General features: G+C 71.9%; 44 protein-coding genes, 3 pseudogenes and 1 CRISPR repeat array. Of the genes and pseudogenes, 25 read left to right on the forward strand and 22 right to left on the reverse strand.

All coding sequences use genetic code 11. The features are described 5' to 3' along the window. Nucleotides 1-236: 236 nt before the first annotated feature. A complete protein-coding gene (locus ACFWIC_RS31170; protein WP_380520568.1) occupies nucleotides 237-4028 on the forward strand; it encodes a hypothetical protein in 3792 nt (1263 codons plus the stop codon). Nucleotides 4029-4145: 117 nt separating this feature from the next. Further along, a pseudogene (locus tag ACFWIC_RS31175) lies at nucleotides 4146-4307 on the forward strand (metallophosphoesterase family protein); the annotation flags it as partial. A gap of 267 nt (nucleotides 4308-4574) precedes the next feature. Here ACFWIC_RS31175 and ACFWIC_RS31180 read toward each other — a convergent pair. The 5 genes from ACFWIC_RS31180 to ACFWIC_RS31200 form a co-directional block, all read right to left on the reverse strand. Then, nucleotides 4575-4868, reverse strand: coding sequence for a DUF1330 domain-containing protein (locus ACFWIC_RS31180; protein WP_329950651.1), 294 nt, complete (start codon nucleotides 4866-4868; stop codon nucleotides 4575-4577). Between the two features lie 111 nt (nucleotides 4869-4979). Further along, nucleotides 4980-6434: an MFS transporter gene (locus ACFWIC_RS31185; RefSeq protein ID WP_380520569.1), complete on the reverse strand. Its 1455-nt coding sequence runs from the start codon at nucleotides 6432-6434 to the stop codon at nucleotides 4980-4982. 26 nt (nucleotides 6435-6460) lie between these two features. Then, nucleotides 6461-6919 carry a MarR family winged helix-turn-helix transcriptional regulator gene (locus ACFWIC_RS31190; RefSeq protein WP_380361270.1) on the reverse strand — a complete coding sequence of 153 codons (459 nt, stop codon included), beginning with the start codon at nucleotides 6917-6919 and terminating at the stop codon, nucleotides 6461-6463. A gap of 672 nt (nucleotides 6920-7591) precedes the next feature. Continuing rightward, entirely contained in the window at nucleotides 7592-10213 is a 2622-nt protein-coding gene (locus ACFWIC_RS31195; RefSeq protein WP_380520570.1) for a methyltransferase domain-containing protein, read from the reverse strand. A gap of 199 nt (nucleotides 10214-10412) precedes the next feature. After that, entirely contained in the window at nucleotides 10413-11651 is a 1239-nt protein-coding gene (locus ACFWIC_RS31200) for a cytochrome P450 (protein WP_380520571.1), read from the reverse strand. Between the two features lie 371 nt (nucleotides 11652-12022). On the opposite strand from ACFWIC_RS31200, the gene ACFWIC_RS31205 reads away from it, so the two are divergent. The 6 genes from ACFWIC_RS31205 to ACFWIC_RS31230 all read left to right on the forward strand — a co-directional run bounded on the left by ACFWIC_RS31205 (nucleotide 12023) and on the right by ACFWIC_RS31230 (nucleotide 17664). After that, nucleotides 12023-12859, forward strand: coding sequence for a prenyltransferase (locus ACFWIC_RS31205; RefSeq protein WP_380520572.1), 837 nt, complete (start codon nucleotides 12023-12025; stop codon nucleotides 12857-12859). Nucleotides 12860-12902: 43 nt separating this feature from the next. Next, nucleotides 12903-13946: a 3-oxoacyl-[acyl-carrier-protein] synthase III C-terminal domain-containing protein gene (locus ACFWIC_RS31210; protein ID WP_355401304.1), complete on the forward strand. Its 1044-nt coding sequence runs from the start codon at nucleotides 12903-12905 to the stop codon at nucleotides 13944-13946. 53 nt (nucleotides 13947-13999) lie between these two features. Beyond that, complete coding sequence (locus ACFWIC_RS31215; RefSeq protein ID WP_329881581.1) at nucleotides 14000-14857, forward strand: SDR family oxidoreductase; 858 nt, start codon at nucleotides 14000-14002, stop codon at nucleotides 14855-14857. 95 nt (nucleotides 14858-14952) lie between these two features. Beyond that, a complete protein-coding gene (locus tag ACFWIC_RS31220; protein WP_380520573.1) occupies nucleotides 14953-16137 on the forward strand; it encodes a nitroreductase/quinone reductase family protein in 1185 nt (394 codons plus the stop codon). Between the two features lies 1 nt (nucleotide 16138). After that, a complete protein-coding gene (locus ACFWIC_RS31225) occupies nucleotides 16139-16819 on the forward strand; it encodes a class I SAM-dependent methyltransferase (protein ID WP_355401299.1) in 681 nt (226 codons plus the stop codon). A 557-nt stretch (nucleotides 16820-17376) separates the two neighbouring features. Then, nucleotides 17377-17664, forward strand: a complete 288-nt coding sequence (locus ACFWIC_RS31230) for a helix-turn-helix domain-containing protein (protein WP_329881578.1) — start codon at nucleotides 17377-17379, stop codon at nucleotides 17662-17664. Nucleotides 17665-17974: 310 nt separating this feature from the next. On the opposite strand, the gene ACFWIC_RS31235 is transcribed toward ACFWIC_RS31230, so the two are convergent. The 4 genes from ACFWIC_RS31235 to ACFWIC_RS31250 form a co-directional block, all read right to left on the reverse strand. Further along, nucleotides 17975-18103, reverse strand: a complete 129-nt coding sequence (locus tag ACFWIC_RS31235) for a hypothetical protein (protein WP_380520574.1) — start codon at nucleotides 18101-18103, stop codon at nucleotides 17975-17977. Between the two features lie 56 nt (nucleotides 18104-18159). Further along, complete coding sequence (locus ACFWIC_RS31240; RefSeq protein WP_380520575.1) at nucleotides 18160-18657, reverse strand: hypothetical protein; 498 nt, start codon at nucleotides 18655-18657, stop codon at nucleotides 18160-18162. A gap of 1712 nt (nucleotides 18658-20369) precedes the next feature. After that, complete coding sequence (locus tag ACFWIC_RS31245; protein ID WP_380520576.1) at nucleotides 20370-21767, reverse strand: pyridoxal phosphate-dependent decarboxylase family protein; 1398 nt, start codon at nucleotides 21765-21767, stop codon at nucleotides 20370-20372. Nucleotides 21768-22195: 428 nt separating this feature from the next. Continuing rightward, nucleotides 22196-22672: a hypothetical protein gene (locus ACFWIC_RS31250; RefSeq protein ID WP_329879555.1), complete on the reverse strand. Its 477-nt coding sequence runs from the start codon at nucleotides 22670-22672 to the stop codon at nucleotides 22196-22198. A gap of 404 nt (nucleotides 22673-23076) precedes the next feature. On the opposite strand from ACFWIC_RS31250, the gene ACFWIC_RS31255 reads away from it, so the two are divergent. Beyond that, the gene (locus ACFWIC_RS31255) at nucleotides 23077-23415 is read left to right on the forward strand and encodes a nuclear transport factor 2 family protein (protein WP_380363009.1); all 339 of its coding nucleotides are present in this window, start codon (nucleotides 23077-23079) and stop codon (nucleotides 23413-23415) included. Nucleotides 23416-23486: 71 nt separating this feature from the next. On the opposite strand, the gene ACFWIC_RS31260 is transcribed toward ACFWIC_RS31255, so the two are convergent. Next, nucleotides 23487-25025, reverse strand: coding sequence for an AMP-binding protein (locus ACFWIC_RS31260; protein WP_380520577.1), 1539 nt, complete (start codon nucleotides 25023-25025; stop codon nucleotides 23487-23489). A gap of 318 nt (nucleotides 25026-25343) precedes the next feature. Between ACFWIC_RS31260 and ACFWIC_RS31265 the strand changes: the two genes are divergently transcribed. The 3 genes from ACFWIC_RS31265 (at nucleotide 25344) to ACFWIC_RS31275 (ending at nucleotide 28440) form a co-directional block, all read left to right on the forward strand. Beyond that, nucleotides 25344-26816, forward strand: a complete 1473-nt coding sequence (locus tag ACFWIC_RS31265; protein WP_380520578.1) for a hypothetical protein — start codon at nucleotides 25344-25346, stop codon at nucleotides 26814-26816. A 499-nt stretch (nucleotides 26817-27315) separates the two neighbouring features. Continuing rightward, complete coding sequence (locus ACFWIC_RS31270; RefSeq protein ID WP_329950662.1) at nucleotides 27316-27516, forward strand: hypothetical protein; 201 nt, start codon at nucleotides 27316-27318, stop codon at nucleotides 27514-27516. 342 nt (nucleotides 27517-27858) lie between these two features. After that, nucleotides 27859-28440, forward strand: a complete 582-nt coding sequence (locus ACFWIC_RS31275) for a hypothetical protein (protein WP_380520579.1) — start codon at nucleotides 27859-27861, stop codon at nucleotides 28438-28440. 172 nt (nucleotides 28441-28612) lie between these two features. Here ACFWIC_RS31275 and ACFWIC_RS31280 read toward each other — a convergent pair whose 3' ends face one another. Then, a complete protein-coding gene (locus ACFWIC_RS31280; RefSeq protein WP_329950664.1) occupies nucleotides 28613-28990 on the reverse strand; it encodes a VOC family protein in 378 nt (125 codons plus the stop codon). Between the two features lie 247 nt (nucleotides 28991-29237). Here ACFWIC_RS31280 and ACFWIC_RS31285 point away from each other — a divergent pair, with 247 nt between their 5' ends. Further along, nucleotides 29238-30500: a DUF6357 family protein gene (locus ACFWIC_RS31285; protein WP_380520580.1), complete on the forward strand. Its 1263-nt coding sequence runs from the start codon at nucleotides 29238-29240 to the stop codon at nucleotides 30498-30500. A gap of 309 nt (nucleotides 30501-30809) precedes the next feature. Here ACFWIC_RS31285 and ACFWIC_RS31290 read toward each other — a convergent pair whose 3' ends face one another. Beyond that, nucleotides 30810-31406, reverse strand: coding sequence for a TetR/AcrR family transcriptional regulator (locus tag ACFWIC_RS31290; RefSeq protein WP_380520581.1), 597 nt, complete (start codon nucleotides 31404-31406; stop codon nucleotides 30810-30812). A gap of 63 nt (nucleotides 31407-31469) precedes the next feature. On the opposite strand from ACFWIC_RS31290, the gene ACFWIC_RS31295 reads away from it, so the two are divergent. After that, nucleotides 31470-32348, forward strand: a complete 879-nt coding sequence (locus ACFWIC_RS31295) for an SDR family oxidoreductase (RefSeq protein WP_380520582.1) — start codon at nucleotides 31470-31472, stop codon at nucleotides 32346-32348. A gap of 235 nt (nucleotides 32349-32583) precedes the next feature. Here ACFWIC_RS31295 and ACFWIC_RS31300 read toward each other — a convergent pair whose 3' ends face one another. Further along, nucleotides 32584-32928, reverse strand: a complete 345-nt coding sequence (locus ACFWIC_RS31300) for a MerR family transcriptional regulator (protein WP_380520583.1) — start codon at nucleotides 32926-32928, stop codon at nucleotides 32584-32586. A gap of 1027 nt (nucleotides 32929-33955) precedes the next feature. Then, nucleotides 33956-34903 carry an isopenicillin N synthase family dioxygenase gene (locus ACFWIC_RS31305; protein ID WP_380520584.1) on the reverse strand — a complete coding sequence of 316 codons (948 nt, stop codon included), beginning with the start codon at nucleotides 34901-34903 and terminating at the stop codon, nucleotides 33956-33958. A 229-nt stretch (nucleotides 34904-35132) separates the two neighbouring features. On the opposite strand from ACFWIC_RS31305, the gene ACFWIC_RS31310 reads away from it, so the two are divergent. The 4 genes from ACFWIC_RS31310 to ACFWIC_RS31325 all read left to right on the forward strand — a co-directional run bounded on the left by ACFWIC_RS31310 (nucleotide 35133) and on the right by ACFWIC_RS31325 (nucleotide 39254). Continuing rightward, a complete protein-coding gene (locus tag ACFWIC_RS31310; protein ID WP_380520585.1) occupies nucleotides 35133-36092 on the forward strand; it encodes an AsnC family transcriptional regulator in 960 nt (319 codons plus the stop codon). Between the two features lie 136 nt (nucleotides 36093-36228). Continuing rightward, on the forward strand, nucleotides 36229-37344 hold the full coding sequence (locus ACFWIC_RS31315; RefSeq protein WP_380520586.1) for a hypothetical protein: 1116 nt from the start codon (nucleotides 36229-36231) through the stop codon (nucleotides 37342-37344). A gap of 597 nt (nucleotides 37345-37941) precedes the next feature. Then, nucleotides 37942-38739: a thymidylate synthase gene (locus tag ACFWIC_RS31320; RefSeq protein WP_329950671.1), complete on the forward strand. Its 798-nt coding sequence runs from the start codon at nucleotides 37942-37944 to the stop codon at nucleotides 38737-38739. Beyond that, complete coding sequence (locus ACFWIC_RS31325; protein WP_380520587.1) at nucleotides 38736-39254, forward strand: dihydrofolate reductase; 519 nt, start codon at nucleotides 38736-38738, stop codon at nucleotides 39252-39254. Before ACFWIC_RS31320 ends, ACFWIC_RS31325 begins: the two co-directional genes overlap by 4 nt. Before the next feature lie 111 nt (nucleotides 39255-39365). Here ACFWIC_RS31325 and ACFWIC_RS31330 read toward each other — a convergent pair whose 3' ends face one another. The 6 genes and pseudogenes from ACFWIC_RS31330 to ACFWIC_RS31355 all read right to left on the reverse strand — a co-directional run bounded on the left by ACFWIC_RS31330 (nucleotide 39366) and on the right by ACFWIC_RS31355 (nucleotide 44461). Next, nucleotides 39366-39926, reverse strand: coding sequence for a hypothetical protein (locus tag ACFWIC_RS31330; protein WP_380361303.1), 561 nt, complete (start codon nucleotides 39924-39926; stop codon nucleotides 39366-39368). Continuing rightward, nucleotides 39923-40312, reverse strand: coding sequence for a type II toxin-antitoxin system RelE/ParE family toxin (locus ACFWIC_RS31335; RefSeq protein ID WP_380361302.1), 390 nt, complete (start codon nucleotides 40310-40312; stop codon nucleotides 39923-39925). Before ACFWIC_RS31335 ends, ACFWIC_RS31330 begins: the two co-directional genes overlap by 4 nt. Before the next feature lie 1301 nt (nucleotides 40313-41613). Next, nucleotides 41614-42093: a hypothetical protein gene (locus ACFWIC_RS31340; protein WP_380520588.1), complete on the reverse strand. Its 480-nt coding sequence runs from the start codon at nucleotides 42091-42093 to the stop codon at nucleotides 41614-41616. A 185-nt stretch (nucleotides 42094-42278) separates the two neighbouring features. Further along, nucleotides 42279-42943 (reverse strand): annotated as a pseudogene (locus ACFWIC_RS31345) (transposase); the annotation flags it as partial. Nucleotide 42944: 1 nt separating this feature from the next. Next, nucleotides 42945-43595 (reverse strand): hypothetical protein, encoded by a 651-nt coding sequence (locus ACFWIC_RS31350; protein WP_380520594.1) that lies wholly within the window; start codon nucleotides 43593-43595, stop codon nucleotides 42945-42947. A 476-nt stretch (nucleotides 43596-44071) separates the two neighbouring features. Beyond that, nucleotides 44072-44461 (reverse strand): hypothetical protein, encoded by a 390-nt coding sequence (locus tag ACFWIC_RS31355; protein WP_380520589.1) that lies wholly within the window; start codon nucleotides 44459-44461, stop codon nucleotides 44072-44074. A gap of 1092 nt (nucleotides 44462-45553) precedes the next feature. Then, nucleotides 45554-45767: direct repeats of the CRISPR family, unit length 31 nt; unit sequence GCTGCTCCCCGCGCCTGCGGGGGTGATCCCG. A 587-nt stretch (nucleotides 45768-46354) separates the two neighbouring features. Here ACFWIC_RS31355 and ACFWIC_RS31360 point away from each other — a divergent pair. The 5 genes from ACFWIC_RS31360 (at nucleotide 46355) to ACFWIC_RS31380 (ending at nucleotide 52760) form a co-directional block, all read left to right on the forward strand. Next, complete coding sequence (locus tag ACFWIC_RS31360) at nucleotides 46355-47338, forward strand: ABC transporter permease (RefSeq protein ID WP_380361298.1); 984 nt, start codon at nucleotides 46355-46357, stop codon at nucleotides 47336-47338. Between the two features lie 13 nt (nucleotides 47339-47351). Next, nucleotides 47352-48335: an ABC transporter permease gene (locus ACFWIC_RS31365; protein WP_380520590.1), complete on the forward strand. Its 984-nt coding sequence runs from the start codon at nucleotides 47352-47354 to the stop codon at nucleotides 48333-48335. Further along, on the forward strand, nucleotides 48332-50437 hold the full coding sequence (locus ACFWIC_RS31370) for a dipeptide ABC transporter ATP-binding protein (RefSeq protein ID WP_380520592.1): 2106 nt from the start codon (nucleotides 48332-48334) through the stop codon (nucleotides 50435-50437). The genes ACFWIC_RS31365 and ACFWIC_RS31370 overlap by 4 nt, the downstream gene beginning before the upstream one ends. Before the next feature lie 47 nt (nucleotides 50438-50484). Then, the gene (locus tag ACFWIC_RS31375) at nucleotides 50485-52170 is read left to right on the forward strand and encodes an ABC transporter family substrate-binding protein (protein ID WP_329879787.1); all 1686 of its coding nucleotides are present in this window, start codon (nucleotides 50485-50487) and stop codon (nucleotides 52168-52170) included. Nucleotides 52171-52304: 134 nt separating this feature from the next. Further along, nucleotides 52305-52760, forward strand: a complete 456-nt coding sequence (locus tag ACFWIC_RS31380) for a MarR family winged helix-turn-helix transcriptional regulator (RefSeq protein WP_380361295.1) — start codon at nucleotides 52305-52307, stop codon at nucleotides 52758-52760. 3 nt (nucleotides 52761-52763) lie between these two features. Here the strand turns inward: ACFWIC_RS31380 and ACFWIC_RS31385 are convergent, their stop codons facing one another. Next, entirely contained in the window at nucleotides 52764-53825 is a 1062-nt protein-coding gene (locus ACFWIC_RS31385; RefSeq protein ID WP_329879785.1) for an LLM class flavin-dependent oxidoreductase, read from the reverse strand. A 209-nt stretch (nucleotides 53826-54034) separates the two neighbouring features. Here ACFWIC_RS31385 and ACFWIC_RS31390 point away from each other — a divergent pair, with 209 nt between their 5' ends. Further along, the gene (locus ACFWIC_RS31390) at nucleotides 54035-54445 is read left to right on the forward strand and encodes a VOC family protein (RefSeq protein WP_329879784.1); all 411 of its coding nucleotides are present in this window, start codon (nucleotides 54035-54037) and stop codon (nucleotides 54443-54445) included. A gap of 404 nt (nucleotides 54446-54849) precedes the next feature. On the opposite strand, the pseudogene ACFWIC_RS31395 reads toward ACFWIC_RS31390, so the two are convergent. Then, nucleotides 54850-56287 (reverse strand): annotated as a pseudogene (locus ACFWIC_RS31395) (IS1380 family transposase). A gap of 182 nt (nucleotides 56288-56469) precedes the next feature. On the opposite strand from ACFWIC_RS31395, the gene ACFWIC_RS31400 reads away from it, so the two are divergent. After that, nucleotides 56470-57317, forward strand: a protein-coding gene (locus tag ACFWIC_RS31400) for an IS5 family transposase (RefSeq protein WP_380520595.1) whose coding sequence is annotated in 2 segments (ribosomal slippage) — nucleotides 56470-56833 and nucleotides 56833-57317 — 849 coding nt in all. Because the reading frame shifts where the segments join, the coding sequence is not laid out codon by codon here. Nucleotides 57318-57428: the final 111 nt, after the last annotated feature.

Consider the following 57428-nt stretch of genomic DNA (forward strand, 5'->3'; position numbering starts at 1 on the left):
ATATCCCCCCCCCTCCCCCCTCGTCGGGGGGGGGGGGCCGCCCGGGGGCCCCCCCCCCCCCCCCCGCTCCGCACACGCCTCGGACCCGGCCTCCGCACCGCAAGGCCGTCCGAGGCGTCCCCCGTGTCAACAACCGTGCGGTGGATGCGCATTGTCCGAAAGGGCTCTCTGGGCAGGACATTCAATCCGGACAATGATGCGGGTGCGGCGGGACGGGCCCGCCCGGGGGTGGTGGCATGGACGCGCGGCCGGACGGAACGAGGCGCCAGGCCCGACTGGGCAGGCCGGAGCGGTTCGTGGACCCGCAGGCCGGCCCGGTGGAGCGGCTCGCCTGGGAGCTGCGGCAGTTGCGCGACCGGGCCGGTGCCCCGAGCTACCGTGCGCTGGCGAAGGCCTCGCACTACTCGGCCAGCACGCTCGCGGAGGCCGCGAAGGGCGAACGCCTGCCGTCGCTGGCCGTGGTGCTCGCCTACGCGCGGGTGTGCGGCGGCGGGCAGGCGGAGTGGCAGGCCCGCTGGGAGGCGGCCTCCCGGGCACTGCGGGGCCCGTCCGCGGGAGCGGAGGCGGGCGGCGAGGACCGTGCGGACGGAAGCGCTCCGGCTCGCGACCCGTACCTCGGGCTGGCCCCGTTCGACACCACGGACGCCGGCCTGTACTTCGGGCGGTCGGAACTGGTGGGCGATCTGGTGCGGCTCGTGGACCGCCACCGACTGACGGCGGTCGTCGGCGCCTCGGGCAGCGGCAAGTCTTCGCTGCTGCGGGCGGGGCTGCTCCCGCGGCTCGACGAGTCCTGGCACACCGCCCTGCTGGCCCCTGGCGACCGCCCGCTGCGCGCACTGGCCTCGGCGGTCTGCGCGCTGACGGGCGGTGACACCGAGGCGCTCGCCCGCGTCCTGGCCGGCGAGCCCGAGGCGCTGGGGATCGCGCTGGACACCTGGCTGGTCACCCAGCCCGCCGACCGGCGCGCGGTCCTCGTCATCGATCAGTTCGAGGAACTCTTCACCACCTGTCCGGACGCCGGGGAACGGGAAGCGGTCCTGGCCTGCCTGGCCCTGACGGCCGACGACCGCACGGCCTGCGACCCCGTGGCAGGCCACCGGGCCGCCGCGGGCCGGGTGCGGTTCGTCATCAGCGTGCGCGCCGACTTCTACGACCGCTGCCTCGCCCACCCCGAACTCGCGGGCGCCCTGCGCCGCGGCGCCCAACTGCCGGTCGGCACCCCCACCCGGGGCGAGCTGCGGGACATCGTCACCGAACCCGCCGCCGGAGCGGGCGTCGTGGTGGAACCCGAACTGCTGGAGGCCGTCCTCTCCGAGGCCACCGACCAGCCCGGCGCCCTGCCGCTGGTGGCCCACGCGATGCGCGAGGCCTGGACCAGGCGCAGCGGGGATGTCCTGCGGCTGGCCGACTACCAGGCCACCGGCGGCATGCGGGGAGCCATCACCCAGACCGCCGAGGCGGTGTACGCCGGCCTTCCGCCCGGACACCAGGAGGCCATGCGGATGCTGTTCCTGCGGCTCACCGCCCCGGGCGAGGGCACCGAGGACACCCGCCGCCGCCTGGCCCGCGCGGAACTCGACGGCCTCGCCGACGCCGGGACCATCGACGACCTGCTGCACCGGCTCGCCGCCGCGCGGCTGATCGTCCTGTCCGACGGGACCGTCGACGTCGCCCACGAGGCGGTCATCCGCTCCTGGCCGCGGTTGCGCCACTGGCTGGACGTCGACCGCGAGGCCCTGCGCGCGCACCGCCGGCTCACCCAGGCCGCCCGGACCTGGCACGAGCTCCACCGCGACCCGGGGGCGTTGTACCGCGGCGCGCAGCTCGCCGGTGCCCGGGGCTGCTCGCGGTCGGGCGGCTCGACGCTCAACCGTCTGGAGGCCGCCTTCGTGGCGGCCAGCACCACTGCGGACGACCGGCTCAGCCGCCGCAGGCGCTGGACGGTCGTCGCGCTGGCCGTGCTGACGGTCCTCTCACTGGTGCTGGCCGCGACCGCGTACGTCCAGAAGACGCAGTCCGACGCGCAGCGCCGGATCGCGGTCTCCCACGAACGGGCCGCCCAGTCCCGGCAGTACCTGGAGAAGGAGCCCGAAACCGCTGCCCTGGTCGCACTGGAGGGCTACCGGGCGGCCCGCACCACCGAGGCGCGCGGCAGTCTGCTGAGCGCCTACGGCGCCTACACGTCCAGGCAGTTCGCCGGTCACGGTAGCGCCGTCCTGGCCGTGGCGTACTCACCTGACGGCCGCACCCTGGCCACCGGCAGTGCCGACCACACCGTGAAGCTGTGGGACACCGCCACCCACCGCATGCTCGCCACCCTGACCGGCCACGGCAGTACCGTCATGACGGTCGCCTTCAGCCCGGACGGCCGCACCCTGGCCAGCGCCGGCGCCGACCGCACCGTCCGGCTGTGGAACCTCGTCTCCGGGCGCACGACGGGCATCCTCACCGGCCACACCGGCGCCGTCTGGTCGGCGGCGTTCTCCCCCGACGGCCGCACCCTCGCCACCGGTGGCGCCGACCGCACCGTCCGGCTGTGGGACGTCTCCTCCGGGCGCACGAAGGGCGTCCTCACCGGCCACACCGACTCCGTCCGGTCGGTGGCGTACCTGCCCGACGGCCACACCCTGGTCACCGGCGGTGCCGACCGCACCGTCAACCTGTGGGACACCGTCACCCCCCGGATGTCGAACACCTTTCTCGGCCACACGGGCGCCGTCACCACGGTCGCCGTCAGCCCCGACGGCAGCACCCTGGCCACGGGCAGCGCCGACCGCACCGTCCGGCTGTGGAGTCTGACCTCGTACACCGGCACGGCCGTCCTCGACGGGCATGCGCAGGAGGTGAGCCAGGTCGCGTTCACCGCCGACGGCCGTACCCTGGCGACGATCGGCCAGGACGGCACCTTCGCCTGGTGGGACGTGGCCGAGCGGCGGATGACCGACACGTTCCACGAGACCAACTCCGCCGCCCCCGCGCTGGCCCTCTCCCCCGACGGCACCGAGCTGGCCACCACCGCCGCCGACCACATCGTCCACACCTGGGACGTCAGGACCCGCCGAACCACCGCCACCATCGGCACCGCGGACGGCACCACGACCGTCGCCGCCTACGCTCCCGACGGCCGGACGCTCGCCGTCGGCCACGTCGAAGGCTCCGTCACCCTGTGGGCCACCGACCCGCCCCGTCCCCTCGCGACCTTCACGGCACACGACCAGGACATCATGCACCTGGCGTTCTCCCCGGACGGACAGCTGCTGGCGACCGTGAGCTCCGGGAACACGGTGCGGCTGTGGGACGCCGCGTCGGGCCGCCCGGTCGCCTCACTCGAAGGCCACACCGGCAGCGTGTCGAGCGTCGCGTTCTCCCCCGACGGCCGCACCCTCGCCACCAGCAGCTACGACCGCACGGTACGCCTGTGGGACCTGGCCACCCACCGGCCGACGGCTGTCCTCCAGGGGCACACCAACATGGTTGCCCGGGCCGTCTTCTCCCCCGACGGCCGCACCCTCGCCACCAGCAGCTACGACCGCACGGTACGGCTGTGGGACCTGGCCTCGCGGGCGGAGTTCGCCGTCCTGCCCGAGGACACCGCCGCCCTCACGGCCCTGGCGTACTCCCCCGACGGCCGCACCCTCGCCACCGGCAGCGCCGACGCCACCGTACGCCTGTGGAACGTGGCGCAGCGCCGCATCGTCGCGACCCTCACCGGCCACATCAACACCGTCTTCTCCGCCGCCTTCAGCGCCGACGGCCGCACCCTGGCCACCACGGACGCCAGCGGCAGGGTCTGCCTGTGGGACGTGGCCGGGCAGCGGACCACCGCACGGCTCGACGGCCACACCAGAGGCGTGCACGGGGCCGCCTTCAGTCCCGACCGGAGCTCGCTCCTCACCGTAGGATCGGACGGGTTACGGCTGTGGCCCACGGACGCGGACCGGATCGCCGACCGCGTCTGCGAACTGAGCCGGACCAACCGGTGGTTCGGGCTCTTCCCTGAAGCGACCCTGGGCGACGTCTGCCGCTGAGCGGAAGCCGGCCGCACCACTGCCCCGGCGCCGGCCGGGGCGAGGCGGGCAGCACCGTCGCTACGCGCTGGGCGAAAGATCACATCACTCGGCTGCCTCCGTCCCACAGTGGTGACCATGCCGAACCGAGTGGCCGTCCTGTCCGACATCCACGGAGTCCTGCCGGCCCTGGAAGCTGTACTCGCCGAACCGGACGTCAGCACCGCCGATCACATCGTGCTCACCGGCGACATCACCGCCGGCCCGCAACCCGCCCAGGTTCTCGACCTCCTGACGGCCAGGACTCGTCCTATCCCGGCATCACCGAATGGGCCGACTACTTCCTGCACGCTCGCGCGACCGACGCCGACGCCCTCGCAGCCTTCGCCCCACGGGACGAACGCGACCACAACCCGTGACACTCGCCCCCCTCCACGACATCCGGGAAAGGCTCACACGGCGACCCGGATCGGTGCTGCGCCGTGCTGTCCGGCCGGACCGGTGCGCCGACGAGCCGGGGTGATCCCCGCAGCCGGCTTCCTGTTCGCCGCCGACGCAGCCCCGTCGTCAGTCGACGCCTTCGACGATGCGGAAGTCGCGCTCGACGCCGTCGGCAAGTGCGGCCAGCGCCTCCTGGTAGGCCGCACTCGCGTGTGCGGCGACCGCCTGTTCGAAGCTGTCGAACTCGATCAGGACGGTGCGCCCGGCGATTCCGGCGTCGTGTGCAACGACCCGGCCGCCGCGGACGAGCACCCGCCCGCCCGCGGCCTTGACGGCTGGACCAGCCAGCTTGTTGTAGGCAGCCAGCTTCTCGGGGTCCGCAATGGTGCGGTAGGCACTGACCCAATAGCCCTTGACCACGGTACCTCCTGTGTTCGGAATCGATGCTCGGAAGCATGCTCAGGTCCTGGCCGGCGCGCTGTGGGTGAGCGAGCCGGCGGAGACGGCGTCGACGTCGGACGGCGTCGATCCTCAGCTTCCCGTTCGACGCGACCGGCCCGGGCCCGACACATCGACCGGGGCCGTGATCGGATTGGTCCCGGGTGAGCGTCGGCGGGCGAGGGCGAGGCCGGCCGTCGTCGTGATCACCATCGCGGCGACGCCGACCAGCGCCGCGGTCGTGTAGGCGTCGTCGTTCGGGAAGAGGCGACCTGTGGCGGTGCCGGCGGCCAGGACCAGACCGCCGACGGCGCTGCCCAGGGAGTACCCGACGCTGCGGACGACGTAGTTGAAGCTCATGGCGCTCGACGTCTCGCTCTTGGGGGTGACGGCCAGGATGACGCCGGGCACGGCGGCCGAGAAGCTACCCACGCCGAAGCCCAGCACGCCCATGGCCGCGAGCAGTTCGGCCAGGGTGGACCGGGCGGTGGCGAACAGGACGAACCCGCCGCCGACGACGGCGGCGCTCCCGGCCAGGAGCAGGGGGCCGTCGATCCGCGTCCGGACCCGCGGCGTGAGCTTGCCGGCGACGAACCCCAGCACGGAGAACGGGATGAGGACCAGCCCCGCCACGAGGGTGGTCAGTCCGAAGCCGTACCCGGCGCCGTGCGGCGTCTGCGCGTAGCGGGTGATGAGCGTGAGCAGGAGGTACATGCCGCTCCCGCCGACGAACGTGGCGATGTTCGCCCCGGCGACCGCCGGGTGCCGTACCGCCCGGACGTCGACCAGGGGTGTCCTGGTTCGCAGTTCGGAAACGGTCCAGCCACCGAGCAGGAGTACGGCGGCGACGGCGAGGGTCACCGCCACGGCGAGGTGTCGGCTCCACAGGCTCCTCTCGCCGGCCAGGAACAGGAGGAGGAACAGTCCACCCGCCAGGACGAGCGCACCGACCACGTTCAGGTGAGCGGAGCGGCCTTCGGGAGCTGCGGGCACGGAGCGCCACGCGGTCACGAAGGCGATGGCGGTGACGAGCACGCCGAGGCCGTAGGCGGCCCGCAGTCCGCCGAACTCGGCGAGCAGCGCGGCCAGCGGGTAGCCGACGCCGGCTCCGATGACGGAGACCACGGAGATCAGGGCGATCGTGGCCGCGCTGCGATCCCCGGGAAGATGGTCGCGGGCCACGCCCATCATCAGCGCCGTGAGACCGAGTCCGACGCCTTGGGCCGCTCTGCCCACGAGCAGCCAGGCGAACGGCAGCGGCAGCACGGTGAGCGCGCTGCCGACGACGACGATCGCCAGCGTGGCGAGAATCGTGGCCCGCCGGTGCGGGCCGGCTCCGAGCCGGCCGAGGACGGGTGTGGCGACGGCGCCGCCGAGCAGGGCGATGGTCAGCGTCCACTGCGCGCTGTCGAGGGAGACGTGGAACGTGGTCGCCACGCTGGTGATGAGCGGCGTCCCGAGGCTGGCGACCGCCGCCACGACCAGGGCGATGAACATCAGGGCGGGGACCAGCGGACGTGCCTCGGAACGTATCGGGGCCGTGCTCATGGGCCGGTCATGAGCCTGGGCCCCGGTCACCGGTCCGAGTCCTCTCGGGTGCGGCTTTCGAGCTCCGCCAGATGCAGCAGCGCCGGAAGGGCTGCTGCCAGGGCCTCGACCTCGTCACCGGTGAGTTCCTCGATCAACCGCGCGTACGCGTCGACGCCCGCCCGGCGTCGCGTCCGGACGTACGACGCGCCGGCCTCGGTCAGGCACACCAGCGTGACCCGCTTGTCGGACGGATCGCCCTTCCGCTCGACCAGCCCGGATTCCTCCATCACCCGCACCAGGACGGTCATCGCGGGCTGGGTGACGCCCTCGGCCACCGCCAGATCGGTGATCCGTCGCGGGCCGGTCTTGTCCAGGGTGGCCAAGGTGGCGGCGGACGTCAGGCTCATGTCGCGGGGAAGGCGTCTCACGGCCCTGGTGGCCAGACCGTAGAGGGCTGACCCGATGGCATCGGAAGCGCCGTGCGCGGCGTCTCGGCGGCTCATGCCTGAAGCATAACAGGTTTATATGAATCCTTTATGCATCTCCCGGCCGGGGTTCGGCGACGCATCCCGGCGGCATCCTGGTGGGCCCGGACAGTCGTGGAGTCCACACCGATCAGGGACAGGTCCACCTCACCGCGCCTCGCGGCACGCCAGGACCGGGCACGATTCCTGGGCCGTGCTGGATCGAGAAGCGCAGGCCCCTCACCAGGACAACCTCACGGTCCAGAGTGGCAGTCAGGTCGGTGCTCTCGCCGGGTGTTGCCTCTTCGATCCCGTCCGGCAGCTTGATGGATCCGTCGATGATCGTCGGCCGGGACGGCGCACGGCACGCGGTGAAGGTACTCCACGAACGCGGCGCCAGCGCGCCCGAGGCCGTCCACGACCTCACGGTCGACGGCCCGCGAACCTGCGGTACGACGGGCTCCCCGAACACGTTTCGCCGGCCCTTCCCGCAGGCGGGAGGCATGCCCTGTGGCTCGTGGGGCAGACGGGAGTGGCGGTGCACGGTCTGCCCCACACAGGCCGTGCACCGTCGTCAGTGCCCGTGCGGTGCGACGGCCACCGGATACCTCCACACCGTGCGATCGGGAGCCGTTCGGCGCCCTGCGGTACCGGCCCGGCCAGGCCGGGTCAAGCACGGCTCCGTCCGCGTCCGTACGCCGGGCGTGCCGCTCACGGAGTCCCGTCCTGCAGCGGCTTCACGCCGGCCACGCCGTAGAGGATCCTCACGGACTTGCCGCTGCGCATCCGCACGCCGTAGCCGCGTCCCACGGACCACGAGACGAGGTCCCGGACGACCGGGACGACACCGAAGACGTCGACGGGAACGCCGTGGGCCGCGCACGCCTCGACGATCCGGCGGGGGGCGATGAACGCCCGGTGGTCGTGGGAGCCCTTGGGCGCGGCCCAGGTCAGCGGCAGGCCTTCCCCCAGCGTGATGACCGAGAGCCGGGCCAGGAAGGTCTCGGCGATGGTGTCCATGACGAGGGTGCCGCCGGGCTTGAGCAGCCGGCAGCACTCGGCGATCACGTCGAAGGGGCGCGCCACGTGTTCGAGGCAGTACCCGGCCACGACGACGTCCGCGCAGCCGTCGGGAAGCGGGATGTCGTGGATGTCGTGGATCAGGACCTCGTCGACGCCGTGCCGCAGCGCCACCTCCGCGCTCCTGACGGACACGTCGACGCCGATGTGGCGGTAGCCCTTGTCCGCGATGTGCGGGTGCAGCAGACCTCCGCCGCAGGCCACGTCGACCAGCACGGCGCCGGGGCTGCGGGCCGGGGGGATGTGCTCGGCCCGGGTGCGCGCGCACCAGTGGAGGATGGCGAGCGGGCCCCGGCGCTGCCACCACAGCGTCGACCAGGAGTCGTACTCGGCCGGCTCCGCCGTGGCGGGACCGCCGGTGATCGTGGGGGTCCCGGAGGACTTCCGGGAGCGGCGCGTGTGCAGGGCGACCGCCCAGAGCGCGAGCGCGTCGGCGCGGACGTTCGCGGGAGGTCCGTCGCCGCTCCGCCGCTGGTGACGCAGCAGGAAGGCGACGGCGGCGTCGGTGCGCGGCCCGTCGAGGACCCCGGTGGTGTGGGCGGCGATGACGCACCGGGCGGTCTGCGCCACCGTGCTCGGCGTAGCCGTGGCCGGGGTCGCCGTACCCGGGTCGCTCGGCCGTCCGGGGGTGCCGGGGGCTCCCGCGGTGTCCTCGCTCCACCCGCCGTCCGGGTTCTGCTGCTGGTAGATCCACTCCATCGCGCCCTCCACCGCGAGGTGCCCGGCTCCGATTCCGGCGGCTTCGAGCCCGAGCAGGACCTCGGAGGTTTCGCGGAGTCGGCCGCCTCGGCCGTCGTTCCAGAACCCTTCGACGGCCTGCTGCGCCAGCAGGAGGCGGACGGCGCGGCCCACGGCCGGATGCCAGCCGTATCCCTCGGCGCACAGCGCCTCGACGACGTGGGCGGTGACGCCCGGCGCCGGGGGTGCGACGACGCCCGGGCCGGCCGCGGCCCACCGGCCGGGCCGAGCGGAGCGGTGGATGCCGTCGCGCGACCAGCCACCGTTCGCGGACTGCCGTCCGAGGAGCCACAGGACGCCTTCGGCGACGGCGGTGTCCACCTCGCGGGCGCGCGGCGCGTCGACGGCATGCAGGGCGGTGAGGACGAGCGCGGTGCCGGCCACGTCGGACACGCTCATGGGGGCGAGGGCGGGCCGGTCGGCCGTGCCGCCGTCCCGGCCGGACAGCAGCCGGTCGAGCGCACGGTCCACCGCCGGGTCCGAGCCGGCCCGCTCCCCCGCAGCGGCCAGGGCCCGCAGGACGACGGCGGCGTCCACGGCGGCCGCCGGGCGAGCGAGGACGTCCTGCCGGGCCAGGGCGTCGAGCGCGGCGCGTACGGCGGGGTGCCGGGTGCCGTGGCCCAGGGCCCACAGGGCGAGCGCGCAGACGGCCGTGTGCGGCCGGTCGCCGCCCCAGTTCCCGGCGCTCTCCTGCCCGTCGAGCAGGAGGCGCTCCGCCTCGCCCAGCGCGTCGCGACGCAGGGGCGGCGGAGCGGTCCGGCCGAGGGCGTGGGCGGTGCGCAGCACGGCGGTGACCGCGGCTCGGCGCAGGCCGGCGCGCTCGCGCCGACCGACCCGCAACGGCTCTGTTTCGATGGGGAGTTCGCGTACCGGGCGGACGGATCCCAGCACGCCGACCGCAGCGGCGAGCGCGCGAGCAGGGCCGTCCGAGCCGCCGGCGGCGGGGGCCCGGGAAGGGCCGTTCGAGCCGCCGGCGGCGGGGGCCCGGGAAGGGCCGTTCGAGCCGCCGGCGGCGGGGGCCCGGGAAGGGACGAGCAGTTCCGGGGGCAGGAGCCCGAGAGCGTTCCAGCCGACCGCTCCGGTGATCGCCAGCAGGAGGTGGGCGGGTTCGGGCTCCAGCGCCCGGATGCCGCCGTGCCGCCCGGTGAACCGCGCGGCGCGGTCGAGGACCGCGTGGTCCGCGGTACGGCCGAGGGCCTGGAGGGCGAGGTGGGTGAGCACGGTCGTGGACAGGTCGGAGGGCCCGCCGACCTGTCGGGGGAAACCTCCGTCGGCGTTCTGCCGAGCGGTGATCCACTCGTGCTGCTTCGCTTCCCGGACCGGGTCGACGGCGTCCAGGAGGCGGTGCACGAGGAGGCCGACGGCTTCCCCGTGGACGTCTCCGGCCGCGCCGTCGACGCTCGCGTCGGCCTCCTCGTCCTGCCGGTCGGCCAGGGCCGCGCGTGCGGCCGCGAGGACCTCTTCCGCCGTGCGCCCGGACCCGTCGGCTCGCGGGTCGCTGCGCTGCCCGGTCACCGGGCCTCGCTCCCCTCGCGGGCGCCGTACGACGGGCCGGCGGGGCGGCGGAGGGACACGGCGGCTGCGGGCGCCGGGAGTTGGGGCGCGGGGAGGTGGGGCGCGGTCGCCATCAAGGCAGAGAGTTCGGGTGCGGTGGCTACGGGTGCGGTGTCCAAGGTCAGCGGGCCTCCTGTTCGTCCGGGCGGACGGTGGCGGTTCACCATGTGACGGGCAGGGTCTCGGGTCCCCGGAAGAGCAGACCGGTCTTCCACTTCACGGAGTCCGGCTCGCCGGCGAGCCCGATGTCGGGCATCCGCGCCAGCAGTACGCCCAGCGCGACCTGGAGCTCCATCCGCGCCAGGGCCGCGCCCACGCAGCGGTGCGGGCCGTGACCGAATGCCAGGTGCTGGCGGGCGGTGGAACGGGTGAGGTCGAGGAGGTCGGGCCCGTCGAAGATCCCCGGGTCCCGGTTGGCGGCGTTGGTCGAGGTCAGCACCGGCCGGCCGGCCGGCACCGTGCCGCCGCCGAGGTCGACGTCGGTCGTGGCGTAGCGCGGGTAGGCGGCGCAGACCGTGAGCGGGGTGAACCTGAGCAGTTCCTCGACGGCGTCGGGGAGCAGTTCCGGGCGGGCCTTGAGGAGCGCCAGCTGGTCGGGGTGGGTGAACAGGACGTAGGCGAAGTTGGCGATCTCGTTCGCCGTGGTCTCGTAGCCGGCGATGAGCAGCAGCATGCACAGGAAGACCAGTTCGTCCTCGGACAGCCGGTCGTCCTGGTCACGGGCCGCGACCAACTCGCTGATCAGGTCGTCGGCCGGCTCTGAACGCCGAGCCTGGACCAACCCGCCCATGTACGCCAGGAGTTCGCCCATGCTCTCGATCCGGGCCTGTCCGTTGTCGCCGCCGACGAGCTGGTTGACCTCCGTGACCCACCCGTGGAACCGGTGGCGGTCCCGGTACGGGACCCCGAGCAGGTCGCAGATGACACCGATGGGGAACGGGACCGCGAAGTCCCGGACGAGGTCGGCCGGCGGCCCGGTCCGGACCATCGTGTCGACGAGTGAGGCGGCCAGCCGTTCGGCCGACGGGCGCATCAGTTCCGCGCGCTGGGCGGTGAACGAGGCCGCGATGAGGCGGCGGATGCGGGGGTGGTCGGGCGGGTCCATGTCCATCAGGCCCAGCGGCACCAGGTCGGGGGTGACCCGGGGCTGGTCGGTGCCCTCCGGCACGGACCGGCGGAAGCGCGGGTCCGTGAACACCGTCCTGACGTCCTCGTAGCGGGTGACCAGCAGGCCCGGATCGCCGTACGGCATGCGGACCGGGCACAGCGGTTCGCTCGTCCGCGCCCGCTGGTAGAGCTCGTGCAGGTCGAGCGCATGGACCGGCGTGAACGGATAGGGCCGCTCCTGCCCGGTTCCCTCTTTCTCCGCACGCCCCCCGTCGCGGCTCTCGGTACTCATGCCCCACCCCCATTGTCCGGAAGTCCGTTTCCCGGCTCCACCGGGCCGATGACGGCGGACACTAACAGGCCGGTGCCGGGTTCGCAGGGGTCACCGGTGTCCCCACCGGACATCGGTGTCTCTGGACGGAGGCGCATTGCGCGACTTCAATCTGCCGGGTGTCCGGAAGTCGGCCGGGGACCGCGGCCACCGCTCGTTCCAGCGCACGGCGAACCCGACGACGTCGCACTCGGACCCGTTTTCCAGGGCCGTCCGCCAAGGGGGAATAATCAAGAATGCCGGAATCCCGGTTGGAAAGGTCCGAGCCCTCGACCGCCGCTCCCCCGACTTCCGCACGCCCGCTCCCACGGGTGCGGGCGTGGGTTTCGGCGATGGGGCTGCAAATGACCGCGGTGGTGCTGCTCCAGGTGCTGTTCGCACTCTCCGTGGCCCGCCACCTCGGCCCCCTCTCCACGAGCAGGGCCCTGCTCACGCTGGCCCTGTTCGTGCCGGAGTCCGTCTCCCGGCGCCTGCTCAACGACTACGACGATTTCAAGCGCGGCGTGGACGTGCCGGAAACGGCCCGGCGAGGCAGCGCCCTGGCCACCGGCCTTTCCATGCAGCGCGTACGGGCGGTCGGCCTGGCCTGCTTCACGGCCGGAATCCTGGCGCTGGGCTGGCTGCTGTACACGGCGAATCCGTGGTCGTTGGCCCTGCTCCCGCTCTCGTTCGCCGTGCTGGTGTATTCCGGCGGGCCGGTCCCGCTCGGACACCACGGGCTCGGCGAACTCATGGACTTCGTCGTCTGCGGTTTCTACGTCGTGGCCGTCGTGATCTGGGTCAATGTCCAGCAACTGCCTTTCGCGGCCGTGATGGCGGCGGTCGCCGCGGGATTCCTCTTCGCCGCGACGATGTTCCACAACGATCTGCGGGACAGTGTCGAGGACCTCAGGGCGGGAAAGCGCACCCTCGCCCATGCACTGTCACCGCGCGCCTCCAAGATCTGCTACGCGGTGTTCGTGCTCGCACCGTACCCGTGCCTCGTCCTCGTCGCGCATGCGCTCGACTCCTGGCGATTCGCCGCTCCCCTGGCCACCCTTCCCTACGCGGCCTGGCTGGTCGTCGGGGTGACGCGGTCCCGACTGGGAGGAACGATGCCGTCGTGGATGCACCTGCCGCGGCTGCTGGCGTCGGTCTTCGCCCTGCTCTCCCTGGCCGTATGGATATGACGAATCATCACATAACTCCGACCGTGGTCGAGGTGGTCACCGAATGTCTGTCCTGTGCCCTCCAGCGGTGCACTTCCCCGAGCACGAGGTCACCCTCGCGGACACGCTCGCGACGGCACGCCGGCTGCATCCGCGGCATCCACGCCTGGACACCGTCCTGCGTCTGATCGAGAACACCGGGGTGCGCACCCGTCGTCTCCTCCAGCCCCTGGACCTCACCCTCGCCCACCCCGGCGTCGCCGCACGCACCGGCCTGTACTGGGAGGCGGTGCGCACCCACCTGCCGGCCCTGGTCACGGAGGCGCTGGAGCGGGCCGCGATGTCCCGCGACCAGATCCACGCCGTGGTCTTCGTGTCGTGCACGGCCTTCACCATGCCGTCCCCGATCGTCTGGATGATCAACGAGTTGGGGTTCTCCACCGACGTCGACCAGATTCCGCTCGCGCAGCTCGGTTGCGCCGCGGGCAGCGGCGCGATCAGCGCCTCCGCCCGCTACTGCCGGGCCCATCCGGACCGCAACGTCCTGATCGTGGCCTTCGAACTGTGCTCGCTGTGCTACCAGCCGACCGATACCGACGTGGGCGCGCTCCTCTCGGCCGGCCTCTTCGGCGACGGCTTCGCCGCGGCGGTGATGCGCGGCACGGCCCGCTCGGGCCTCAGGATCGAGCGGTCGGCGTCCGAGACCATCGCGAGCACCGCGGACTGGATCTCCTACGACGTCCGGGAGACCGGATTCCACTTCCGCCTGGACAGCCGGGTCCGGCACACCATGCGCGCAGTCACTCCGGCCATCGGCAAGGTGGTGGAGGAGGCGGGCTGGAGCACCGGAGAGCTGGACTTCGTCCTGGCCCACGCCGGTGGCCCGCGCATCCTGGACGACCTCACCCGGTTCCTCGACATCGATCCGGCGCTCCACCGGTTCAGCCGGGCGGCGCTCTCGGAACACGGCAACACCGCGAGTGTCCTGATCTTCGACTCGTTGGCGCGGTTCTGGGACGACGGGGCGGCCCGGCCGGGTGCGCGCGGCGTCATCGCGGGCTTCGGCCCCGGGGTCAGCGCCGACTTCTCCCTGGGGGTGGTCCTGTGAAAGGCGGTCGAGGTCCTGCCGGGTCCGTACGCGGGAGGCCGGGCGCGCCGCCGGTGGTGCTGATCACCGGCTGCTCCTCCGGCATCGGCCGGGCGGTCGCCCTTCGGGCCGTCCGCGCGGGATTCACCACCGTGGCGACCGCCCGGAAGCCCGAGTCGCTGGCCGAACTCGAAGCCGCGGGCTGCCTGGTGCGCGCACTGGACGTGACCGACGCCGAGGCCCGCCACCGGGTGGTGGAGGAGCTCGACGAGAAGCACGGCGGGGTCGACGCGCTCGTCAACAACGCCGGCTACGGCGAGTTGGGCCCCTTCGAGGAGGTCCCGCTGGATCGCTGGGACCGGCAGTTCCAGACCAACGTCTTCGGTCCGGTGGCACTCACCCAGCTCGTCCTGCCGGGGATGCGGGAGCGCGGGTACGGACGCATCGTGAACGTCAGCTCCCTGGCCGGAAAGATCGTGCTGCCCGTGGGCGCCGCGTACCACGCGAGCAAGTTCGCCCTGGAGGCCGCGATGGAGGCGCTCTGGCTGGAGGTGCACCGGTTCGGCATCGAGGTGAGCCTGGTACTGCCGGGCGCCGTGAACTCCCGCTGGGCGGACAACGTCCCGGAGCAGAACGAGTACGCCTCCGGCGCGTACGGCGACCTGGTGTCCGAGTTGGCGAGGCAGATGGCCGAGCGGCTGCCGCGCGGCGCCTCCGTCGAGTACGCGTCGTCGGTGGTGATGCGCGCGCTCACGGAGAGCCGTCCTCGTCTGCGCTACCCGGTGGGAGCCGACGCACGCGTCCTGCTGCCGCTCAGCCGGATGGTGCCCGCGCGGCTGTGGTCGGCGTGGGTGCGCAGCCACTTCCCCTCGATCCGGCATCCCGCGCCACGGCCCGTGAACCCGCCGACGGTCGACCGGACCCGCCGATGACCGCGGCGCCGCACCCCGGGCGCGGGATCCGTGCGCTGGGGGCCGGGTTGGCACGGACCGGTTCCGCCGTCCGGCCGTCGGACACGGGGTCCCGCGTGGCGGCGGCCGGGGTGCTGGTCGGTGCGGCCGGGCTGGCCGCGGCGTTCAGGGGGCCGCGGCGGGCGCACTGGAGCACGCTCGCGCTGACGCACGGCGCACTGGGGCTGGCCGCGTCGGTCGTGGAACCGTCCGCCCGGCACCGGTCCGCGGGGCGGGAGGACGTCGTGACGGCCCTGCGCATCGGCGCGGGCATGGTCGCGGGGAGCGTGCTGCTCGACGCGGTGGTGCGACGCGCCGTGCCCAGGATCGCGGCCGACGCGGAGTCCCTGCGGGCGCTCACCGCCACCGCGGACCCGCTGCGGATGTGCGCGCACCTGCTGCTGGTGATCGCCCCCGCCGAGGAGCTCTTCTGGCGGGGCCTGGTGCAGGGCCGCCTCACACGCCGGCTCGGCGCCGGCCGGGCCGCCGCCGCCACCACCCTGCTGTACGGCCTGGCCCACGTACCGACCGGCAACGCGGCCGTGACCGGCGCCGCCGCCGGCCTGGGCGGCAGCCTGTCGCTGATGCGCGCCCGGGGCGCGAGCCTCGAACGCCTCGCGCTGGTCCACGCGTTCTGGGTGGTGCCGACGCTCCTGGCCGAGCGCGCCCGCGGCGCCGACGGCACCCCCCGGGGTCCCGCCGCACCCAGGCCCGCGCTCGACCACGGCACGCACCACCACGGCACGCACCACCGCGGCGCCGCCGACGAGAAGGGTCCCGCCATGACGACAGCCCCGGCCGGCCGACGGACCGGCCGGACCGTGACCCTCTGGGGGCGGTTCGCCCAGCGCGTGAACAACGCGGTGCACATCGCTCTGTACGAGCGGACCGGCGGGCGGCTGGGCGGGCGGATGCTCGGCAACCAGGTCGGCATCCTGACCACCGTGCGGCCCCGCGACGGCGCGCCGTACTCCGTCCCCCTGTTCACCTTCCGCGACGGGGCGGACGTCATCGTCGTCGCGTCGTACCGGGGGTCGTCCGGCGATCCCCGGTGGTTCCGCAACCTGCTGGCCGATCCGGACGCGGTCCTGCGCGTCGGCGGCCGCGTGCAGGCGGTGCGGGCGCGGGTGCTGGAGGCGGAGGAGCGGGCCGCCGCGTGGCCGCGCGTCGTGCGCGGCTTCGAGGGGTACGCGGACTACCAGCGCCGCACGACGCGGGAGATCCCCCTGGTCCGGCTGTCCCCGCGACCGGAGCACAGCTGAGGTGCCGGCCCCCGAGGAAGCCTCCCCCTCCCCCCTCGCCGTTCACGCGGGCCAGGCGCTGTACACCCGGTCCTTCCTGCGGATCTACGACACCCTCGTCTACCGCGTCAACTCCCCGCTCACCTGGCGCTGTCCGAAGGAGCGCCTCGTCGCGCTCTACGACCGGCACGTCTCGGGCAACCACCTGGACGTCGGCGTCGCCTCCGGGGTGCTGCTCGACGAGTGCCGCTTCCCCGTCCCGGCGCCTGACCTCACGCTGATGGACCTCAACCCGTCGTCGCTGGCCGCGGCGGACCGGCGCCTGCGCCGCTACCGTCCGCGGCTCCACCGGGCCGACGTGCTGCGGCCGTGGGGACTGCCACACGGGTCAGTGGACTCCGTCGGCATGTGCCACCTGCTGCACTGCCTGCCGGGGACGCTCGCGGACAAGGCCGTGGTCCTCGAACACGCCAGGCGGGTGCTGAAGCCGGGCGGCACGCTGTTCGGCGCGACCATCCCGGGCTCGGGGGTCGACCACAACCGATCGGCTCGGCTCCAGCTGGGCCTGGCCAACCGGCACGGGATCATGTCCAACCGGCTGGACCGACCGGAGGACCTCGACGCGGCCCTCGCCGCCGTCTTCCCCGAGCACGAAGTCGTGGTGACAGGCTCGGTGGCGCTCTTCTGGGCGCGAACGGGATAAAGAGGACGCAGCCCTGTGATCGACGGGGAAGGGCTGCCCGGCATTCGCCATGGCGGGACAATCCCCCGGCCCCGCCGAACCGTTGACCCACTGCAATGCCGCAGACATGCTTGTCGTGTAATTGTCAGTAAGGACTTGTCGAGACGGCATTGTATTCGCACGTGAGCTGGTGCGGGCACACTCGTTCCTGAGTGGCCCGAAGTGGACCACCGTGAGGGGGAAACTCGGTGTTCGGTCCAAATCGGACGAACGTGGCACGCACGCTCCAAACATCGAAGGACGACAGGCGCAACGGCGGCCGGTACCCCCCACCGCAGCGCCCCGGGAAACGGCCGGGACAAGCCCTCGCCTCCGAGAGGGGTTTGCCGATTTCCGACCGCGCTCCGGCCGGGGCCTCCGTACCACCCGGTGGAGCCCCCCAGTCCGACCGGGTTCCGGCTCCCGGCGGACGGGAGCCGGCGGAGCGTGGCGAGCCGGCCGGAAGAAGACCCGGCGCAGCAGCAGATCCGGACACACCGCCCCAGGAACACGGACACTTCCACGACGCGTACGAGGCCGTGCGGATCCTCTCCGGCAAGTGGGTCTTCGCCGTGCTGATCCAGCTCGCCGGAGGGCCGCACTACCACAACGACCTGGCGCGTTCGACGGGCATGGCCGAGAACAAGCCCCTGGACCGCGCCCTGCGCCGCCTCCTGCACATGCGCCTGGTCGCCCGCACGGTACACAACGCCGGCGGCTCCGCACCCCGGGTGTCCTACCAGCTCACACCACGCGGCCATTCCGTGCTGCCGATCATCGACGAACTGGCGGGGTGGTGGCAGGCGACGGAACGTCCCGAGGGCTGAGGCCCGTGCTCCGCGCCAGGCCCCGGCACGGCACGGCGGCCGACAGCAGCCGGACGGACCACGGCCTCACCGCCGACGGCGGTGAGGCCGTGGTCCCGGCGAGGACACGAGAGCGTGCACCGCACGGCCCTGCCCTGCCGCGCAGCACCTCTCCGCGCGTCGGCCACCCCGTCGACGGGCCCGGCCCCGGCCGTCGAGCGCTTCGACGCCATCGACAGCGGGTCCGTCGTCGCGCCCGGCCCGGAGCACCGGGGACGTGTGGTGCGGTTCCGCAGACTCCGGGCGGACCACGCCCACATCGAACCGCCGCTCAGCCCTTCGCGAGCACGGCGTCGACGACCTCGTCCACGGTCATCTCGGAGGTGTCGAACCACCCGCCCTCGCCGTCGAGTTCGGCACGCAGCGCCTGCTCCAGGAACGACCAGCCGCCCGCCGGCACCCCAACCGGGCAGGCCGGCGGCAGTCGTAATGTCCTGCTCCGGCCGCCGCATGGCATCACCACGCGAGCTCAAAGACGTCACTGAAGAGAATCCGAAACAACGGACCTTTCTCGAGCGGGCCACCAGGCCACTCCGGGAATTCGACAGAAATCTTCGACTGCGGTCCCGAAAGAAAGGTGAACCCCCGCTCCGAGAGCAGACTATGGATCCGAACCTCGCCCGTCCTGAAGTCGTCCACGATCGGAGTCAGAACCACTCGCGACGACCACCAGTGGGCCCGCGGAGCCCTGAACAACATGGCATAGGGCCCCACCATGGACAGTAGAAGATGCCAGCTGCCCGACGCTGCCAATACCTCGTAGTAGAAGCACACGTCGCCGTCGAGATGGGTGTTGTCCCTGACCTCTGCGAAAGCCGACAGGTTATCGACGAGGGCCTTGTACGGCTGCTGCCGGTAAGTTCGGGTGGCGAAGGCGAAATCCGGGTCACCGAGCGAACCGTACGATCGACGAGCATCTGCCAGAACCGATGAGAGCAGGAGATCGTCTTCCATTTCCTCCACCTTCCGACTTCACTTAATTCACCAGTGTGCCATGGATCTCAGCCCTGCCGTTCTTTTTGTCGATCCTTCGTGCCGCACGGACCTTGCGCTTCGGCATGCTGCACGATACTTGCGGGCTGACGCCGATGTTCCGGCGCAGCCGGATACTCGGTACCGCAATCGGAATACCGAGATCCGCCTATCAAGCAAGGGACCGTCGTCTCAGAATGGCGGGATGATCGCCACGAATAGCCTGCACCAGCACACACCCGCCACCGACCCACAGGGCCCGCGCTCCGCCCTCCCACAGCGCGGCGCGGCCGGAGACACGGTCAGCCACCACCGCAGGGCCCCGCCACGGTCGCCGCCACCGACCGTGGCGATCACCGCCCTCGCTCGGACGTTTTAACAGACAGGTGGCCACGCGGGTGGAGGAGCCCGCCGATCGCGAGGACAACCGGTTCCGCGCCCCGGCACTCCCTCGCGCACCTGCGGCGATCGAGCGGGCGGGCCGCCGTCAGACGGGACCCGACGACGATCCCTGGCGGACGGGTTGTGCCACGCGCCGGCCGCGGACGCCCTGATCGGCAGCGCCGGCACCGGGCTGCAGCGTCCTCGGAGACCCGGGTTGGCGTCGCCACATGAGCCCTGGGGAAATTTTCTGATGATCCATTAGACGAATGGTCGACTGTCGGCCTTGCTGTGCGAGGATCGTTCGTAGGGCCTGGGAGGTCGGGCCGTGTCTCCGAAGGCGCTGGAGGTAGGCATGGCGGGTGATCAGTGGCGCCTTGAGGCCTGTCTTACGCCGGAAACCGTCGAGGTGACGGTGTCAGTTCACGGCTCCGAGCACCGGGTCCGCGGCTTGTTCAACCGCTCTTCGGAGCGTTCGGCACTGGTGAGCAGGGCCAAGGGGAGTCCGGTCGTGGTGATGTGCGCGAGTCAGCATGCTCAGGACAGTTGGGTGGTCATCGCCGGCAGGCGCGAGGTTCCGCTGGTGGTCCGTAAAGTGGCAGGCCTCCCTGTGGGCGTCATGGTGTTGCCTGCTTCGGCACGGCGAGTGACGGTGCGGTGTACGGACTCCGCTGGACAGGTCAGGGTCGAAATACGACGTGCTTTCCCCCGCCTGCCTTTCCGACCGGTCAGGCCGGCGGCTCGGAGGTCGGCCGAGTACCGGTGAGAGGGTGGGGCGGACCGCTCCCGGCCCGCCCCGAGGGACCCGTCAGGCCGGTCGCTCAATCCTGAACGGGTTTGCAGTCGCTCCGGCCCGGAAGTCGCTCAAGGTGGGCGGCAGCTGTTCCGGGCGAATCCGGTCCATCACAGTCCCGCCATCGGGATTCGACGGCATGCCGAGCGTGACGACGCGGCCGGTCCGCTTCTCTCCGATTTGCTGGACCGGCATCACGGACCGGCCCTGTGAGACGCCGGCGGCCGCCTGTCAGCCGCTCGGCCCCGTCGGCGCTCCCCGGTGACCAGAAATACGGTCAGGAGATTGTCGGACGATCGCAGGGATCTCGTCTCGCAGAGCGTCGCTTTCCGTCGGACAGGTATGCCCGTCGCGCCGCTGCTCATAGCAAGGGAGACTCGCATGTCGGCACCCACCGAGCCGGCGGCCCGCTGATTGAATGCCGAGCGGTCCGCTTTTCGCATCCGCCCGGAAGGGGTCGTGGCTGTTGCCCGGCCGGCGGAGGTGGCGCGTGCGGCACGAAGTACTGCGGCGCCGCCGGTCAGTGCGCGGCGGCCGCCGCGCGCAGCGCCGCGAGGACGCGGTCGGTGTCCGCGGCAGAGGTGCGCCAGTTACTGAAGGCCGCTCGAACGGCCGGCACCCCGTCCAACACCGTCGGCGTCAGGAACGCCTCCCCGGAGGCCGCGACGCGGCGCAGCAGTGCGTCGATGTCGTCCTGTGCGGGGTGGCCGGCGAGGGTGAAGCAGACGACGTTGAGGCGCACCGGTGCCAGCAGGCGGAATGCCGGTTCCGCGGCGAGGGCCGTGCCGAGTCGGGCCGCTTCGGTGCAGGTGCGCTCGACGATCTCGCGGTGTCCCGTGCGGCCGTAGGCGGTCAGGGCGAACCAGGTGGGCAGGGCGCGCAGCCGCCTGGAGTTCTCGGGGGCCAGGTGGACGGGGTCCGGGTCGGCGGTCGGGGCGCCGAGGTAGGGCGAGGTGTTGTGGAAGGCGGCGACTTGCAGGTCCTGGCGGCGGGTGAACTGCACGGCGGCGTCGTACGGGACGTTCAGCCACTTGTGGAGGTCGACGCAGACCGAGTCGGCCGCGTCCAGGGCGGCCACGAGGTGCTCGTGGGCCGGTGAGAGCGCTGCGAAAGCGCCGAACGCGGCATCGACGTGCAGCCAGAACGGGTACTGCTCGCGCAGTGCGGCGATCGCCTGCAGATCGTCGAAGTCGACGGTGTTGACCGTGCCCGCGTTCGCGACGACCACGGCCGGGCGCCCCTCCAGCGCCGCCAGTTCATCGGCGAGCGCCCCCACGTCGACCGCCTCCCGGCCCTCCAGCGTCCGCACCCGCCGCAGCGCGCCCCGGCCGAGCCCGAGCACGGACAGCGCCTTGCCGATGCTCGAATGCGCGGCGCCCGACAGGACCTCGACCGGCCCGAGAGCGGCGAGTCCGTCCCGGGTGACGCTGACGCCGCGCTGCTCCCCCACCCACTCGCGGGCGACGGCGAGGCCGACGAGGTTCGACATGGTCGCGCCGCTGACGAAGACGCCCGTGTGGGCCTCGCTCAGTCCGAAGAGACCGCGCAGCCAGCCGACCGTCTCCTGCTCCAGGTCTGCTGCGGCCGAGCCGATGCGGTTGCTGACGTTCTGGTCGAAGGCGGACGTCAGCCAGTCGCCGGCGAGGGCCGCCGGGGTCGCGCCGCCCGTGACGAAGCCGAGGTAGCGCGGGCCGGCACTGCCGCTGAAGCCCGGCTCCCACCGCTCGGCGAACAGCTTCAACGCGCCGTCGGCGCCGCTACCCTCCACCGGGAGCGGCAACCCGGCAACGGTCGTCCCGTCACCGGCCCGCACCACGGGACGGTCCCCGATGCCGGCGAGCACGTGCGCGGCACGATCACTCACCGCGTCGAGGAGTTCGCGCAGGCGGTCGAGGTCTTCACCGAGTCGAGGATGCATACCCACAGCCTAGAGCCGAGCCCGCTCCCCCAACCAGCACTACGTCCCGCACGAGGGATCCTGACAACCCACCAGGCGAGGACCCCTCAGGACCTCGCCGGACCGTGGCCGCAGGAACCACAGGCGGGTAGAAGCCCGTGAGTCCTGCGGGCCCTTCACGGTCGTTGCCCACCGCCCCGAGCGTGACCTCGCCCGGTCCAACGCCAACCCGGTCGACATGGACGCCAGGCGCCGGCTCGACTCGGTGGGCGAGTCCGTGCACGTCCCCGGGGCACACCCGCGGATCGACCGCACCCACCCGGAGCCTGACGAGGTCGCCGAGACCGATGTGGCGCACTTCGGGCCCGGAACGGCTCCCCCGGGGGTCGGGCCCCACGGCGAGTCGGCGCCGACTCGCCGTGGGGCCGGCGCGGGTGCGGGTACCGGGGTCAGTAGACCAGGATGTCCCAGTGGTTGCCCTCGTTGCAGTACAGGTTGCCCGAGGCGGCCTTCCACTGCGGGTAACCGTCGCCCCGGAGGCCGATGTAGGTGAAGCTGTTCTGGATGTAGCCGTCGATGCAGGAGCTCCGGGAGATGTCGACCTTGTAGCCGTTGTAGTGGCTGTAGGTTCCGGAGGCGTGGCCCACCTCGGTCCCGCCCGTGATGTTGATGGCGCAGCCGCTGGACTGCTTGAGGGTGATGATCGTGCTCACCGTGCCCGAGTTGATCTGTTCGAACGAGGTGCAGGTGGAGTTGGACCGGGTGGTACATCCGCCGCTGGAGCTCCAGGTGATGCCGGCGTTCCTGAACTGGCCGGCGGCCGTCGACTGCGACAGCTTGGTACCGCTGGCGCCGGCCGTGGGCGCCGACACGGCGAGGCCCGCGAGGGCCAGGGCTACGACGGTGGCTGCGGTGCGTGGTTTCATCTGCGTCTCCCGGTGAGGGTGGTGGACGCCGGACTCGGGCCCCGGCTGCCGCCGACCGGACCCGCACCGGGCCAGGGTCCGGCGGGTGAGCGAGGTCCGGCAGGCAGGCGGCGGGACCGCCCGGGCAGCGGGACGCGCGAAGTTCGGCGTACGGGGAGCTGGGTGCGAAACGGTGCGGCATCAGGATGACCCACCGCCGTCTATGCGAGTAGACCCCGGTCTGTGAATTTCGCGTGACGCCCACGCGTTCCGGGCCTCCGGTCGTGCCGGGCGACGGGCGGGGTATGTCTGCTGGGTCTTCCCGGGCCTTCCCCCGGCCCCACCCGGCACGAAGGCCACACCCGCCGCGCCCGCTGCACCCTGCACAACCGCCGCACCCGGCACAACCGACCATGGAGGTCCTTGTGAGCACCGTCCCCGCACGTGTCGTCGAGGCGGCCTTCCGCTGCTACCGGTCGCAGGACCGGGACGCGGCGCTGCCCCTGTACGCCGACGACTTCACCTTCACCAGCCCGCAGGACGACCACATCGACAAGGCCGCCTTCTTCGAGCGGTGTTTCCCCACCGCCGACCGCTTCCGGGAGCAGCGACTGCTGCACGTCACACCCGCCGACGAGGAACTGGTCCTGGTCCACTACGAGTACGAGCTCAGCGCCGGCGGCCGGTACCGCAACGTGGAGGCGATCACGGTGCGCGGTGGCCTGATCCGTGAGGTGCAGGTCTTCTTCGGGGGCAGGGCGTAGACGAGGCCGGGACCGGGGGCGCGGCCGGGGGCGCGGCCGGGGGCGCGGCCGGGGGCGCGGACCGGCCGGGGTCAGTGCACGAGGGCCTCGCGCAGGCGCCTGCGGTCCGGTTTGCCCGCCGAGGTGAGCGGGATCTCCGGCACCAGGTGCAGGGCCTCGGGGGCGAAGATGCGCCCCTTGTGGGCGGTGACGAACGCGCGGACGTCGTCGAGTTCCGGGAGCCGTCCCGGGACGGCGACGACGACGGCGTGGACGTGCTCCGTCTGCTGGGCGTCGCGCACGCCGAGGACGGCGCACCGGGCGACGGCCGGGTGGGTGAGGAGCAGGTCCTCGACCTCGGAGGGGTAGACGTGCCCGCCGGTCACGATGATCTTGTCCGTGAGGCGGTCGGTCAGGTAGAGGAACCCGTCCTGGTCGAGGCAGCCGATGTCGCCGGTCCTCAGCCAGCCGTCGCGCATCACCTCGGCGGTGAGGTCGGGCCGCTTCCAGTACCCCGCCATGAGGGAGTGCGAGCGGACGTGGATCTCGCCCTGCTCGCCGGTCGGCACCTCGGTACCGCCCGCGGAGCGGATCACCACCTCGACGCCCGGCAGCGGGCGGCCGACGGGGAGCCGGCCGGCGTGCCCGGGCCGGTCGTGGTCCTCCGGGGTGAGGACGGCGATGTTCTGCGCCTCCGACATCCCGTATCCGCTCGTCAGGATCGGCCCGAACACCCCGAACGCCTCGCGGATGCGCGTCGGGGAGGCGACGCATCCCCCGTACATCAGTCGTTCCAGGCTGGAAAGGTCGGTCGTGGTGATCGCCGGGTGGTCCAGCAGCCGGTGGAGCAGCGGCGGCAGGACCCACAGGTCGGTGATGCGCTCGCGCTCGACGGCGGCCAGCACCTCGCCGGCGTCGAAGGAGCGTTGGAGGACGACCGTGCCGCCGTGGTGGAGCGTCAGGTCGCTCAGCACGCCGGCGAGGTGGGCGAGGGCGGTGGCCGCGAGGAAGCGCGGCGCCGTACCGGCCGTGCCGAACGGAACGTCGAAGATCCTGCGGTAGGGACCGTGCAGGCTGAGGATGCCCTTCGGGATACCGGTGGTGCCGCCGGTATGGCGGACACCCAGGTGGTCGTCCGGGCCGATCCGCACGGCCGGGGGCCGCGCGGGGCGGTGGGCGCAGGCAGCGATCACGTCCTCGCCGATCGTCTTCGGATCCGGGCCCGGGCCCAGGGTGAGGACGGTCGGCACGTCCGCCACGGCGAGCAGTTCCGCCGCGTCCGCGTGCCGTTCGCCGTCCACGAGGAGGACGGCGGTGTCGACGCCGGCGACGATCCGGGCGAGGACGGGGGCGCTCATGCCGTCGTACAGGCCGACCACCCGGGCGCCCGCGATCCCGGCGGCGTAGCGGGCGCTGAGCGCCTCGGGGGTGTTGGCGGTGAGCAGGGAGACGGTCGAGCCGGGGGTGACGCCGCGGGCGATCAGCTCGTGGGCAAGGCGGTAGGTCGCGGCGGCGAACTCGCCTGCGGTGATCCCGGCGCCGTCGGCGGTGACGACGGCCGTCCGATCGGGATCCCGGGACAGGGACCGCAGAATCAGGGCGGGGGCGCTGATGAACTCCGTGTCGCTCATGAGCACTTCTTCCTATGCGTCGGAAACCGCATCGACAGGGCCCCTCCATTCTGGGCACGAAGCACCGGGTCGGGGGCCCGAACCGGGCAGCGGGCCGAAACACATCTGCGGCGGTGGCGGCCCGGCTCTTGCGGCGGAGCGGGCGTCGCGCCTCGTAGCCCCCCCGCCGGGAGAACCGGCAGCCGTCTGCCTCTGCTGAAGCTCCGGAGGGTCCGGGGTCGAGGGCGTGCGAGATGTCGAGCGGATTCCTCACCGACCGTTCGACGAGCCGTACGTGAATCCGCACGGTGCCCCGGGCGGGAGCCGTAGAGTCGCGGGGTGGAGTCCTGCCCCGATCATTACTCTGTCGTGCCGACGTGCTTCGACTGCTGCCGAGCGGCGTTGAGTGCCGTGCCGTCCGACGTCGAAGAGCTCACTCGGCTCGACCCGGACGCCTTCGCCGCATTCGCCGGCTCACACCGGGCCTGGGTGGAGAATCTCCTGCTGGCCGAGTGCGCCCACCGGCCGATGGTGGCGTGGTCCCGGTCTGACAGCCCTCCGCTTGTCGTGCAGTGGGCGGTACGGGCCACCCCGGCGGTCGCCGTCGGGCTCACCCGGGCGTATCGGCAGCGCGAGGGCGATCGCGGCCATGCGCTGTGGATCTCCCGTCTGCCGCTGCGCATCGATTCCGGCGTGGACCAGCGGCTTGCCGGGCTGTGGTGCGATCTGGCGCTCCTGGCCGGCGAACAGGACCCGGTGGCGGAGTCCGGACTGCGCACGCGCGTGGACAGGCGGGCTCGCCCGACGGTGTGGGCGCGCTCGCTGGAGTGGCTCCTGCTCTGGGGGAGGCAGTTGAGGAGTCTTGACGTGGCATTCACCCTCGCGCTCGCCGGCGAGCACCCCACCGTCCGACAGGCGGTCAGCCGCTGTGCCCGCAGTCCGGTCCTCGGCGTCCAGCTACGTGCCGCCGGGCTGCAGGCCGCGATGAAGTCCGCACGGCCGCTGGAGGATCGGCTACTCGACATCGTCTCCGCCTCGGTCGACGACCGCCGGAGCGACTTCCCGCGACCGCTGGGCGCTCCGTCATCCACCTGGCTCGCCGACCACGGCCTGGAGGGACTCGTGCGGGGTGCCGCCCGCCGCGCGGTTGCCGACTTCGCCGGTTCCATCGGTGATCTCGGTGCCGCCGAGGAAGAGCATCTGACCGCCACACTGCTCGCCGGCCTCGTCCGCGAGTTCACGGCCCTGCCCTCCCTCACACGGCTCGCCGGGGTGCCCGGCCCGCATCTGGGGGTGGGGCACCGCACCGTGACCAAGAAGGAGGAACGGACCAACGGTGCCGACATCGGCGTCGTCGTCGACATACGCGTACCCGGCCGACTCCAGCTGCGGACGGGAGACCTCATCCAGGTGAAGAAGTCCACCGCGCTGACACCAGGCCGCGGCCGCACCGGGCGCGAGGACACCTGGACCGTCAAACGCCGTCAGCTCCATGACCTGCTGGAGCACAGCGCCAGCGCCGTCTACTGGCTGATCCGGGGCAGCGGTGATGTTCTCGTGGTTCCGGCGAAGTTCCTCGCCGCCGTCGAGGGCGCCGCAGCACTCCCCTCCTCCAAGCAGTTCACCGTCGGCCACACGGCCGTCCGGCACACAGCGGTACCCATGGAGCAGTACCTTCCCGATCTGGTCGTGGGCCTGTGGCTCGGCAGCAGCAGTGACCGGACACTCCAGGCGGCGCAGGGCACCGGAAGGACCACACGACCCCGGTTCGCTCTGACGATCGACGTCGTCCTGGAGCCCGGGGAGGGGTGAGCGCCCGACCTCCGCTCACTGTCCTGGGGCACCTCCGGGCAGAACGGACGGCGCATGAACGGAGAAACCCGCCGCCGCAGGGTGAGACGCCGGTGGATACACGCCAAGGAGCCGTTGCCGTATCGATCTTGGTGGACTCGGGTTCGACCGGACAGCCGGGCCGGGTGATCGTGCCCGTCCGTCGGGACCTCGCCGATCGTGAGGTCGCCGCGGGTGGTGGCGGCGTCGACGAAGAGCAGGTCGAGGGAGTGTCGGGCCGGCCGGTCACGCAACGCCCCGATCTGGGACCTCGGTGCGCCGGCGGGCAGCACCCGGTGAAGGATCCGCGGCGTCGGCGGCGCGGCGCGACCAGCACGCTCAAAGGGTCCACCTGCTCCGTATTGGACCTGTTCACCGGGCCGTGACGGCAGCAGGGTGGGCCCATGATCCGTTGCCCCCACAGCGTTCCCACGGCGCGCGTGAAGCATCCCGCTGAGCCAAGACCCGACAAGGAGCCCTCATGACCGGACTCGCCGTACTCGTCCTGTGGATCGTCCTCGTCGTCTGGGCGCTGGAACGCAACCACCGACGCCTGGCCGGCCCGCCCCCCTCGCGGAACGGCACCGCAGGTGTCCGCGACCGGGACGCCGAACGTGTCCGGGCCGAGCTTCGCGCCGCAGCCGACCGGGCCGACCAGGCCGAACAGCGGCCGTTCCCGTAGACACGGGCAGTAGGCGTCGTGGGTGCTTCGCGCGCAGCACCTGCAACCCGGACGACCATGGCGTCCGGGCTCCGGCTGAACGGGTACCTCCGCGCGGGGACTTCGCGCGGTCGGCGGACCGCTCCGGTGATGCGGTCCCGGCAGCCCCGCAGGTCCTCGGGTGACACGTGGCCGTCACCACGGGCCCAGGGCCGGAGCGGTGGTCCATGGCGACCACTCCAGCCGGCCCGATCTCCCGGCCCGGGGCCGAGCGCCCCGTCCGCGGTCATGCCCAGGGAACGGTCCGGCCCCGACCCGTGCCTCCGGGAGTCACCGGCTCCGGCGGGTGCCGGGAAACGGCCGGTGAATCCGCGCTTCCGCCGCGGGGCCGGGCGCGTGGCGGGGGTGTGGGAGCCGGCGGAAAACGCGCTGCTGCTCGGCAGGGACGCCACCGGCAAGCCGCTGACCAGCTCGAACGGCCAGGCGGTGCCGGCCGGAGGCTGTCAGGGCAAGGTGAACACCGATCTCCAGTCGCTCCAGCCCGGTGGACAGGGCTCGGGCAGCGGCGCGTCCCAGCTCGCGGCACAGACCAAGGCCGAGAGCTTCTCCCGCTCGATGACCGATCCGCGGGTGAAGGAGGTCTTCGGGCGCTGGTCGGAGTGCATGCGCGCCGACGGGTTCAGAGCGCCGAACCCGGTCGAGGCCGGAGGGGATCTGCCGTCCGTGAAGCAACCCGAGCCGGACGCCGCGGAGATCCGCATGGCGCAGACCGATGTGGAGTGCAAGGCGCGCACCAACCTGGTCGGGATCTGGTTCGCCGTCGAAGCCGACTACCAGACGGCCGCGATCGCCCAGCAGCCACAGGCGTTCGCGGCGCTCAAGGCCGAGCGTGACGCGCAGGCAGCCCAGCTCGCGCAGCAGATCGCCGGGCTTCGCGGCAGCTGAGCGCGGGATCCGCCGCACGGGCGTCCCCGTCGTTCCGTCAACCGCCTCGTGCCGTCGTGCGACAGCTTCTCTGCACCAAGGCGGTGCGTGCTGGTTCCGGACAACCCCGGGTCACGCCGCGGCTGCGGGGGCACCGCCGACCGCGGCGTGACCGATGAGCCCCGGACGAGCGTCAGAGCGGCTTGATGCGGGCCTTGAGCAGGCAGAACTCATTGCCTTCAGGGTCGGTCAGGACATGCCACTGCTCGTCCCCGGTCTGGCCGATGTCGGCCCGGCGGGCACCGAGCTCCAGAAGGCGTTCGAGCTCGGCGTCCTGGTCGCGGTCGGTGGGGTTGAGGTCAATGTGCAGCCGGGACTTCCCCGGCTCCGGCTCGTCCCGGACGCTGAAGAAGATCGTGGGCTGCGGACCGCCGAACCCTTCCGGCGTCCCGATCTCCACGCAGCCCTCCTCGCGGCCGACCACGACGTAGCCCAGGACCTCGCACCAGAACTGCGCCAACAGTTCGGGATCGCGGCAACCGAGCACCAGCTCACCGATACGACATGCCATGAAGAAACCTGCTCTCAGTCGGCGGGCACCCGGGGCCACGTGCGCAGCTCATGGCCTCCCAGCAGCGAAAACAACTCCGCGACCGTACCGGACGAGGCGAGCGTGGAAAAGATCTTTTCCACGCCGAGGGCCTGCCGGGCGGCCGGACACGGAAGTTGGCCGGGCCGTCGACGTCGAGGGATGGTGCGGGTGGGGCTGCACCACCACCGTGGTGCCGGCCGGTGCCGTTCCGGGAAAGACTGAGTCCATGAGAGACATCGTTTTCACTCGCAGGAGCGGCTGGATCCCGAACGTCGTCCGCGAGGACGGCGAGCTGAAGCTGACGCTCGGCGCCGGGGCCGACGCCAACCACGAACCTCGCACGTTCACGTTCTCGATCGGCGAAGCCCATCTTGCCGTGATCCGGGAGGACCTGGCCAGACACCTGCTGCTGTGGAGTGCGGCCCTCCCGCTGTGCGACGACGCCGGAACCCGGGGCCGGCTCGACGAGAACGCCGCCGTCGCGCTCCTGGACCCGATCCTCCTCGGCGCACCCGCGGACGTCGACGCACTCTTCCGGCGCATCCGGTGGGACAGGAGCCGGCTCATCGCCCACGGGGCCGACATCGGTCTGCTCGAGCGCGGACAGGTATGCGCGGGGATGCACGCGGCGACAGAGACGTCGAACGGCAAGCGGGCCCAGGAGTACCACGCGGACCGCCGTCGCGCCGAGCGCGGAGCGGTACTCGGTCCACTCGACGCCGCGATCCTGAGGTACACGGGCCAGTACCTGCACGGCGGAACCGTTCCCCGACGGATACCCGATGCCGTCGAACCCGCGCTGCTGCCCGAGGTCCTGCGGGTGATCGCCACCGCGGAGCAGGCGTGCGCCGCGCTGCGGATCGGCCGCGATCCGCGACGGGGAAACCGCGCCACCGACAGGCACGACTGGCGTCGGATGGAGACCGCGGTCGACACGGCCGTACGCCGTGCACATCCTGAACTGGTCGATGACGCGGTGCGCACCGTGAGCTTCCTGATGTGCTCGGAGGCCGCGGACCGCTCCAGGAACACCCCCATGGAGGATGACGACGAGGGCGCCGACCACCGCACCGACCTCGACGGGGGTGCGAGGAAGACGGTCCTGTCGTTCACCGACGACAAGGGCGCCGAGAAGAAGTGGCGGCAGGACAGCCCCCGCACTGCCACCGCGGAGTTCTGGGAGTTCGTCGGCGACCGCTCGGCCACGGACAACGAGGTGTTCACCATCGAGGACGAGGAGATGGGCGAAGGGATCCAGCTCCACTTCTACGCGGACTCCGTCGCCCGGGTCACGACGCTGCGCGAGGGGGAAGGCGGGTCGGATCCGGAGTACCGGGTCGAGTACGGCCTGGTCGACGGGATCGGCGGGTACCGGAAGCTGGTGAGCACCTTCGTCCGCGGCGGCTGCGCCGCACTCGAACAGCACGGTCCCTGGATGTCGGACGTCGCCGAGTTCGAGCGCGCGCGTCGGCGACGCGACGCCCGGTAGTCCCGGCCGCAGCCCGCGAACGCGCCGCCGGAAGTACCTGCAGGAGCAGAGGATGACCGGGCCGCGACCGGGCGGTCGGAGCCGCAGGGCCGGTCGGCGGCAGGAGGCAGGCGCGGGGTGGCCGGAACCCGGCGACCGCGGCTGCGGCGCGGCAGTGCGGCGGCCGGCCCGGACGGCGAGCAGCGTGGGAGTGGGACGTTCCCGGCGGCGCAGGCGCAGACACGACGGTCGGCTGTCGGCGTCTCGGCCGGGCCCGCGGTCATGCGTGCACTGGGCTGTGGACTCTTCGTCGGGCGGGCGTGCCGCCCGTCACCGCAGGTGTTCGAATGCCTGGTCGGCGTCGGCCATGGCCTCGGTGTGGACGTCGCGCGCGGCTCGACCGTCAGCGATCTTCTGCCAGTTGGTCCGGGCGAGCACCCGTTGGACTGCGAGTACCTGGGCAGCGCACAGGCGTGCCCGGATGCCTTCGCCGAGTGCGTCCGCCAGTGCTTCCTCGTCTTCGAGCTGGTAGCGCGTGAGCCGTGCCGCCAGGCTCGGTGTGGTGAACACCAGCCGATGGAACGCCACCACCTCGGGGTGGTCGTTGAGGCCGGTGACGGGGTCGAACCGATCGAGGCCGGCCCGGAAGTGGCGGTGCAGCGCAGGCACCGGCTCGATGCCGGACCCGCGGTCACGGACGACGCGCGCCGCCTCGCCCTGGTGGTCCGCGAACCGGTGCAGCACCAGGTCCTCCTTGGTGGGGAAGTACCGGAAGAGGGTCGGCTTGGAGATCTCGACTGCCGCGGCGATGTCGCTGACCGAGACGCGGTCGAAGCCGCGCTCCAGGAACAGCGAGATGGACGCGTCGGCGATGGCATCGCGCGTCCGCGCCTTCTTGCGGGCCCGCAGTCCCGTCGGCTCGTTCATCCGACCACCGTAACATTCATAACCAAGTTGCTTTTTTAACCGAGTAACGTTTTCATGGGCGGCATGAGTCAGACAGACACTCCTCCCGTGCTCGTCACCGGGGCGACGGGCCGGATCGGCCGCGTCGTCATCGACCAACTCCTCGACGCGGGCGTACCGGTCCGCGCCCTCACCCGCCGCCCCGAGGCCGCGGCGACGCTACCGGCGAAGGTCGAGGTCTTCACCGGCGACCTCACCGTGCCCGAGACGCTCGACCCGGCGTTGAACGGTGCCGGTGCGGTCTTCCTCGTCTGGACCGCCCCGCCCCGGACCACCGAGGCCGTCGTCGAGCGGCTGGCGGCCCACGTGCGGCGGGTCGTCTTCCTCTCCTCCCCGCACCGGACACCGCACCCCCTCTTCCAGCAGCCCAATCCCATCGCAGCGATGCACGCCGACATCGAGCGGCTCATCGCGGCCACCGGACTCGAATCGACGGTCATCCGGCCGGGCATGCTCGCATCGAACGCACCGGCCTGGTGGGCGCCCGCGATCCGGGCCGGCGGCGTCGTCCGGTGGCCTTACGGCGCCGCCGAGTCGGCACCGGTCGACGACCGCGACGTCGCAGCCGTCGCGGCGCGGACGCTCCACCGGGACGGACACGTCGGAGGCGACTACGTCCTGACGGGCCCCGAATCGCTGACCCAGGCCGCACAGGTGGGCCTCATCGGCGACGCCCTCGGGCGAAAGATCGACTTCGAGGAGATCACGCCGGACGAGTTCCGAAGCCTGTGGAAGGGCACGGCGCCCGGCCCGGTCGTCGACATGCTGCTCGCCGCGTGGAGCGCGGCCGTCGGACAGCCCGCGTACGTCACCACCGCGGTGGCCGACATCCTGGGGACGCCACCGCGAACGTTTCGCCAGTGGGCCGCCGACCACGCCACCGCGTTCACACAGGGTTCGTAGCCTCGTCGACCGCGCCCGACCGCAGTTCTCGGACCGGCCTCGCACCGGCCTCGCCTCCGGGGCCGCCGGGTGGGAACCGACACCTGGCCGTACCTGGGGAAAAGCGAAGGCCTGAACGCACCGGAAGCCGTCACCCCGTGGGTGACGGCTTTCCCGCGTTCTGTCGCACTGTCGGACCGGGGTGGAAGTCACCGGGCCGCAGGCGGCCCGTCCGGGCCAGGCGGTGACGCCGGGGTCAGGTGTCGGCGGTGGGCGGCTGTCCGGCGTCGTGGCGAAGCTGTTCGTTGATGCGCAGGGCTTCTTCGAGTCGGTCTTCGAGGACGATGATGCGGCAGGCGGCGTCGATGGCGGTGCCCTGGTCGACGAGGTCGCGGGCGCGCATGGCGATGCGTAGTTGGTAGCGGGAGTAGCGGCGGTGGCGGCCGTCGGAGCGTAGCGGGGTGATGAGGCCCTGGTCGCCGAGGGTGCGCAGGAAGCCGGCCGTGGTTCCGGTCATGGCGGCGGCGCGGCCCATGGTGTAGGCGGGGTAGTCGTCGTCGAAGCTGCTGGGGGTGGGGGGCGTGTCGGTCGTCGTCGTCACTGCACCTCTCTTGGTTCCTGGGGAACGCGTCGAGGGGCCCCGGCGCCATTGCGGCTCCGGGGCCCCGAAGGGGAACAACACCATCTACCGGCCTGGGCCGGTCCTCTGTTTCCGCACTGCCCCGGGGGATGGGGCGTGCGGGGATCGCGAATGCGTGACCGGAAACCACCGTCCTTCGTAGCTGAGGGGTCTGCGGTGTCCGCCCGGACTGAACTGCTGCCTCACGGGCCGGGCGATCCTGATGGCGCTTGCGCCCTCCGTTCTTCCTCTGCGTCACTGACATTCCTGCGAACTGCGGTTTCACACGGGTACTGCTGGTACGGCGCACTGCTTCGGCAGCCCTTGACTGCCACCCGGTCCGGCTGCCGGCTCCATCGCCCGTCCTGCTCACGAGCTCGGCGTGGAACCCCGCTGTCCGGACCTCCCCGGCACGCGCGCCCGCAGTCCGGCGCCTTTGCTGGGGTACTGCGTCTGCCGGCGGCGGTACCGCCCGGTGGTGGCCCCTGATCACTGCGGGCCACCGGGCCCGGCCACCGGGCCTGTTGCCGCACTGCACTTCCTTGGCTTCAGGGCCCCGCAACCGTACCGACCTGCGAACTTCCGTCACACTTCCCGCCAGTTCGTGTCTGGTGGGTACCTCTTGACTGCTGGCTACGAGAGAAACACTAACCACAGCCGACATCAATGTCTACTCCCGCCAGAGCAGATTTTTCCGTGTCCGAGGGGAAGGTAGTCTCCGGCCCGAACAGGGACGGACAGACGCCCCGCCCCGGCGCCGCAGAGGTTCCAGGAAGCGGGAGGGAAGACGCCCGATGACGGAAGGGACACCGCCGGCGGTGCCCGTCGCCGGGACCGCCCCTCACACCCCGCGCACGGGGGAGTCCCTGCCGGCGGCCCTCGCCGAAGCCGTGTGGGCGGCGTGGGACCGGTGCACCGACGGGCGGGCGCCCGAGACGGTGACCCGTCCGTGCGGCGGGGAGGCGGATCGCAGCGGCGGTTCGGGGATCAGGCGGAGGGAGGGACGCCGTCAGCCGAGAATCGCGCGCATCTTGTCCTGGAGGTAGTCTCCGGCGCGTACCGGGCTGTGGGGCCTGCGGCCGAGTGGTGCCGGCAGTGAGGTGATCCCGGTGTCGGGCGCGCAGGCGTGGAAGTACACCAGTGAGGTGAGTTCCTCCTGCGGCGCCTCGGGGGGCGGGGGCAGGACGCGGTGGCGGCCGGAGCGCCAGCGGTCTCCGCTCCAGCGGGACATGAGGTCACCGATGTTGACGGTGTAGGCGCCCGGCTCGTAGGGGGCATCCTGCCAGCCCGCCTCCTCGTCGTGGACCTGGAGGCCGCCCTTGCCGGGCTGCCGGTTCAGAAGGGTGACGAGACCGAAGTCGGTGTGCGGTCCGACGCGGAACTGGCCGGGTGCGGCGGTGCCGGTTTCGTGGGCCGCCGGGTACCAGTTGATGGTGAAGTCCCAGTGCGGGCGGGCGGTGTGACGGGTGAAGAAGTCGGCCGGCCGGCGCAGCGCCGTCGCCATGACGGCGAGGAGCGTGTCGGCCAGGGTGCGCATCCGGGCGGTGTATGCCGTGACGAGCGGGTGCAGGGTGGGGACTTCGTCGGGCCAGTGGCCGGGTGTCTGCTGCGGGACGCCGGGGCGTGCGGAGGAGTCGACGGCGCACGACCAGACCTCCAGCAGGTCCGGCGGGGTGAGGGTGCCCTCGGACCTGGCGGTGGTCACCCGTTCCCGGCCGATCCAGCCGCGCCGGTTCTGGTCGTAGGGCCTCTTGACGGGCTGGGGCAAGTGGAAGAAGTCGTTCGCCGCGGCGCGTACGCGGCCCGGGAGTTCCGGTTCGATGCCGTGCCCGGTCACCAGGAGGAAGCCGCTGGACCGCAGGGAGCGGTCGACCCGGGCGGCGAGCCGCTCCCGGTCCGCACTCTGGTCGGACGTCCAGCGGCTGAGGTCGATGAGCGGAATCGGGGAAGTGGCCACGGGTGGATCCTCCGTGAGGTCGATGGACGGGGCAGGGGTGTCAGTGGGGCCGGGGGCGGTCGGTGGGAGCGGGCGTTCCCGGTGCGGCCCGGGGCCTCGGCGCACGCTCCGACCAAGGCCGCCACCCACCGGACGGACGGCGACCCGGTCACCATCCAGGTCCCTCCCGCTACGGCTCAAGCCGTACGCTTGAAAACGGGACCATCCGGCGAGGAACCGAGGTGTACCGGTGGATCGCGACACCGTCGACGAGCTCGACCAGCACCTGCTCCGGGCTCTCCAACTCGACGGCCGCGCGCCCTTCAGCCGCATCGCGCGAGACCGCGAGGTGTCCGAACGCACCGTTGCCCGCCGCTACCGGCGACTACGCGGCCTCGGCCTGCGCATCATCGGCCGGCCCGTCTCCTCCCGTCTGGGCCTGAGCCGCTGGCTGTTGCGCCTGCACTGCGCCCCGGACGCCGCCGGAACCGTCGCCGGAGCCCTCGCCCGCCGTTCCGACACCAGCTGGGTCACCATCGCCTCGGACGGCACCGAGCTCTACTGCGCGCTCGACGCCCGTTCGGCTGAGGAACTCAACGCACTGCTCCTGGAGAAGCTCCCCCGCACCCCGCGGGTGCTCTCCGTCAGCGCGCACTGCATGATGCGCGTCTTCCTCGGGGCAACGAGCACCTGGCACGCCACCCGGTTCGGGCCACAGGGCACCGCGGCCGCGGTGCCCTCCCCTGCGCCCTGCGCCACCCCGCTCGACCTGGACACAACCGATCACATCCTGTTCAGGGAGCTGGCCCGCGACGGCCGCGCGTCGCTGCCCGAACTCGCCGCGGCCGCCCGCCGCTCCCCCTCCAGCATCCAACGCCACCTCGACCGCCTCCGCGGCGCGGGCGCCCTGAACCTCTCGGTCGACTTCGACCCGCGGCTCCTCGGCTACCGGACGGCCACCCGGATCTGGCTGAACGTCGCGCCGGCGCACCTGCGCATCGTGGGGGAAACCCTCGCCACCCATGCGCAGATCGCTTTCGCCGCGGCCACCACCGGCACGTCCAACCTGGTTGCCAGCGGCATCTTCCGCGACCCGGCCGACCTGTACGACTACATCGACCGGCGTATCAGCCCACTCCCCGGGCTCCGGCACATCGAGACCGCCGTGACCTTGTGGGAAGTCAAGCGCCTCGCCCCCGTGCCGACTTGAGCGCGCCGTCCGCGCCGCCGCCCGGTTCGTCCGGGTGGGGTTGCAGTTGCGTCTCCGTTCAGTTTTGGCGTGGGTACGAATTGAGCAGTGGTCCGGGATGGTGGAGGCAACTACTCGCGCGACGGGGGAAGTTGCCATGGAAGACGGTCTGGGGCCGGAAGCGGCCGTGGTGGCGGCGCTGCTCGGCGACGGAGCGCATCAGGCGGTGGCGGACGTGGTGCGGGCCCGGCTGCGGATGATGCCGGAGGGATCGCAGGCGCTCGCCGCCGCCGCGTCGGACCCGCAGGACCCGAAGGCGCGAACGCTGCTGACCGCGGCCGTCGCCCGACTGCTGGCCTCCGACGTGGCGTTCGCGCAGTACCTGGCCACCACGGAACTCGGGAAGCCCTCCGCGTCACCCTCCGGCCCGCAGACCGTCCAGCTGCGGACGGGTAGGGCCGGCGCACCACCGGCGAAGAACCCCCGCACCGTGCAACTGCGGACCGGCCCACGGCCAGAGGGCCCCGCCACCGTTCAGCTGCGGATGGGCCCGGACGCCGCCCGTGCCCGGCTGCTCGCCGGGCGGCGGAGCAGCGCCGGCATCGTGGTGGCGCTCGCCCTGGTCCTGATCACCTCTCTGGTGGCGCTCGGCATCCACCTGAGTTCGCGCCCGCTGCTGAAGCCCGGTGGGCCCGGCCTGGCACACGCCGCGCAGCCGCTTCGGGACCCGTCGCTGCTCCGAGCGGTGCTGCCCGGCGAGGGCGCGATGCCGATCGGCTGGCGGGTGCAGCGAGCGCCGGAGTCGGGGACGGGTCCCGGGAACGGGACGGGTGCCGGGAGCGGGACGGGTGTGGGCACCGCCGGCCCGCTCCCCTGCCTGCCTCCGGACGCCTGCGACCTCCAACTCGCCTACGCCACGGTAACGTTCGCCTCGGCCTCGGCGCAGACCGTCGAGTTCACCGCGGCCGCCTTCACCTCCCCCGAGACCGCCGCCCGCGCCTTCGACGCCATGCTCGAAAGCACCCCCGGCGAGCAGCCGACGGCGGCCGTCCCCCGGAGCGGCGACCAGAGCGCCCTCCGCATCCAGGGCAGCGGCACGGCGGTCGCGCTGGTCCGGGTCGGCAGCACGCTGCTCCTCGTGCGCGGCCAGGGGCCGGGCGCCGGCCTCACCGCGCCCGGACTCACCCTCCTCACCCAGCTGTTCGCCGAACGCGCCCGGCAGGCGCAGGACGGCCTCACCCCCGACACCTCCGCCCGGGGGACGGCCGGCTGAGGCCCGGCCCGGCGGTCAGGGCTTGCCGACGGTCAGGGCTTGTCGACGTAGGCGGGAACGGCCGCCACCCGGCCGCTGCCGTTCCCGACGCCGGTGAGCGACTCGCGGAGCGGACGTACAGCCGCTCCGCGTCCGGGCAGAGGATCAGCACCGGTTCCCGGAGGAACCCCTCCCTTCCGCGCCCGTCCGCGGCGAGCCTCCGACACCGACCGGACGCGCGACGGCGGGGACCCGACGCAGGAGCGACGGAACCTCGACGCCGCCGGCGCTGCGCGACGACGCGGGCGCCCTCGCCGACCGCGACCTGCTGCGCCTCCTCCGGCGGTGCACGACGTGGCGCGGGCCGGGCGGCGGGCGGCGGGCCGCAGACGGCGACGGACTTGCCTGGACAGGAAATACTTCGGCTCGCGCCCGCCAATGATCGCCGACTTCGCGGTGCGTCTACCGCAAGATTTCCTGCCGCGGGGACGCAAGAGCAGCCGCCCGGTCCGCCCCGCCCGGCCGAAGGCGCTCACGGGAGACCCAGCTGCGCGGCCGCGCGCGGGGAACCGGACCGGGACAATCGGGGCATCGGACGGGCACGTAGACTTGCCGCTCGTGGTGGATACCCAGTACGAAGACCTGTTGAAGCACGTGCTCACCGCCGGGACGGCCAAGACCGACCGGACGGGCACCGGTACCCGGAGCGTCTTCGGGCACCAACTGCGCTACGACCTCACCCAGGGGTTCCCGCTGGTCACCACCAAGAAGGTGCACCTGAAGTCCGTGGTGTACGAGCTCCTGTGGTTCCTGCGCGGCGACTCCAACGTCGGCTGGCTGCGCGAGCACGGCGTGACCATCTGGGACGAGTGGGCCGACCGCGACGGTGATCTCGGTCCCGTCTACGGCGTGCAGTGGCGCAGCTGGCCGAGCCCCGACGGTCGGCACATCGACCAGATCGGCCGGGTCCTCGACACCCTGCGCAGCGACCCGGACTCCCGCCGGATGATCGTCTCGGCCTGGAACGTCGGCGAGCTGGACGCGATGGCGCTCGCCCCGTGCCACGCGCTGTTCCAGTTCTACGTGGCCGACGGCAGGCTCTCCTGCCAGCTCTACCAGCGCAGTGCCGACCTGTTCCTCGGGGTTCCGTTCAACATCGCGAGCTACGCCCTGCTGACCCACATGGTCGCCCAGCAGGCGGGCCTCGCGCCGGGGGAGTTCATCTGGACCGGCGGTGACTGCCACATCTACGACAACCACGTGGAGCAGGTGACCGAACAGCTCACCCGCACGCCGTTCGACTTCCCCGCGCTGCGCCTTCGGCAGGCCGAGTCGCTCTTCGACTACGCCTACTCCGACGTGGACGTGGTCGATTACCGGCACCACCCGGCCATCAAGGCACCGGTCGCGGTATGAGGATCGGACTGATCTGGGCCCAGACCCCGGACGGCGTGATCGGCGCGGACAACACGATGCCTTGGCACCTGCCCGAGGACCTCGAACACTTCAAGGCGACCACTCTCGGGCACCCCGTGGTGATGGGCCGCCGCACCTGGGAGTCGCTCCCGCCGCGGTTCCGCCCGCTCCCCGGCCGGCGCAACATCGTGGTCACCCGCGACCCGCAGTGGGCCTCGGACGGCGCCGACCGCGCCGGCTCCCTCGACGAGGCCCTGCGACTGGCCGCCGAGGCGGCCGGGGCGGGCCCGGCCGCCGAGGCCTGGGTGATCGGCGGCGGGCAGCTCTACCGCTCGGCCATCGACCGGGCCGACACCCTTTCGGTGACCGAGATCGACCTGTCGGTCGAGGGCGACACCCACGCCCCGGCCGTCGGTCCCGCGTGGGCCGTCAGCGAGGACCTCGGCCCGCGGACCTCGACGTCCGGCCTGCGCTACCGCATCCGCACCTACGCGCGCCGCGGCACCGCGGGCTGACCGCCCGGCGGCCGGCCGCGCGGCGCCCCGGCGGTTCGCCGTCCGTGCCTGCTCGTGCCCGTTCATGGCTGCTCATGCCTGCCGGCGTCTGCCCGTGCCCGCCCGCGCCTGTCAGCCGATCTCGGCCCGCCAGCCGTCGACGACGGCGACCAGGAGCACGTCGACGACCGCTCCCCCGCACTCCGTCGTGCCCGGCTGGTCCAGCGACCTGCGGACCTCGGCGGCCGGCGCCTCCGGGAGGAGGAGCGCGGCGCCCGCCCGCGCAACGGCCGCCGCGGCCGCTTCCCGGCGCCGGACGGTCCACTCCCCGAAGTCCTCCGCCGTGGCCGGCGAGGCGGTGGCGGGCAGGTCGAACCCCGCGCGGCGCCCGCCCGCGAGTACGACCTCCAGAACCAAGTGCCCTCCCAGCGCCCTCACGAAGGCGAGCACCGCACCCGCGGACGTCTCCCGGCCCGTCTCCAACGCCGCCACCACCTGCGCGTCCACGCCCATGGCGCGGGCGAGGTCCGGGACGCCGGTGCCGGTCAGGCGGCGCAGTCCGGCGAGGATCCGACCGCGGTTCTCCGCGACCAGGCGCTCCGCCGCCCGGACGACCCGCTCCGCGTCGCCCGGTCGCGGGTGGAACTCCGCGAGGAACTCGGCGTCGTCGCCGTAGTTCCCGGGCTCCGTCATCGGTCCGTCCGCTCCTCCGTCCGCCGGAGGTACCGGCGGTAGCGCTCCTCCGCCAGCGGGATCGCCGTGCGGTACCAGGACTGCCAGCGGCCCCGCTTGTCACCGGCGACCAGGACCACGATACGGCGCCCCGGGTCCAGGACGAACAGGAGCCTGACCTCGGTGCCGCCCGACGACCCGGGCCGCAGCTCCTTGAGGTTGGGAATCCCCGAGTGCCGGATCCGGTCCACCAGGGGCCGGCCGAGAGCGGGGCCCACGCGGCGCAGGGCGGTGATCGCGGCGGCGACCTGGTCGAGCGACACCCGGTCGGTGCGCCGCAGCCCGTGCAGCCACTCCCTGACCTCGGGCTCCAGGACCAGACGGTATGTATACGGCTCATTCGGCAACAAGTCTTCCTTCGCCTTCCCGACATACGACCCATTGCCTGGCGCCAGCCTACCGGGGCGCGGATCTCACGCATGACGGAACGTCGGAATCTCTCCCGATCAGACAGATCCGGTCCGGGGCGAGCGCGACCCGCGCGACACTCCCGGGCGGGCCGCCCCCGCCGACACCCCGAAACACTCCACGCACCACGGGAGCCCGCCAGGAACCCGCCGGAGAGGGACGCCTCGACGGGCGCCCGCTCCCTGGAGGGGGCGGCTACACCTCTGGCGCAATTTCGTATAGCACATATGGGCCCACCGGCTCAGCGTGGCCCGCGACTTGACCATGCGTCAGTGCCGACCGGTGGGTAACGGCCGCACGGTCAGACCCGGGTGCCCCAGCGACCGCCCGCAACCCTGCCCGCGCCCACCGCAACCCGCGGAGGGGTCCGGACGGTCCCATGGGCGCGTCTGACGAATCCCGCCGGGCAGGCGACGTGAATCGTCAGACGACCGGAACCGCCCGACCCCCAGGCCGAACCTCAGGAAAGACGACTATCCGGTACAACGGCATCCACCCGATACGGCCCGCCCACCAGGCCGCGCCGCTGCTCCCCGCGCCTGTGGGGGTCGGTCGGAGGCCGCGGCGCAGGAGGCCCGAAACACCCCGTCCTCCCTGCGAGCGCGTTGGTGGGTAGCGACCAGTAGGACCGCGAGCACCGCCGCTTCTGTCGGCAGACGCAGGAGCCTGACCAGAGCACCCGGCAGAACACCGCTCCCGCGGTTGGGTCCGTCCGGGCCCGTGGTCAGCGGGCGGACCAGACCGGGCAGTCGGCCGTGTGGCGTGTCAGCACCATCACGGTCCCGCCGTCCGTGACCTGCCGGTCGCGCGTGACCGTGCAGCACGCCACCAGTACCGGAGGCATCGCCCGGACGACTGCAGGAGTCTCGTCCCGGTCCGGCAGCGCGGTGCGCGGCCACGCGGGCTCCACAACCCGCGGCCCGGGCCGGCGAAGGGAAGCCCGGCGGTCGGCCTGCCCGATGGGCACCCCGAGAGCTCGGGCGCGGGCGTGCAGACGGCGGCGATCGCGGCGTTCGGACATGGTGACACCCTGCACCCTCCCACCCCCTCCGCGCCAACGGCCTGGCAGGCGCCTCCGGATCGGCCCACCAACGGGGCACCCGAACCGGCTCGTCCGTCAGGCCGGTCTGCGGGTGCCGTCTCGGCCCCGGGCGGGGCGGCCCGGGCACTTTCGGCCGGGTGCCCGGGCGACAGGAGAACGAGCAATAGTCAAGACCTGCGGGTGAGGCAGTGAGCCTGTTCAGCCTCCATGGGCTGCGGGGCAGTGCGCTGCGACCCAGGTAGCGGTGATGTCGTTGCAGGTGACGATGACCGACCCGGGCCTGAAGGCCATCTCGTGAGTGCAGCCCCGGTCGTGCGGAAGGATCTCGTCCAGGATCAGCGTGCCGAGGTTGGCCCAGGTCGAGGGCTCGTTCGGGGTGCTGATCTGGACGGCTGTCACCCCCGCATGACGAATGACCAGGTCCTCCTCGTGCCTCCAACAGTTGTGACGGAGGCGGAGGTCGAGGGCTTGACCCTTCTGGAAGAAGATCACCTGGTGGAGCGTCATGTCCTTGACGCAGCGCCGCCCGGCGAAGTCGTAGTGGCTCGGGTCGGTGGCAAACGCTCTGGCGCCCGGGGGCAGGTTGGTGCTCGGCGCAGGCAGAAGCTCAAGGTAGGGGCCGGGGTCGAGGACCCCGGTCAGTTCGCCGACTCGGGCATCGAGATCGACATACTTCATTGCTCACTCCTGCGATGGTCCGGCGGACCGCCTTGGGCGACCTCAGGGTGACATGCCGACTCGTGGCGCCGCTCAGGCATTTCCACCGTTCGTCGACCTCGTCCGCCTCAGCGACCTGTCGCAGCTCCTCGGGGGAGGCGCGAAGCAGACGTGCTCGTCTGGGTTCTGCAGGATGTCGTGGAGGGTCACATGGCCTGCTCCTCGCGCTCGACCAGGACGCCGTTCTCGAACCGCGCACCGGTGCGGACCAGGGACACCAGGTCGGCGCCGGTGATCGCGCGCGATCTGGCCTGAGCCGACTCGACCAGCTTGAACACCATCGCGAGCAGCGCGGCCACGGGGCTGCCGACACCGCGGGTGACCTTGGTTCGGGGTTGACGGTGGAGAACGTCGACTCGATGGGGTTGGTGGTCCGCAGGTGGATCCGGTGCTCGGCGGGGAAGTCGTAGAACGCGAGGAGTCCGTCCCGGTCGTCGGTGATCTTCGCGACGGCCTTCGGGAACTTGGCTCCATAGGTCCTCTCGAACACCTCGATCGCCTTTTCGGCATGGGTGCGGGACTCCGCGTTGCAGATCTCCTGCATGGCCTTCGTCGCGCCGGGCTGTGCCGACTTTCGGCAGACGGTTCGAGACATTCCGGGCCTTGTGAACCCAGCACCCCTGTGGCCGCGCGGCCGGGAACGCCTCGGCGAGCGCCTGCCGAAGGCCCATGGCGCCGTCGCCGACCATCGGCTCGGGGTCGCGCATGCCACGTCGGCGGCAGTCGCGCAGCGGGTCGGCCCACGACTCGGTGAACTCCGCAGGCCCTCGGCCAGGGCGATCAACTTCTTCGTGCCGTCCGGGCGGACGCCGTTACTGCTCCGGCGGTACAGCTGGAGCAGGAAGTTCGAGAACTCGGGCGAGGGCGGCGGTGACGGGATCGCGGTAGCCGGGCGGCAGGTTCCGGCGCGCCCAGTCGGCGGTCAGCGAGAGGAAGTCGACCATGTCGCGTTCGGCACCGGCGAGCAGGTGGCGGAGTTCGGTGACGGACAGTTTGATCATCGGGCTGTCTCTCTGCTCGGCGTTGACCGTCAGCCGGACGGTGTCGCCGAAGCGCTCTGCGAGCGGTGACACGGGGTCGTGGCCAAAGCCGAGCAGGTCGCCGCCATCGACGAGCCGGTGCCAGTCGCGCCAGTCCTCCAGCCCGTCGCAGCAGCCCGGCAGGAAGGTGATGCTGGCGGACTCGTCGGCGACCCGCAGCCCGCCGGCCGCGAAGAGGGTCTCGAAGGTCAGCAGTCCGTGGAGGAACGAACCGAGTGGGTCGGCAGGCCGGGGCGGGCGGCGGGGGCCGCCGAGGTCACCATCGGGATCGATGTCGTTGCAGCTGGCGATGCGCATCACCGCCGTCCCGATCTCGGCCGCCGAAAGCTCACCGCTCAGGGACAGGAAGCCGAACGGCTCGATCTCGGCGACGGGCCAGAGGTCGAAACCGCCAGGAGCATAGATCTCAAGGACAGGCTGCATCACGATCACCCGGCGAAGTGTCCCGCACCGCCCGCCTGCGGCGCCTTCCGATTACGCAGGGCACCTCGCCTCCGCCGACCCTGAACCGGTATGGGACTGAGCACCTCCGCCTGTACCGCCCTGGGCAGGTACAGATGTACGCCGACACCCCTCCCTGTTGCTTACTGAACGCTCCGCCTCGCCAGCCGCTGAACGCTCCGGCGGGTCTCAGACCCGCGAGGGTGCCAACCATCGTTCTGCGCGGCTCTGCTTGTCGAAGTCTCCAGAGCGGCGGGTGACGGCCGCCAGCAGTCGGGCGCGCAGTGGCTCGAGGACGTCGGGTGGCTCCGGGCTCGCCCCGCGTTGCTCAAGGCCGTCGCACGCGAACCACCACGCTCACCTGCTCGCCGCCATCGTCGGGCTCGGCGGTGAGCTGGAGCTCCCGGCCACCCGCAACGGGCGCTTCAGGGGTGCGGTCGTCCCGGAGGACTGCGCGGTCAGCGCCGGCCGCCGCCGATGCGGCGGTCGTCGGCCAACGCGGTCAGCGGGCCGTACTCGCAGGCAAGCTCGTTCCACGTCACAACCTCGCCACAGCGGGCCGGGAAATCCTTCGGATTGAACTCGGGCATGGTCCAGGTGCCGGTACCCCGGTCCCGCAGCCACAGGTCCCCGTCACCGTCGACCACAGTCGGCGGGACCGGTACGGGCTCGGCCTGATCGATGGGCTCCCAGGTGACCCGGCCCGGATGAGAAACGCGGCGCAGCTCTGTGGTGGCCAGCCGCGCGGCCAAGTCACGGGTGGACTCCTCGGCCTCCTTGACCGACGCGAGTCGGAATGCGTCGTCGAGTACGGGCAGGGCTGGATTCTTGCTGCGCTTTGAACTCATACGCTGACTTACCTCCGGTGGGGGGCGTCACATCCGTTATGGCACCCCGTAGAGGAACACGGTATCCGAAGCGGGAGCCGAGTCGGCTACGACCACTGTCCAGGTGGGGGCGCGGGAAGACAGCAGGCGGTGGGGTAGGTGGTGAGCTGCTCAGAAGGCGAGTCCGTCGGGGGCCAGGGGCGCCGGGCCAGCGCGGGTGCGGGCTCGGTCTCGCCGGGCGGCTGGCGAAGGTCCGAGCCCTGCTCGACCGGAAGAAACCCGGCGGCCACCCTACTGGGCGGGCACGGGAGCGTCGGTGGCGGGCTCGGAGAAGGCGGGCAGCGAGAGGCTGCGACGGGCGGTCATGATTTCCCAGCCTGGCAGCTCCGGGTCACCAGGCGGGGCCGGTGCACCCGTCCCAACCCTGCCCCAGCACATCGCGAAGCGCTCCCACCAGGCGAAACGGGGTGGGACGGTCTGAGGACAGTCCCACCCCGGCGCCCCCCGAGCGCAGCGTCAGGCGGTGGCCTTGAGGTCGCGGGTGCATAGATGGGCGGTGGGGCAGGCCGGGCAGCCGCGCACATCGACCAGGCCGGCGACCGCGTCGGAAAGCTCCTGGGCGCGCTCGGCGGAGCCGACGTGGTTGCCCAGCAGGGTGAGCCCGAGGTCGTCCTCCCTGCGGGTGCGGAGAGCGGCAACCGGGTTGCCTGTCGGGTTGGCGGCGATGGGGTCGTCTTCGCGCGGGCGGAGGCTGGCCGCGGTGGGTGAGGTCGATCGGGACGCCGTCCCAGCTTTCCCTCTACAAGAGGGTCACCCGGCCGCGGCGACACGTGCGTGCCTGGTTCTTCCCGCCGGGGCGGGGGTCGGCCGGTCTTCGGTGGCAACACCGACGCCCGCGGGAAGTTCCCCGGTCGAGCGGGGGTCGGCTGCTGCCTGGCGCCCGTATCCAGCGCCATGGCGCTACCGTTGGCGGGACGTCCAGAACCGCTCCACCCGCAGGCCGAGTCCCAGGAAAGACGACCATCCGGTACGACAGCATCTACCCGATATGACCGAATCAACGAATCATGCACGGAACCAGCTTCCCGGGCCGTAGAGTCACTGGTCAGAGAGTCTGCTCCCCGCGCCTGCGGGGGTGATCCCGCTGAGCGTTGACCTGGAGACGACGGGCCTGGCTGCTCCCCGCGCCTGCGGGGGTGATCCCTACAGGCCGAGCAGCTGAACTCGCCGTCAGCGCTGCTCCCCGCGCCTGCGGGGGTGATCCCGGCGCCCGACACGGCCGGTGTCGGCCCGACAGCTGCTCCCCGCGCCTGCGGGGGTGATCCCGGCGGCCGGGCGCTGGCGACGGTGAGCCGCCACTCCGTTGTCCCTGGGGCCCCGAGGACGCGATTCACTACGACGCCCCGGTTGAGTGACCGACACCAGGACCGCGAACAGGCCCACTTGCCAGGTCGCCGTCGTCCGGTTCCCGAGGGTCTCGTCCGGCGGCGTCCACATCGCCGTGCCCCGGACCGGCCGGGACACGACGAGCACGGTGCTGAGCAGGATGCCGCCGCGGCGAGCGTGGGCCGGCCGAGGGCGAGGCCGACGCCCCTCCCCGCACCGGAAGCTGACGCCGTCTCTACCGCACCGGCCGCAGCGGCCACAGGGCCCGGGGCCCTGCGCTGCTACGACCCGTCCCACCTGCGGATCGATCGAATTGTGACGCGGACACGTCCATTTGCTGCGGGGGTATTTCGTCTTCGTGTCCAAATGCCCTGATCTCTGGTGCCACGTGTCGCTCGCACACAGACTGGCCTCTGCACGGTCGTGCAACCACTCCCTGGATCGGAAGAGTTCCACCCGCATGCCTAGCTCCCCCAGACCCGCTACTCCCCAGCCGCACCCGCCGCATCCGGTGGGGAGGTGGCGTCCGTGCTCCGGTACGTGACACGCAGGGCGGCGGGCTGGCTCCTGGTCATCGCCGTGGCCACCAACGCCACGTACTTCCTGGCCAGTTGGTTCCTCGACCCGCGCTCGAACTTCAAGGAGCTGCGCCCGGTCCGCACCGAGGAGCAGATCTCCCGGGCCTTGGCCCCCTACAACCTCGATCCGCACGAGCCGCTGTTCCACCGCTGGTGGGACTGGCTGACCGGTGTGGTCCTGCGCTTCGACTGGGGCCGCTCCCCGGTCGGGGTCCAGGTGAACGGGGAGATCGGCTACCGCTCCCTGGTCAGCGCCGAACTGGTGATCGGCGCGACGGTCCTGTCCGTCGTCGTCGGTGTCTCGCTCGCCGTCCACACCGCCTCGCGCCAGTACGGCTGGCGGGACCGGGCCGCCCAGGCCCTGTCCATGGCGCTCTTCAACGTCCCGGTGTCGATCGCCGCCCTCGCTCTGGTGTTCCTCGCCATCCGGCTGAACGAACAGGCGGGTTGGCACTTCCTGTACGTCGCAGGGGAGAAGTCGCCCGACGTGGAAGGGTTCTGGGCGACGATCGGTGACCGGCTGGCGCACCTGATCCTGCCGACGCTGACACTCACCCTGACGGGGTACGTGGGCTACCACCTCACCCAGCGCTCCCTCCTGCTGGACGTCATCGGATCCGACTTCGTGCGCACCGCCCGGGCCACCGGGCTCACCCGCGCCCAGGCGATCCGCCGACACGCCCTGCGCACGGCCCTGATCCCCACCGCCCAGTCCGTGGCCTTCAGCATCCCCGCCGCCTTCACCGGCGCGGTCCTCACAGAGACGATCTTCGGCTGGAACGGCATGGGCCAGTACTTCATCCAGACCATCAACAAGAACGACGTGCACGGCACCGTGGCCACCGCCGCCTTCGCCGCCGCCCTGACCGCGGTCGGCGCGATCCTCGCTGACATCACCACCGTTCTCCTCGACCCGAGGGTGCGGGTCAGCTGAGATGGGCACCCCGATGAGTCCCGACGCGACCTCCGAAAGCGTCCTCGCCACCGCCACCGCCGCCACCACGGCCCCCGCCACCGGGGCTGCCCCCGGGCCGACCGCCGACCCGCCGCCCACCGAGCACGACGGGCGCTACCTGGGACGGCACCGCCTCTACCTCCGCCGCTTCCTGCGCAACCGGATCGCCGTCGCCGGCGTCGTGATCTTCCTGCTGCTCGTGCTGTTCAGCGCGTTCGGCGACCTGTTCACCCCGCACGGCTACGCGGACGCCGACTTCTCGGCCCTGACCCAGGCCCCCGGTGCCGAGCACTGGTTCGGCACCAATCAGGGCGGCAACGACATCTACGCCGCCGCCGTGCACGGCCTCCAGCGCTCGCTGACGATCGCGGTGAGCGTGTCCCTGCTGACCGTCGCCATCTCCGCGGTCGTGGGCGCGGGCGCCGCCTACTTCGGCGGGCGGGTGGAGAAGGCCACCCTCGCCCTCATCCACTTCCTGCTGATCGTGCCCTCCTTCCTCATCCTCGCCCTGGTCTCGCACCGGCTGGCCGGCGACTGGCGGGTCCTCATCCTCGTCCTGACGGTGTTCGGCTGGATGTCCACCGCCCGCGTGGTCTGGTCGGTGTCGACGTCCCTGCGCGAGCGCGACTACGTGCTCGCCGCGGAGTTCATGGGCGTGCGCCCCCTGCGCATCGTCGTGCGCCACATCATTCCCAACCTGGGCTCCCTGCTCATCGTCAACCTCACCCTGGGCGTGGTCTCCACCGTGCTCAGCGAGACCGCCCTGTCCTTCCTCGGCTTCGGCGTGCAGACCCCCGACGTGTCACTGGGCACGATGCTCGCCGACGGCGCGGGCACCATCACCAGCGCCCCCTGGCTCTTCGCCTTCCCCGCCGGGCTGACCGTGCTCCTCACCGTCTCGATGACCTTCGTCGGCGACGGCCTGCGCGACGCCCTCGACCCCACATCCACCGGCGCGGCAGGAGGCCGACGATGACCCTCGCACCCGCCCGCCCCACCGGGCCCGCGGCCGGGCCCGCCGAGCCCGTACCCGTCCTGTCCGTTCGCGACCTGCGCGTCTCCTTCCCCTCCGAGGCCGGACCGGTGGAGGCCGTACGCGGCATCGACTTCGACCTCCTGCCCGGGCGTACCCTCGGCATCGTCGGCGAGTCCGGCTCCGGCAAGTCCGCCACCGCCCTCGCCGTCATGGGCCTGCTGCCGCCCACCGCACACCTCAGCGGCCGGATCCTGCTGGGCGGCCGCGACCTGGCGGCGATGGACGACCGGGAGATCTCCCGGGTGCGCGGCAAGGACATCGGCATGGTCTTCCAGGACCCGATGTCCGCGCTCACGCCCATCTTCAGCGTCGGCCGGCTGCTCTCCCAGGCCCTGCGCGTGCACCGGGAGCTGTCCACGAAGGACGCCTGGGAGCAGGCGGTGGAACTGCTCGACCTGGTCGGCATCCCCGACCCGCGCGAACGCGCCAAGTCGTTCCCGCACGAGTTCTCCGGCGGCATGCGCCAACGCGTCGTCATCGCCCTGGCCATCGCCAACAAGCCCTCGGTCCTCGTCGCCGACGAGCCCACCACGGCGCTCGACGTCACCGTCCAGGCCCAGATCCTCGACGTGCTGCGCCTGGCCCAGCGCGAGACCGGCGCAGCTCTCGTCCTGATCACCCATGACCTGGGCGTGGTGGCCGGCCACGCCGACGACGTCGCCGTCATGTACGCCGGACGGATCGTCGAGCACGCGGGCGTCGACGAGCTCTTCCGCCGGCCCACGATGCCCTACACCGCCCGTCTGCTGGCCAGCGTCCCCACCGTGGACAGCGGCGTCCACCGGCCCCTGATCCCGGTCGGCGGCGAGCCGCCCTCGCTGGCCGCCCTGCCCGCCGGATGCCCCTTCGCGCCCCGCTGCGCGGTGGCCCAGGACGTGTGCCGCACCACCGAACCGGACCTGACCACACCGGACCTGACCGCACCGGCCGGGCAGCCCGGACGGGTCGCCTGCCACCGCGCGCAGGAGATCGCCGACGGAAGCCTCGACCCGGCCGCGGGCGCCGTGCCCGTGCCTGCGGCCCGCGCCGGGGAGCGGACCGCCGGCGAAGTGGTCCTGCGCGTCGAGGACCTGGTCAAGACGTTCCCCGTCACCAAGGGAGCCGTCCTCAGGCGCCGGGTGGGGACCCTGCACGCGGTCAACCACGTCAGCTTCGAACTGCGCGCCGGCGAAACCCTGGGTCTGGTCGGGGAGTCCGGCAGCGGCAAGACCACCACGCTGCGCGAGGTCCTGCGACTGCGCGCCCCCGAGGGCGGCCGCATCGAGGTGGCCGGCACCGACGTCGCCACGCTGCGGTCGGCCGCCCAGGTGCGCGAGCTGCGGCGCGACATCCAGATCGTCCTCCAGGATCCGACGGACGCCCTGGACCCCCGGCTGACCGTCTTCGACCTGCTGGCCGAACCGCTCCGGGCCGCCGGCGCCGACCGGACGGCCGTCCGGGCCCGGGTCACCCGGCTCCTGGACCTGGTGAGCCTGGACCGCGCCATGGGCGACCGCTTCCCCGCCGCCCTGTCCGGCGGCCAGCGCCAGCGGGTCGGCATCGCCCGCGCCCTGGCCCGCGAGCCGAGGCTGCTGGTCCTGGACGAGCCGCTGTCCGCCCTGGACGTCTCCGTGCAGGCCGAGATCATCAACCTGCTCGCCCGACTGAAGCGCGAACTGGGCCTGGCCTACCTCGTGGTGGCGCACGACCTGGCCGTGGTGCGCTACTTCTCCGACCGCATCGCCGTGATGTACCTCGGACACATCGTCGAGTCCGGCGCCACCGAGGAGATCTTCGCCCGGCCCCGGCACCCGTACACGAAGGCCCTGCTGTCGGCGATCCCGCTGCCCGACCCGGAGCGCGAACGCCACCGCGAGCGCATCGTCCTCGCGGGCGAGCAGCCCAGCGCCGCCAGGCTGCCGGAGGGCTGCGTGTTCGTCGACCGCTGCCCGCTCTACCGAGTTTCCGACCAGAGCGTACAGACGCGCTGCCGCACCGAACGGCCGGCCACCGCCGGGACCCCGGACGGCTCCGACCACCAGTACGCCTGCCACGCGGTCTGACACCCGCGCCGCCCCACCCCTTCACACCGATCCCACAAGGACACCCCATGCGTAGGAAGCTCACCCTGCCCCTCGCGCTCGTCGCGGCCGTCGCGGTCGCCGCCACCGCGTGCTCCTCCTCGTCCTCCTCCGGGCCGGACGCCAAGGAGACCGCCAAGGACACGGCCAAGGTCGCGTCCTCGGTCACCGACTACAACCCCCAGCCGTACGAGAACATCAAGGACGGCGGCACCTACACCACCGCGGGCACCTTCGACGAGCAGGGCAACCCCTTCAACGTCAACGGCACCCTGAACACGCTGCGGATCTGGTCCTGGTACAACGCCGACGCCATCACCTACTCGCCCACCGGCGAGGTCCAGTACAACCCGGACTACTACAGCGACGTGAAGGTCTCGGTCGAGGGCGGCGACCAAAAGGTCGTCATCACCCTCAACCCCAAGGCCGTGTTCAACGACGGCACCCCGATCGACTGGCGGGCCATCGAGGCCACCTGGAAGTCCAACAACGGCACGGACAAGGACTACGCGGCCTCCTCCACCGACGGCTACGACCTCATCACGTCCGTCACCCGGGGCGCGGACGACAAGCAGGCGGTCATCGCCTTCAAGGGCGTCAACGCCTCCTGGTCCGCGCTGTTCACCACCTTCCTGCACCCCCAGGCCGCGACCGTCGCCAACTTCAACCAGGCGTACGTCAAGACGGCCCACCCCGAGTGGGGCACCGGACCGTACACCGTGGGCACCTGGGACGCCCAGTCCGGCAACATCACCTTCGTGCGCAACCCCTCCTGGTGGGGCCGGAAGGGCAAGCTCGACAAGCGCGTCTACGTCAACCTGGAGAGCGCCGCCGCGATCAACGCCTTCAAGAACGGCGAGATCGACTACGCCCCCGTCGGGACCGCGGAGAACCTCAAGCAGGTGAGGACCACCAAGGACGCCGAGGTCCGCAGCGGCGGCAGCCCCTTCGAGTACGCGCTGTACCTCAACACCAAGTCCCCGCTGCTCGGCGACGTCCAGGTCCGCAAGGCGGTGCAGGAGAGCATCGACCGCGCACAGATAGCGAAGATCCGGTTCCAGGGCCTCGACTACACCGAACCGCTGCCCGGCTCGGCGGTGCTCTACAGCTTCCAGCAGGGCTACCAGGACAACCTCACCGCCGTGCTGAAGTACGACCCGGAGCAGGCCCGGAAGACCCTGGACGCGGCCGGCTGGGCGCCCGGGGCCGACGGCGTCCGCACCAAGGACGGCCAGGAGCTCGCACTCGGCTACACCCTGCTCGGAGACGACCCCATCGAGAAGGCCGTCGCCGGAGCGTTCACCGCGATGCTCAAGACCGTCGGCGTGAAACTGACCGTCAACAAGGTCTCCGTGAACGAGTTCTCCAAGGTGCTCAGCGACCGCCGCTTCGACCTGTTCATCTCCGGCAACCGCTCGACGGACCCCTTCGGCGCACGGTACCTGTGCGACTTCTACTGCTCGGACCGTGACTCCAACATCACTGGAGCCGGCACCCCCGAGCTGGACAAGGAGATCCGCGCCACCGGAGAGATCGCCGACATCGGCCAGCAGATCGCGGCCGTCAACAAGATCGAGCAGAAGGCCCTCCAGCAGCACGCCCTCCTGCCGCTCTACAGCGGACCCTCCACCTACGGCCTCCGCAAGGGCCTCGCCAACGTCGGTGCCGCCATCTTCAACAGCCCGCTGCCCGAGACCATCGGCTGGCAGAAGTAGCACCACCGGCGCCCCGCGAGGGGCGAGGCGGAGCCGCCGATCGGGCCGCCGTGCTCGTCGGCGGCCCGCCCCGGCCGCACGCCGGCAGGCTGACGAGGACGGAGCAGCGCGGTGGCTCGGTACAGTGTGGAGCCATGCGGCAGCGAGAGCGCGAACGTGCACTGTGGGACGCCTTCTTCCACATGGACGTCGAACTGTGGCAGGTGCTGACCCGCAGGCTCCAGCAGGACACCGGGCTGTCCGAGCCGGACTGGCAGGTTCTGGACGCGCTGGGCAACACCGAGGGCCACACCCTGCGCGCGTTCGAACTGGCGAGGACGCTGATGTTCGGCAAGAGCCGGCTCCACCAGCACGTCGGACGCATGGAGCAGCGCGGTCTGGTGGAGCGGGAGCCGGTGCCCGGTGACGCCCGCGCCACGGCGGTGTCCCTCACCCCGCAGGGCCTGTCGGTGTTCCGCCGGGCGCAGGCGTACCGCGCCCGGCACATCCGGGAGGAGCTGATCGGCGCTCTCACCGCGGACGAGGTGGAGCGGCTCATCGCGATCTCCGGGAAGATCCGCGCCCATGTGCGCCGGGATGCGTCGGACTGAGGATCACTCCCAGACGGTGGTGGGGATCTCGGCCCGCAGGACGGGGGCGACCTCGGCGAAGAACCGTTCGAGGTAGCCGCGGGTGACCGCCAGGTCCGTCGTGTAGGTCGAGAAGAACCCCTCCACTCCGACGCCGAACACCTGGTTGCCGAACTTCCGGTGCAGGCCGAGGAGCTTCTCGGTGATCTGCTCGGCGGTACCGACGAGCGCGGATCCGTTCTCGATGAAGTCCTCCAGGGACTCGAACGGGAAGCGGGCGCGATCGCGGTAGTGCTCGGCCACCGAGGCCTCGAACATCGGCCGCGCGATCGCCAGGGCGTCCTGCGAGCGGTCGGTGATGATGGGGGAATGCACGCCCACGCCGACCAGCGCGGTGTCGGGATCGTGGCCGTGGAAGGCGAGCCGCTCGCGGTAGTGGGCGACCAGGTCGAGGTAGTGGTCGACGCGGTCCGTGCCGTTGGCCGAGTACAGCGGGTCCCCCCAGCGCGCCGCCAGCTCGGTGGAACGCTTGTTGGTGGCCGAACCGTGCCAGACCCGGGGCGCCGGCTGCTGGAGCGGCCGGGGTTCGAGGGAGGCCTCGGTCAGCTTCGGACGGTAGCGGCCCTCCCAGGTGACCTTCTCCTCCCGCCACAGCCGCCGGAGCAGCTCGTACCCCTCCTCCAGCCGGTCCCACAGGTCGGCCGGGTCGATGCCGAAGACGCTCGGCGCGACCGGGTCGCCGCCCTTGCCGATGACCAGGTCGAGCCGTCCTCCGCTGAGGTGGTCGAGCGTGGCGTAGTCCTCGGCGGAGCGGACGGGGTCGGTGAGCGACAGCACCGCGACCGCGGTGACCAGGCGGATCCGGGTCGTCCGGGCGGCGATGTTCGAGAGGATCACCGCAGGCGACGCCGACAGCAGGTCCGGGTTGTGCCGCTCGCCGACCCCGAACGCGTCGTACCCCACCCGCTCGGCCCACAGTGCGAGATCGATCAGCTCCGTGAACCGCTCCGTCCGGCTGAGCGGCGGGCTTCCCAGTCCCCTGCTCTTCTTGGGAACCAACGTACTGGCCAGGAATTTCACGAGCACACCCCTCCCCTTGGGTTCACATGTGAACTCTGGAGGAGACGGTCTCCCCCCGTCAAGACGGCAACCGAACGAGACCGACACCGACCACCGTGCCGATCGCGATGATCAGCATCGTGACCCGCCGACTCGCCGGCGACACCGTCCCGACTGTCCGGATCGATCAGGAATGGAGAAGCGCGTTCCACGGAGCCACCTCTAGCCTGCTCACCATGGACATCACCATTCACACGACCTCCCTTCCGCACGACGACCCGGACGCGTCGCTCGCCTTCTACCGCGACGTCCTCGGCTTCGAGGTCCGCAGCGATGTCGGGCAGGGCAGGATGCGCTGGATCACGGTCGGCCCGCCCGGCCAGCCGGGCACGTCGATCCTTCTGGCGCCGCCCGCCGCCGATCCCGGCATCACCGAGGACGAGCGCCGCACGATCACCGAGATGATGGCCAAGGGCACCTACGGCTGGATCCTGCTGGCCACCCCGGACCTCAACGCCACGTTCGAGAAGGTGCAGGCCGGTGATACCGAGGTCGTCCAGGAGCCGACCGAGCAGCCGTACGGCATCCGCGACTGCGCGATCCGCGACCCCGCGGGCAACCTGGTCCGCATCCAGGAGCTGCGCTGACCCGTGCGCGCACCGGTGCGGCCGTGCGGGCCGACATCGCGACCACCCGTGCGGAACGCGGCGGCGCACCGGGGCGGACGCGGGTGCCGTGTCGGGCGCCCACCAGGACCGCGTCCGGGACCTCGGTGAACCGGTCGTGAGCCCGGACTCCGCCCCGCCGCTGTCGGACAGTCGCCCGACCGGCGGCCGGCCGGGTCCGGCGGACCGGTCCACACGGTCGAGCCTCCGGGTGCCCACCGAGGCGGGCACCCGGACGCTCGACGACCTCGATGGAGACGGAAGAGAGATGAAAGACAAAGGGGAGGCTCCCATGTGCAACGCCGAATGGCGGCGTGCTCGCGTTCAGGCGCAGCGTCTGGCCGATCTCGCCTCGGGTCGTGGGCGGACGGGGACGATCGGGTCGGTCAGGTGACGGGCCGCGGCAGGGCCTGCAGTCGGGTGAAGGCGGTCGCCAGGTCGTGGCGCCAGGGCCAGGTAGCGGCGATCCGCAGGTGCAGACGGCGGGCGCCCCGGGTGATGCGGGCAGCCGCGTGCAGCAGCCGGTAGCGGAGCTTCTTCGGCTCGGCCGTGGCCGACTCCCCGTCCAGTAGGAGGGACTGGGCCCAGGCGAGCAGGTCGATAGCCGCCAGGGACAACTCCAGCCATGTGGCGTTGATCTGGAAGTGGCGGGAGGGGAACCGGTCGAATCCGGTGTTCTTGCCGCAGCGGATGCGGTCCTCGACGCGGGCGTGTGCGCGATGGCGGACCTCCAGCAACTGCAGGGAGCCCTGGCCGTAGGGGGTATCGGTGAGGAAGACCTGGTGGCGCATGTCCTCGTCCAGGTCGAACAGCGTGAGTTGGGCGCCTGGGTGGGGGCGTTCGCGACGGACGAGGATCCGGGTGCCCTCGGGCGGGCCGGGCAGGTCGACCATGCCGGTCAATTCGGCGACCTCGGCGCTGTCGCGCAGGGAGCCGTCCTGTTCGAGGGCGGGATGCCAGACCTGTCCGGGCAGGTGGCGGATCGCCCGGCGGACCGGTTCGGTGATAGACCATCCGACGGGGAAGGACGCGAGGATGCCGTGCGAGCGCAGGGCTCGGATGTGGGCCAGGAAGGCCTTGGCGGATCCGGCGCTGTCGGCGCGGATGAGGATCTCGGTGCCGTGGCGGTGGGCGTCGGGGATCTGGGCGAGCGCGGCGTCGAGCACGGTGATGTGGTCGGTGGCGGTGTTGGCCGAGGCGTTTCCCGGCCGCAGCCGGGCCGGCGAGGGCCTCTCCGGTGTTGTCGAGGAAGCACAGCAGCGGGTGGTATCCGAATCCGTGTTTGTAGGTGGGTGCCGCGTGTTCCTTCTCGGAATGGCAGGTGACGAGGGTGGCGTCGATGTCCAGGACCAGGCGCGGCAGCTCACGCCCGCCGGCCTGCGCGGCCGGGATTCCTCCTTCACGGGTCTCGTCGGCCTGCAGCCGGGCGACCTCCCGGGCGGCGGCGCGGGCCGCGCGCAATGCTCCCAGCTCGGCCGGATCGATTCCGGCCAGCAGCCGCCAGGCGGTCGGTGTGGAGGCGACCTGGCCGAAGACGTCGGGCTGGTCGCGTAAGAGGGCCAGGTCGGCGATGGCCTCGCCGCCGTCGGCGAGCATCACCGCCAGATCGACCGCGATCCGGCCCGGTTGGTGGCCGGTGCCACGAGGACGCAGCCGACGCAGGGCGTCACCGAAGGCGTGAGTGAGGCCGGTGGCGTCGGCGAGATCGGCCAGCAAACGGGACCCGGCATGGCTGACTACCCCGCGCCCGTCGGTAGCGACGACGAGCCGGGGACGTGACCCGGTAGTGTGCACGTAGAAAGTGCCTTCCTGCTGGGCTGACAGAGACCTTCGACAAGCCTCATCTTCCCAGCGCAGAAGGCACTTTCGCGTTCCCGCTCATGATCCGGACACCGCCGCAAGTGAAACACGCAGGCTAGAGATCGACCGACAGTGCTAACGCAGCCGTGGAACCTAGGGGTCCGTCTTCAAAGCTGATCAAGTGATGAGGGATCATGGCGGTCATGGTGCATCGTCATGAGCTTTCGGATGCCGAGTGGGCTGTGCTGTCACGGTTCCTGCCGGCTTCAGGGATGGCCGGTCGTCCGCGGTTGGACGACCGGCTGGTGCTGAACGGGATCGTGTGGAAGCTTCGGACCGGCACGTCCTGGCGGGACGTGCCGGAACGCTACGGGTCCTGGCAGACCCTGTACACGCGCTTTCGCAGGTGGGCGCTGGACGGCACGTTCTCGCGGATGCTGCGGGCGATCCAGGCGGAGAGGGATACGGCCGGGGACATCGACTGGCTGGTGTCGGTCGACTCCACGATCGTGCGGGCCCACCAGCACGCCACGGGCGGCAAAAGGGGGCACTCGACCGGGACGAAGCGGGTGATCACGCCCTCGGCCGATCCCGTGGAGGACTGAGCACCAAGCTCCACCTGGCCTGCGACGGACGCGGCCGCCCGCTCGGCTTCGTCCTCACGGGCGGCAACACCAACGACTGCACCCGTCTGGAAGCCGTGATGGAAGACATCCGGGTTCCCCGCGTCGGGCCGGGGCGCCCGCGCACCCGGCCCGACCACGTCGTTGCGGACAAGGGCTACAGCTCCCGCAAGATCCGCGCCTACCTGCGCAGACGTGCGATCCCGCACACCATCCCAGAACGCACCGACCAGGCGCTCGGCCGTCTCAACCGCGGCTCGCGCGGAGGCCGACCACCGGGCTTCGACCGGCGCACCTACAGGCTCCGCAATGTCGTCGAACGCTGCTTCAACCGGCTGAAGCAATGGCGCGGCCTGGCCACCCGCTACGACAAGACCCGCGAGTCCTACCAGGCCGCCGTCACCATCGCCTCAATCCTGCTCTGGATCTGATCTTTGAAGACGATCTCTAGTACTGCAACGGTGCTTACCGTGACTGCTGTTGGGTTTGCTCGTTGGACTGTTCATGAGTGGGGACATATCTGAGGTCGATGCTCGTCGCTG

This window comes from Kitasatospora sp. NPDC127035, from assembly GCF_042726075.1.
In the GTDB taxonomy this organism is placed as follows: Bacteria; Actinomycetota; Actinomycetes; order Streptomycetales; family Streptomycetaceae; genus Kitasatospora.

Coding starts and splice junctions, on each gene's coding strand:
- ACFWIC_RS31185 (WP_380520569.1), bottom strand. CDS start 6,434: ATGAGCACGGCCCCGATACGTTCCGAGGCACGTCCGCTGGTCCCCGCC.
- ACFWIC_RS31355 (WP_380520589.1), bottom strand. CDS start 44,461: ATGAGTTCAAAGCGCAGCAAGAATCCAGCCCTGCCCGTACTCGACGAC.
- ACFWIC_RS31190 (WP_380361270.1), bottom strand. CDS start 6,919: ATGAGCCGCCGAGACGCCGCGCACGGCGCTTCCGATGCCATCGGGTCA.
- ACFWIC_RS31325 (WP_380520587.1), top strand. CDS start 38,736: ATGAGGATCGGACTGATCTGGGCCCAGACCCCGGACGGCGTGATCGGC.
- ACFWIC_RS31260 (WP_380520577.1), bottom strand. CDS start 25,025: ATGAGCGACACGGAGTTCATCAGCGCCCCCGCCCTGATTCTGCGGTCC.
- ACFWIC_RS31315 (WP_380520586.1), top strand. CDS start 36,229: ATGGAAGACGGTCTGGGGCCGGAAGCGGCCGTGGTGGCGGCGCTGCTC.
- ACFWIC_RS31350 (WP_380520594.1), bottom strand. CDS start 43,595: ATGCAGCCTGTCCTTGAGATCTATGCTCCTGGCGGTTTCGACCTCTGG.
- ACFWIC_RS31330 (WP_380361303.1), bottom strand. CDS start 39,926: ATGACGGAGCCCGGGAACTACGGCGACGACGCCGAGTTCCTCGCGGAG.
- ACFWIC_RS31285 (WP_380520580.1), top strand. CDS start 29,238: ATGAGAGACATCGTTTTCACTCGCAGGAGCGGCTGGATCCCGAACGTC.
- ACFWIC_RS31370 (WP_380520592.1), top strand. CDS start 48,332: ATGACCCTCGCACCCGCCCGCCCCACCGGGCCCGCGGCCGGGCCCGCC.
- ACFWIC_RS31390 (WP_329879784.1), top strand. CDS start 54,035: ATGGACATCACCATTCACACGACCTCCCTTCCGCACGACGACCCGGAC.
- ACFWIC_RS31340 (WP_380520588.1), bottom strand. CDS start 42,093: ATGAAGTATGTCGATCTCGATGCCCGAGTCGGCGAACTGACCGGGGTC.
- ACFWIC_RS31295 (WP_380520582.1), top strand. CDS start 31,470: ATGAGTCAGACAGACACTCCTCCCGTGCTCGTCACCGGGGCGACGGGC.
- ACFWIC_RS31270 (WP_329950662.1), top strand. CDS start 27,316: ATGACCGGACTCGCCGTACTCGTCCTGTGGATCGTCCTCGTCGTCTGG.
- ACFWIC_RS31375 (WP_329879787.1), top strand. CDS start 50,485: ATGCGTAGGAAGCTCACCCTGCCCCTCGCGCTCGTCGCGGCCGTCGCG.
- ACFWIC_RS31210 (WP_355401304.1), top strand. CDS start 12,903: ATGTCTGTCCTGTGCCCTCCAGCGGTGCACTTCCCCGAGCACGAGGTC.
- ACFWIC_RS31365 (WP_380520590.1), top strand. CDS start 47,352: ATGAGTCCCGACGCGACCTCCGAAAGCGTCCTCGCCACCGCCACCGCC.
- ACFWIC_RS31250 (WP_329879555.1), bottom strand. CDS start 22,672: ATGAAACCACGCACCGCAGCCACCGTCGTAGCCCTGGCCCTCGCGGGC.
- ACFWIC_RS31200 (WP_380520571.1), bottom strand. CDS start 11,651: ATGAGTACCGAGAGCCGCGACGGGGGGCGTGCGGAGAAAGAGGGAACC.
- ACFWIC_RS31245 (WP_380520576.1), bottom strand. CDS start 21,767: ATGCATCCTCGACTCGGTGAAGACCTCGACCGCCTGCGCGAACTCCTC.
- ACFWIC_RS31240 (WP_380520575.1), bottom strand. CDS start 18,657: ATGGAAGACGATCTCCTGCTCTCATCGGTTCTGGCAGATGCTCGTCGA.
- ACFWIC_RS31170 (WP_380520568.1), top strand. CDS start 237: ATGGACGCGCGGCCGGACGGAACGAGGCGCCAGGCCCGACTGGGCAGG.
- ACFWIC_RS31290 (WP_380520581.1), bottom strand. CDS start 31,406: ATGAACGAGCCGACGGGACTGCGGGCCCGCAAGAAGGCGCGGACGCGC.
- ACFWIC_RS31205 (WP_380520572.1), top strand. CDS start 12,023: ATGGGGCTGCAAATGACCGCGGTGGTGCTGCTCCAGGTGCTGTTCGCA.
- ACFWIC_RS31280 (WP_329950664.1), bottom strand. CDS start 28,990: ATGGCATGTCGTATCGGTGAGCTGGTGCTCGGTTGCCGCGATCCCGAA.
- ACFWIC_RS31380 (WP_380361295.1), top strand. CDS start 52,305: ATGCGGCAGCGAGAGCGCGAACGTGCACTGTGGGACGCCTTCTTCCAC.